This window comes from uncultured Sphingomonas sp. (assembly GCF_913774285.1).
Taxonomy (GTDB): Bacteria; Pseudomonadota; Alphaproteobacteria; order Sphingomonadales; family Sphingomonadaceae; genus Sphingomonas.
This window is the reverse complement of record NZ_CAJYHX010000015.1, coordinates 1-53,423: the sequence shown is the minus strand read 5'-3', so window position 1 is coordinate 53,423 and position 53,423 is coordinate 1. Positions and strand designations below refer to the sequence as shown.

Sequence of the window (53,423 nt, the reverse complement as noted above, 5' to 3'; positions counted from 1 at the left end):
TCAGCAATTCGGCAAGGGCCGCCATCCGGCCGGACTCAACATGGGCGACTGCTTCGCCTATGCCTGCGCCAAATCCCATGATGCGCGTCTGCTCTACAAGGGCGACGATTTCTCCAAGACGGACCTCGCCTGATGCTCGACGTCGCCGCCCTCCTCGAAGCGCCCTGGCCGGAAGGCGATTGGGAAGCGCTTGCCCTGCGCGCAGCCGAGGCGGCGATCGCGCAGACGCCCTATGCCGAATGGAAGGGCTGGCCGACCGCGATCGAAGTCGCGGTGCGCTTCACCAGCGACGAGGAAGTCCATACGCTCAACCGCCAGTATCGGCACAAGGACAAGCCGACCAACGTGCTGTCCTTCCCGATGATTCAGCCCGATCTGCTCGACGCCGTCACCCAGAACAGCGATGATGGCGAAGTATTGCTGGGCGATATCGTGCTTGCGCACGGCGTCTGTTCGGTGGAAGCGGAAGAGCGCGGCATTCCCGTGGAAGACCATGCCACGCATCTGATTGTCCATGGCATGCTGCATCTGCTAGGCTATGACCATATCGAGGATGGCGAAGCGGAAGCCATGGAGGCGATGGAACAGGCGGCCATGGTGGCGCTGAACCTACACGATCCCTATCCCGTACGCGAGGACTGACCACCAACATGAACGAGGGCCCTAGTACCGGCTCGCCCGAACACCGACACGAAAATGGGGGCATCTGGCGCAGTCTGCGCGCGCTTCTGTTCGGCGAGGAACAGGAAGAGACGCTGCGCGAACGGCTCGAGGAAGCCATCGACGAGCATGAGAGTGACGGCAGCACGCCCCCGGCAGGCGACCTTGCCCCGATCGAGCGCCAGATGCTCAAGAACCTGCTGCATTTCGGCGAGCGCGATGCCGGCGATGTGGGCGTGCCCCGCGCGGACATCATCGCGGTGGAGGAGCAGACCAGCTTCGCCGATCTCGTCCAGCTCTTCGCCGAAGCCGGTCATAGCCGCCTGCCGGTCTATCGCGAGGAACTCGATACGATCATCGGCATGGTCCATATCAAGGACGTGTTCGAGATCCTCGCCAAGGGCGAGGCGCATCCGCCGAGCATCGCCGGGCTGATCCGCCAGCCGCTCTACGTGCCGCAATCGATGGGCGCGCTCGATCTGCTCGCGCAGATGCGGGTAAAGCGCACCCACCTTGCGATCGTGCTCGACGAATATTCGGGCACCGAGGGGCTGATCACGATCGAGGATCTGATCGAGGAGATCGTCGGCGAGATTGAGGACGAGCATGACGAGGCGCCCGCCGCGCTGATTGTGCCGATCGACGGCGGCGGCTGGGAAGCCGATGCCCGCGCCGAGCTGGAAGACGTCGCCGAGACGGTCGATCCGCGGCTGGGCGAGGTGGAGGAGGATGTCGACACCATCGGCGGCCTCGCCTTTGTGCTGGCGGGGCATGTACCCGAAGTCGGCGAGTGCCTGGAGCATGAAAGCGGCTGGAAGCTCGAAGTCATCGACGCCGACGAGCGCAAGGTGAACCGCCTGCGGCTGCATCCCCCCGAAGTGCGGGTGGAAGACGCGGCGTAGCCATCGCCCCCCATTGTCATTCCGGCGAAAGCCGGAATCCATTGAGGCCTACGCTGCGGCTCCTGCTGTGACCGAGAGGCAACTGGATCCCCGCTTTTGCCGGGATGACGGCGTTCTCTTACTCGAGTGGCTTAACCCGGTAGCCCGATCAGGCTGATCTGTCGTCCGTAATCGGGCTCGCCGCGATGCGTGGCGCGGCGGAAGCTGAAGAAGCGTGCCTCGTTCGCATAGGTGTCCACGCCCAGCGCCTCGATCGTCCGCAGGCCCGCCAATGCCAGCCGGTGGACGACATAGGCTTCCAGGTCGAACTGGAAATGCTCGGGCCGGCCATCGGCGAAGAAACGTTCGTTGGCCGGGTCCTCCTCGCAGAAGCGCTGGAAGAAGCGGGCGTCGACCTCGTAGCTGGCGCGGGCGATGCAGGGGCCCACTGCCGCCGCGATGCGCTCGCGGCGGGCGCCCAGCGCTTCCATCGCCGCGATCGTCGAGTCGGTGACGCCGCCGATCGCGCCTTTCCAGCCGGCATGTGCGGCGGCGACCACGCCTGCCTCGCGATCGGCGAACAGCACCGGCGCGCAGTCGGCGGTGAGGATGCCGAGCAGCAGCCCCGGCTGGTTGGTGATCAGCGCATCGGCCTTGGGGCGCAGTGCCTCGTCGAACGGGGAGATGACCGTCACCGCATCGGCCGAATGGACTTGGTAGACGGTGACCAGCCGCGCGCCGGGCAGAACCGCCTTTACCGCGCGGCAGCGATTCTCGGCTATCGCAGCAGGATCGTCGTTCGAGCCGGTGCCGACGTTGAGCCCCGCGACCACGCCCGTCGAGACCCCGCCGACGCGGCCGAGAAAGCCGTGCGGCACGCCGTCCAGCGCGCGGGCATGGGTGACCTCGACGTCGCTCACAGCGCCAGCCGCATCAGCCGATCCTCATCGGCATGGTTGCCTACCATGAAGGCATAGGGTCCGCGATCCTCGAAGCCGTAGCGCTGGTAGAAGCGCTTGGCGCGGTGGTTGTCGATATAGACGGAGAGCCAGAGCTCGGCCGCGCCGCGCGCCCGAGCGGTGGCGAGCGCCCAGTCCATCAGCGCCTGCGCCGCGCCGCTGCCCTTGGCGCGCTCCAGCAGATAGAGCTGGCGGAGTTCGATCGCCGGCCCCTCGGGGGATGCGGGCAGGCTGATCGGCCCGAGTTTGCAATACCCCGCGATGCCCTCCGCATCCTCGATCACCTGAAAGGCGAAGGCGGGATCGGCCAATTCCTCGGCCCAGCCCGCGACCGTAAACTGGTCGAGGAAGCTGGCGAGATCCTCCGCCGCATAGAGATGCGCGAAGGTCGCCTGGAAGCTCTCGCGGAACACCGCGTCGATCGCGGCGGCCCCGGCGGGGGTGGCGTCGCGATAGTTCATGCGAACCCCGCCGGTACCGGCCAGCCCGGCGCGGTGAGTGCGATCACCTTGAACAGCGATCCCATCTGGTCGTCGGCGACGAGGCGGTTGCGATCGGCCGCGATTGAATCGCCGCGCTCAGGTGCCGTGCGGGCAAGCGCACGGGCGCGCTCGTCGATGCCCAGCGCCTTGAGGAAATCGCCCTGCGTCACCGGGCCATGGACGGTCAGCCCCTCGGCCTCGGCGGCTTCCTTGAGCGTGCCGAAATCGACATGCGCGGTCAGGTCCGCCTCACCCGGCGCGTCGAACGGATTAGCGAAGGCATGGCCGCGCACCGCCTGCAGCGTGTCGCCGATCGCCGGGCCTTCATAGCCATAGTCGAGGATCAGCGCCGCGCCGCCCTGCGCGAGCAGCCGCTGGGCGAGCGCGCGCAGCAGCGAGACGCTGGCCGGCGACGTCTCGAGGATGGCGCCGGGCGCGGCATCGCGCAGCGCGGGCGGAATCACCGGATCGAAGCCGCGATCGCCGGTCACCGGCAGGAACAGCGTATCCTGGCAGGCGACCAGCCGCTCGCGCCAGCCCTGCGTGGTATGCACCAGCTGGCGGATCGGCAGCGCGTCGAAGAATTCGTTGGCGACGACGAGCAGCGGCGCGTCCTCGGGCAGCCCGATAAGGTCGAGATGCCATTCGGCGTGCGGCACGCGTTCCTTCTGCGCGGCGCGGAGCACCGGGCTCGTCTCGAGGAAATCGACCGGGGGCACGAACCCCGCCTTGCCCATCGCCCGCAGCGCATCGCTCGCCAGCGTGCCGCGGCCGGGGCCGAACTCGACATAGCGCGCAGCCTCGGGTCGTCCTGCGCGGTCCCACAGGTCCGCCAGCCAGAGCCCGATCAGCTCGCCGAACATCTGGCTGATTTCGGGCGCGGTGGTGAAGTCGCCGCGCGCGCCCAGCGGATCGCGGGTCGCGTAATAATGCGCGTTGGCCGCGCCCATGAACTGCGAGAGCGGGATCGGCCCGGCGAGGGTGATCGCCCGTGCCAGCCGCTCGGGCAGGGCGGGTTCGGCGGCGTTGTCGCGGCGTTCGTCGGGCTGGGCGTCGAGTGGGTTGGTCATCGCGGCCGGCTCAGGCGACGCTCGGCCCGGTGATCGCCTCAACCCGCTTGCGGCGGCCGGGCGCGGTGGCGATCAGGAACAGGCCGCCCGCGATCATCGGCAGGCACAGCCACTGGCCCATGTGCAGCCCGGTCAGATCGACCAGCCAGACGAGCTGGCGATCGGGCTCGCGGAAGAACTCGACGAAGAAGCGGCACATGCCATAGCCGAGCAGGAAGATGCCGGCGAGCTTGCCCGGCTGGTAGCGCGCATCGGTGCGCCAGAAGAAGAACCACAGCACCGCGAACAGCAGCAGGCCTTCCAGCCCGGCCTCGTAGAGCTGGCTGGGATGGCGCGCCGGCTCGGGGATGCCGGCCGGCACCGTGCCGCGGAACACGATCGCCCAGGGCACGTCGCCGGGCTTGCCCCAGAGTTCGCCGTTCACGAAGTTGGCGAGGCGGCCGAAGAACAGGCCGAAGGGCGCGCAGCACACCACATAGTCATGCACGCGCAGCCAGTTGAGCTTATTCTGCCAGGACAGGTAGATAATCGCCAGCGAGGTGCCGATCACCCCGCCATGGAAGCTCATGCCGCCTTCCCACAGCATCAGGATCTGCAGCGGGTTTTGGAGCATCTCCGGCGCGTAGAACAGCACATAGCCGATCCGGCCGCCCAGGATGATGCCGAGCGTCGCGTAGAACACCAGATCGTCGGCATGGCGCTTGGCCATCGGCGCGCCGGGCTGGGCCAGCAGCTTCATCAGATAGACCCAGCCGAGCAGGATGCCGGTAATATAGGCCAGCGAATACCATTTGATCTGGAAGAACCCCAGATTGATCGCCACCGGATCGAGGTGGAGATCGGTGAAATGCAGATGTCCGCCGGCAGCGGCAAGCAGGGTGGGCAGCACGGTAATCCCCGGCGTGAGAAGCGACTTTGCCCCGCGATAGAGCCAAAACGCCGCAAACCCAAGGGGGAGCGATCAGCCTGATCGAAAGCCCGTGCTGGCGTGGGGCCGCGGCGCGCGATAGAGCCGGGGCATGGCTGGCAAACCTCCATCCCGCATCAGGCTCGATCGGCGCAGGCTGTTGATCGGTGGCGGCGCGGGGCTGGGCCTGGTGGTCGCCTGGGGGCTGTGGCCGCGCAGCTACGCGCCGAACCTCAGCGCGGGCCCGGGCGAGAGCCTGTTCGGCGCCTGGCTCAAGATCGGCAAGGACGGGCAAGTGCGCGTCGCGGTACCGCAGGCCGAGATGGGGCAGGGGGTCTATACCGCGCTTCCGCAGATCCTCGCCGACGAGCTGGGCGCGGACTGGAAGCTGGTCGGCGTCGAACCCGCGCCGCTCAACCCGCTCTACGCCAATCCGCTGGCCGCGCAGACGCTGTTCGCCGCCGCGCTGGGCGGCCTGCCGGAGAAGGTGCAGCGCAACCATGCGGCGCGCGCCGACCTGATGCTCACCGCCGCCTCCACCTCGGTCCGCGCCTTCGAAGAGGATTTGCGCCAGGCGGGTGCTGCGGCGCGGGTGCTGCTGTGCAAGGCGGCGGCGCGGCGCTGGGGTGTCGACTGGCAAGCCTGCGGCACCGCGGGCAGCACGGTGATCCACGGCAACCAGCGGCTGGGCTTCGGCGAGCTCGCCGAGGCGGCGGCGCAGGAAAAGGCGCCGGCGCAGCTTCCCTTGCGCGGCGGCGAGGCCGGGCGGCTGCTCGGCCAGCCGCTGCCGCGGCTCGATGCACCGGCCAAGCTCGACGGCAGCGCCAACTTCGCCGCCGATGTGCGCCTGCCCAACATGGTCTTTGCCGCGATCCGCCAGGGACCGGTGGGCGAGACCGAACTGGTGCATGTCGATCGCGCGGCGGCGAGCCGCGTGCGCGGCATGCTCTCGATCGTAACCACCAAGCAATGGGTTGCGACGGTGGCGAGCAACTGGTGGGCGGCGGAGCGCGCGCTGCAGGCATTGCGGCCGCGCTTCCGCAACCCGGCGACGGTGGTCAATGACGACAGCATCGACGCGGCGCTTGACGCCGCTTTCGAAGGCGATGGCGCGCGGATCGAGGCGAAGGGCGATCTGGCCACTGAGTTTCGCGGCGCGCGGGTGGTGACGGCCGACTATCGCGTCGGGCTTGCCCCCCACGCTCCGCTCGAGCCGATGACCTGCACCGCCGACTATGCGCATGGCCGGCTGTCGCTCTGGCTGCCGACCCAGGCACCGGGGCTCGCGCGGGCGGCGGCGGCCAAGGCGCTGGGTATCGATCCCGCGCGGGTGACGCTGCATGCCATGCTCGGCGGCGGGTCGTTCGGGGAAAAGCTGGAGGTGGATGCGGCGGTGCAGGCGGCGCTGCTTGCGCAGTCGGTGCAGCGCCCGGTGCAGCTGACCTGGCCGCGCGACGAGGATCTGCGGCGCGACCGCTTCCGCCCCGCCGCCGCGGCGCGGCTCACCGCCAAGCTGGGGCAGGGCGGCACCGTCTCGGCCTGGCTGGCGAAGATCGCCGCGCCGTCGACCGGTCGCGAACTCGCCGCGCGGCTGCTTCCCGGTGATGCCGTCGCCGCGGCGGGGCTGGCGCTGCCGGGCAAGGAAGACCCCTTCGCAGTCGAGGGCGCTGCGCCCGCCTATGCCATCCCGAACCTCGCGGTGGACCATCACCCCGCCGAGATCGGCGTGCCGACCGGCTATTGGCGCTCGGGCGCACACAGCTACACCTGTTTCTTCGCCGAGAGCTTCGTCGACGAACTGGCCCATGTCGCCAATCGCGATCCGCTGTCGTTCCGCATGGCGATGCTCGGCAACCAGCCGCGGCTCGCCCGCTGCCTGCAGACCGCGGCGCAACTCGGCGGCTGGCAGGGCGGCGAACCCGGCAGCGGGCAGGGCATCGCCGCGCATGCCTTTCGCGGCTCCTACATCGCGGTGATGGCCGAGGCGCGTCTGACGCAGCAGCGCGAGATCGTCGTCGAGCGGCTGGTCGCGGCGGTCGATTGCGGGCGGGTGGTGAACCCCGATCTCGTCCGCCAGCAGATCGAAGGCGGGCTGTTGTTCGGCCTCGCCGCTGCGTTGGGCGCGCCGGCCACGTTCAGCGAGAACATCGCCGACGTGCAGACCCTCGCCGGCCTGAACCTGCCGACGCTGGCCAACACGCCTGACATTACGGTCGAGATCCTGCCAAGCGGATCGGACCCCGGCGGGGTGAGCGAGCTTGCCGTGCCACCGACCGCGCCCGCCATCGCTAACGCGTTACAAACCGCCACCGGCACGCGATTCCGTCGCCTGCCCCTGCTATCGGACGCCGAATGACCCTGCCCGCCGACCATCCGAAGATCCCTCCCGCCCGTATCGGCGTGCTGCTGGTCAATCTCGGCACGCCCGATGCGCCCGACCCCGGCGCGGTGAAACGCTATCTGGGCGAGTTCCTGTCCGATCGCCGTGTAGTCGAGATCCCGTCGCTTCTCTGGCAGCCGATCCTGCGCGGCATCATCCTGCGGACCCGGCCGAAGAAATCGGCCCATGCCTATAGTCAGGTGTGGCGCGAGGACGGCTCGCCGCTCGCCGCGATCACCAAGGCGCAGGCGCGCGGGCTGGAGGGCGCGTTCGGGGCGAGCGTGACGGTGCTGCACGCGATGCGCTACGGCAAACCTTCGGTGGGCGAGCAGGTCGCCGCGCTCAAGGCGCAGGGCTGCGAGCGTATTCTCGTCGCGCCGCTTTACCCGCAATATTGCGCGGCGACGACCGCGACCGCCAACGACGTCGCCTTCGCCGCGCTGATGGCGATGCGCTGGCAGCCGGCGCTGCGCACACTGCCGCCTTATTATGACGACCCGGCCTATATCGACGCGCTGAAGACCAGCGTCGAGGAGGGCCTCGCGGGGCTCGACTTCGAGCCTGACGCGGTGATCGCCAGTTTCCACGGCATGCCGCAACGGACGCTGGAACTGGGCGACCCCTATCACTGCCATTGCCGCAAGACCGGGCGGCTGCTGGGCGAGGCGCTGGGGCGCGAACTGATCGTTACCTTCCAGTCGCGCTTCGGCCGCGCCAAGTGGCTGGAGCCGGCGACCGATACGACGCTGGAGGCCTTGCCCGCCAAGGGCATTCGCCGCGTCGCGATCGTTGCGCCAGGGTTCTCGGCGGACTGCTTGGAAACGCTGGAGGAACTCGCCATCCGCGGCCGCGAGTCCTTCCTCCAATCCGGAGGCACCGATCTCGCATATTTGCCTTGTCTCAATGATAGCGCGACGGGCATGGAGTTGCTGCGACAGATCATCGGGCGCGAACTTGCCGGCTGGGTGAACCCCGCCTAGCCAATTCTTGGGTTTGATTTGGAGAGGAATGTACATGGCACGTGTAGCGGTCGTCACTGGCGGCACCCGCGGAATCGGCGAGGCGATCAGCCTGGCGCTCAACGAAGCCGGCATCACCGTCGCCGCCAACTATGCCGGCAATGACGAGAAGGCCGCCGCCTTCACCGAGCGCACCGGCATCAAGGCGTATAAGTGGGACGTGGGCGATTTCGACGGCTGCGCCGCCGGCGTGGCGCAGGTGGAGGCTGAACTGGGCCCGGTCGACATCGTCGTCAACAATGCCGGCATCACCCGCGACGGCACCATCCTCAAGATGACCCGTGACATGTGGGAAGACGTGATCCGCATCAACCTCGGCGGCTGCTTCAACATGGCGCATGCGGTGTTCCCGGGCATGCGTACCCGCAAATGGGGCCGCATCGTCAATATCGGCTCGATCAACGGTCAGGCCGGCCAGTATGGCCAGGTGAACTATGCCGCGGCCAAGTCCGGCATCCACGGCTTCACCAAGGCGCTGGCGCAGGAAGGCGCGCGCTTCGGCGTGACCGTCAACGCGATCGCGCCGGGATATATCGATACCGACATGGTCGCCGCCGTGCCGGCGGACGTGCTGGAGAAGATCGTTGCCAAGATCCCGGTCGGCCGGCTTGGCCAGGCCCACGAGATCGCGCGCGCGGTGGCGTTTCTCTGCGCGGAGGAAGGCGGCTTCGTCACCGGATCGACGCTGTCGATCAACGGCGGACAGCACATGTATTGAACGAACAAGGGGGCCGGCGCCTTGCGGTGCCGACCCCCAACGTCTCTCGATACGCTACGCGAGAGCAACTGTACGCGTACAACCCGTTCTGGATAGAGCGGTTCCCTTGAGCGAACGCTGAACGACTTGGTTATTTCCCGTTCATCTTCGCACCTGCAGCACTGGCGGGCGGCGCGCTAGCCGCTAAGAGGAAGGGATGCGCTTCCGGCCCCGCTTCCTCGCTTATCCGCCGCTGGCGCTGTCGATCCTTTTTCTCACCGCCTCGGGTAAGGAATTGCGGACGCCGCTGGGCAGCGATCCGGTGATGCACGTGGTGCGCGTGCCGCTTGTGCCTGGCGATCCAACGCGGCAGCGGATCGGGCGGCTCCGCTATCTGGGCGGGGTGCGCCTCACCAGCCCGGACCTCGGCTTTTCCGGGTATTCCGCGCTGATCGTGGTAGGGGATCGGTTCACGCTGCTCAGCGATCGCGGCAATCTGGTGCAGTTCCGGATGGGCGCGGACTGGCGGCCCTCCGACATCCGATTCGCCGACCTGCCCGGCGGCCCGGGGACCAGCGCCTACAAGGGGGACCGCGATTCCGAATCGCTCGCGCGCGATCCGGTCACCGGGGAATATTGGGTAGGATTCGAATCGCACAATGCGATTTTCCGATTCGATCGCGATCTGCACGCCACGCAGGGCAAGGCTTATCCTCGTGCGATGAAGCACTGGCCGCAAAATGGCGGCCCCGAATCGATGGTGCGACTCGCCGATGGCCGGTTCCTGGTGATCGGGGAAACTGCGCGGCCTAGGGGCGGGTCGGTGGACCAGCGCGAGATATTGCTGTTCCCCGGAGATCCGACCGTCGGCGAACCCCAGCCGATCCACTTCGCCTATGTGCCACCCGACGGCTATGATCCCAGCGACGCCGCCCTGCTGCCGGACGGAAGGTTGCTGGTGCTGGTGCGCCGATTCGCGGCATCCACGCTGTTCACCGTGAAGATCGAACTGGTCGATATCCGCGGCGTCGGGCCAGGCCAGGTGCTGCACGGCGCTGAACTCGCCGACTTCTCTCCGCCCTTCCAGCACGACAATTTCGAGGGACTGGCGGTGCAGCGCGAGGGTGAGTCGCTGGTGCTGTGGATGATCTCGGATGACAATGAGCAATGGTGGCAGCAGACGCTGCTGCTCAAGTTCCGGCTGGAACTCTAGGCGCGACGCTTGCAAACGCCGGACACGGAAAAACCCGCCACTGCGATACAGTAGCGGGCCAAACCGTTGATCTGAGGGAAGATCAGGCCGCTTCGGCGGTGCCGGCAGTCGCCTTGCGCACTTCGCGCTTCAGGCGACGCGCGCGCAGCGAGAGATCGTCGTCGCTGCTCTTCAGCAGCCAGTTGTCCAGGCCGCCGACATGCTCGACCGAACGCAGGCCGTGCGTCGAGACGCGGAGACGGATGCTCTTACCGAGCGAATCCGAGATCAGCGTCACGTTCTGCAGGTTGGGCAGAAAGGTGCGCTTGGTCTTGTTGTTGGCGTGGGAAACATTGTGTCCCACCTGCCGGCCCTTGCCGGTCAGCTCGCAAATGCGCGACATCGCTTCAAATCCTGAGTTGGGCGGTAAGCCGGAAAGGCCGCGCTGTTAGCGTCGATGCGCGCCGCAGTCAACCGATTCACGAGGAACGGTGCGCAACCCGCACGCCGTCGGGGCGTTGGGCAGGTGAAACGATAGGAGGAGATTGGGATGCGCGCAATCCTGGGGCTGCTGGGAATTCTGGTGCTCGTCGCCGTGGTGCTGATCGCGCTGGGGTTTCTCAATGTCGACGTGCGCGGCGGCAAGCTGCCGACGGTGGCTGCCGAAACGGGCAAGGTCTCGGTCGGCGAATCGAACGGCACCGTGCGCGTGCCCACCGTCGAGATGAAGGAAAAGCAGGTGAAGCTGCCGACCATCGACGTACAGAAGGCGCCGGAGCCGACGGCGACGCCGGCAAAGTGACGCCGGCGGCAAGCCGAATCGCGGCCGCGGCGTTGCTGCCGCCGTTCGGCGTGTATCTGGAGGAGGGCGCCGGCCGCCCCTTCCAGGTCGCATGCGGGCTGACTTTGCTCGGCTTCCTGCCGGGGGCTGGCTATGCGCTTTGGCGTCTCTTCCGCCGTCCGGAGCATGTCGCCGCCTGAGCAGGGCGTGACCGGGCTGCGTGCGGCGGCTAAGCCGGGTGCGATGTTTCCTCTGCCTCCTCCCATGCATGTCGCGCTCGCCGCCGCCCAGTCTGCGGCCGAGCAGGGCGAGGTGCCCGTAGGCGCAGCGATCGTGCGGCACGGCGAGGTGATCGCCACCGCCGCCAACGCCCCACGCGCGCTGCACGACCCCACCGCCCATGCCGAGATGCTGGCGATTCGCGCCGCGGCGGCGCTGCTCGGACGCGATCGGCTGGAGGAATGCGACCTGTGGGTCACGCTCGAGCCGTGCGCGATGTGCGCAGGGGCCATCGCTCATGCCCGAATCGCCCGGCTTTATTATGGTGCCAGCGATCCCAAGGGCGGCGCGGTCGAACATGGCCCGCGCCTGTTCGGCCAGCCTACCTGCCATCACCGGCCGGAGGTCTATGCCGGCATCGGCGAAGGCGAGGCCGCCGCGCTGCTGCGCGACTTTTTCCGCCATCGCCGCTGAACCAATTTGGCTTCCGCACCGCAATAGGTTGTGAAGAGGGTGTTGCTGCGGATATGAGGGCGGTGCACCATGAGCGCAGCTTTTCCCTGGATCGACGTAGCGATCATCTTCGTGCTGATCGCGATCAACGGCATTTTCTCCATGTCGGAGCTGGCGATCGTATCCGCCCGCCCGGCGCGGCTGGAGGCGTTGGCGCGGATCGGCAATCGCGGCGCCAAGACCGCGATGGAACTGGCCGAGGATCCGGGCAAGTTCCTCTCCACCGTCCAGATCGGCATCACGCTGATCGGCATCGTCGCCGGCGCTTATTCGGGGGCCAGCCTGGGGGAACCGGTGGGCAAGCGGATAGAGGCGCTGGGCCTCTCTGCCGAGCTTGCCCACACGCTGGGCCTGACGCTGGTAATCGGCCTCACCACCTTCGGCTCGCTGGTGATCGGCGAGCTGGTGCCCAAGCAGTTCGCGCTGCGCTCGCCCGAGCCGATCGCCGCCGCGATGGCGCTGCCGATGCGCTGGCTCTCCTGGGGCACCGCGCCGGTCGTCTGGCTCCTCGATTCGTCGACCGGGCTGGTCTTCCGCCTGCTGCGCCTGAACCGCGAATCGGAGAATCGGGTCACCGCCGAGGAGCTGCACCTGATCGTCGCCGAGGCCAGCAAGTCGGGCGTGATCGAGGAGCATGAGCGCTCGATCATCTCCGGCGTGGTCCGGCTGGCCGATCGTCCGGTGCGCGAGGTGATGACGCCGCGCACCCAGGTCGACTGGCTCGACGTCGATCTCGACGGCGCCAGTATCCGCGAGGAATTGCTCGCCACCCCGCACACCCGCCTGCCGGTGGCGGAAGGCTCGATCGACGCGGTGATCGGCGTGGTGCAGGCGCGCGACATCGCCGCCGCGCTATTCCGCGGCGAATCGCTCGACCTGCGCAAGCTGATGCGCAAGGCCCCCGTGCTGCCTGATCAGGTCGATGCGATGGACGCGCTTACCGCGCTCCGCCAGGCCGAGGTGCCCATGGGGCTGGTGCACGACGAGTACGGTCACTTCGAGGGCATCGTCACGCCGGCCAACCTGCTCGCAGCGATCGCGGGCGAGTTTGCCTCCGATGCTGAGCCCGGCGACAATCCCAACATCGTTGAGCGCGAGGACGGCTCGCTGCTCGTCGCGGGCGCGACTCCGGCCGACCAGCTGGCCGAGCGGCTTGGCATCGATCTGCCCGAGGACCGCGATTACGCGACAGTCGCGGGGCTTGCGCTCGCGGTGTTCAAGCATCTGCCGGTGGAGGGCGAGGTGTTCGAGCAACAGGGCTGGCGCTTCGAGATCGTCGACCTGGACGGCCGGAAGATCGACAAACTGCTGGTGAGCCGGGAAGGGTGAGCAGAACCCGATCCTCCCCCTGGCGGGGGAGGATATGCACTACCGCGAAGGGCGAGCCGCAATATCGTCCAGTTTCGGAATCCCGCCCGTACCCCTTATAGTTGCGCCCTCATTCGCCGCATGGTAGCGCCCGCGGCTTGAATGGGGCCATTCCGCGCCCCTAACTTCAGGCTTTTCGGGAACCCATGTTCGCCACTCCAGCATATGCACAGGCCGCAGGCGCGGCTGGTCAGGGTAGCACTCTGGCCGGGATCGCGTCGGTAGCGCCGCTCGTCCTGATCTTCGTCGTCTTCTACTTCCTGATGATCCGTCCGCAGCAGAAGCGGATGCGAACCCTGCAGGACGCCCTGAAGGCGGTGAAGAAGAACGACACGGTCGTCACCGCCGGCGGCCTGATCGGCAAGGTCACCCGCGTCGACGAGACCGAGGTCGAGATCGAGCTCGGTCCGAACGTGAAGGTCCGCGCGATCAAGTCGACGCTCGCCGAAGTGCGCCCGCACGGCGCCAAGCCTGCGAACGACTGATGCTGGATTTCCCGCGCTGGAAGGTCTGGTCGATTACCCTCGGCCTCGCCTTGATGGTCCTGCTCGCGGTGCCGAGCCTGGTGCCGGAGAGCATCCGCAACACGTGGCCGCACTGGGTGCCCAAGCCCGCCATCAACCTCGGCCTCGATCTCGCGGGTGGCTCGAACCTGCTCCTCGAAGGCGACACGAGCGACGTGCAGCAAGCCAAGCTCGAGCAGATGCGCGAGCAGGTGCGGCTGGCGATGCGGCGCGATCCCCGCGTCGACATCGGCGACATCTCGATCGCCGGCGGCAAGCTCAGCTTCATGGTCCGCGATCCCGGCAAGGTGGATGCGGCGCGCGAGAAGCTGCTGCCGATGACCAACGGTGTCGGCACCACCGGCCAGCGGGACTGGGAAATCGCAGTCGTCGACTCGACGCGCTTCGTGCTGACGCCCACCCAGGCGGGCCTGGCGCAGCAGATCGAAACCGCGATGAACGACGCGCGCGAAGTGGTCGACAAGCGCATCAACGCGCTCGGCACCCGCGAGCCGACCGTGATCCGCGAAGGCAGCAACCGCATTGTCGTGCAGGTCCCCGGCCTGCAGGATCCGAGCCAGCTCAAGGCGCTGCTCGGCAAGACCGCCAAGCTCGAGTTCAAGCTGGTCGACATGAGCGTGACGCCGCAGCAGATCGCCAGCGGCGACATCCCGGTCACCTCGCAGCTGCTCCAGTACGAGAATGGCGCACCGATCGTGGTCAACCGCACCGCGATGATCACCGGCGACATGCTGGTCGACGCCAAGCAGAGCTATGACCAGCAGGGCCGCCCCGATGTGACGATCCAGCTCGACGGCGCCGGCGCGAAGCGATTCGCGCGGGTGACGCAGGAGAATACCGGCAAGCCGTTCGCGATCATCGTCGACAACAAGGTGATCTCGGCACCGAACATCAACGAGCCGATCCTCGGCGGCAGTGCCTCGATTTCGGGCGGTTTCACCGTGGACAGCGCCAACCAGCTCGCCATCGCGCTGCGTTCGGGCAAGCTGCCGATCAACCTGAAGGTCGTGCAGGAATCGACCGTCAGCCCCGAACTCGGCAATGACTCGATCCGCGCCGGCGTCACCGCATCGGTGATCGCGATCGTCGCCGTCGTCGTGTTCATGGTGCTGACCTATGGCCGCTTCGGCGTCTATGCGAACATCGCCGTTACCATCAACGTGCTGGTGATCCTGGCAGTGATGGGCATGCTCAGCGCAACGCTGACGCTGCCCGGTATCGCGGGCTTCGTGCTGACCATCGGTACCGCGGTCGACGCCAACGTGCTGATCAACGAGCGCATCCGCGAGGAACGCCGCCGTGGCCGCAGCGTGATGCAGGCGGTGGAACTCGGCTACAAGGAAGCCAGCCGCACCATCTTCGAGGCCAACGTTACCCACGCGATCGCCGGCGCGATCATGCTGGTACTCGGTTCGGGCCCGATCCGCGGCTTCGCGGTGGTGCTGCTGATCGGTATCGCCAGCTCCGTCTTCACCGCCGTGGTGTTCACGCGCATGCTCGTCACGCTCTGGTTGCGCAAGAAGCGCCCGAGCGAGATCCATATTTAAGGAAGCGCCGACATGCGGCTCCTCAAGATTGTCCCTGACAATACCAATATCGGCTTCGTCCGCATCCGGTTCATCGCGTTCGCGATCACCGCGCTGCTGACCGTGGCCGCGATCGGGCTGGTCGCGGCGCGCGGCCTCAATTTCGGCGTGGACTTCGTCGGCGGCGTGTCGATCGAAGAGAAGTTCACGACGGTGCCGCCGACCGACGAGCTGCGCGCGACGATCAGTGCGCTGGGCTTTGGCGAGGCGACCATCCAGGGCACGGGCAAGAACACCGTCACCATCCGCCTTCCGGTGCCGCACTCGAGCGATCCCGCGGCCACCAACACGATGGTGGAACAGGTGAAGAGTGCGGTGAAGGCCAAGTTCCCCACCGCCACCTTCTCCGCCGTTTCCACGGTTTCCGGCAAGGTTTCGGGTGAGCTGATCCGCAACGGCGTGCTCGCCGTCGTGCTGGCGATCGTCGGCATCGCGATCTTCTCGTGGCTGCGCTACGAATGGCAGTTCGGCGTCTCCACGGCGGTCGCCATCCTGCACGACGTGCTGATGACGCTGGGCTTCTTCGCGCTGACGCGGCTGGTGTTCGACCTCAACATCGTGGCAGCGGTGCTGACGATCATCGGCTATTCGATCAACGACAAGATGGTGATCGACGACCGCATCCGCGAGAACATGCGCAAGTATCGCAAAATGGGGATGAGCGAGCTGATCGACCTGTCGGTCAACGAGACGCTGCCCCGCACGGTGATGACCTCGCTCACCATCCTGCTGGCGCTGGGGTCGCTGCTGATCTGGGGCGGCGAAGTGCTGCGCGGCTTCACCTCGGCGATGATGCTCGGCATCGTGGTCGGTACCTATTCGTCGATCTATGTCTCGTCCTCGCTGCTGATCACGCTCGGCCTCAAGCCTGGCGTGAAGCCCGAAAAGGCAGATTCGATCGCGAACAACGCCGAGCGCGTGGCCCCGCGCGAGCGTCCCTGACGTGAAGATCGAGCGTCGCAGCGCCGAAGGGCCGCTGATCTCCGGCTTTTCCGGCGGCGGCTTTCGCGTCGACGAAAATGTCTATCACGGGCTGATCATCACGCCGCAGCGCGCGGACGGATGGTCGCCCCCGGCGGTGGCGGAGCTGACCGAGGCGGATCTCGAACCCGCCTTCGCCCTCGATCCGCGGCCGGAATTCCTGTTGCTCGGCACCGGCGCAACGCTGGTGCGGCCGCCGCTTTCCCTGGTGAAGGCGCTGGAAAAGCGCGGCATCGGCATCGAGGCGATGGATAGTCGCGCGGCGGCGCGTGCCTGGGGGGTGCTTCGCGCCGAGCTGCGCTGGGTGGCCGGCGCGCTCTACCCGCTCGTCTGAGCTTCCGCGGCGAACAGCGCCGGCAGCGTGCGCGCCAGCCGCGCCTGCGCCGCCTCCCAGCGATCTAAATCGAACGGCCGGGCGAGGCGGGCGAGCAAATCGTCCGCGGGATCGAGCGGGTCGAAGGCGTCGTTCAGCAGATATTGCGCGAACCATAGCTGCGCCGCCTCGGGAACGGGCCGGCGTGCCGTACCAGCGAGAATGTCTGCGACGAACGGCTCCAGCGCAGCATAGGCGTTGAGCCACGCCCCGCTGTCGAAGCGCGAATGGCGGTGCATGGGCACCCCGAAGAAGGCGGCCAGCGCGAAGGTTTTGGAGTCCCCGACCAGCATGCCATCGGCGTGGCGCGCCATTGCCAGCGTCGCGAATTGCAAGCCGATCCGCGGGGGCAACAGCACGACGTTGTCGCAGTCGGCAACCGCCGCGATCAGGGGGGCGGCATCGACATGCGCGTCGTTGAGCGGGTGGTTGGTCACCGCCAGCGTGCAGCGCTCGCCCAGCAGGGTGGAGAGTTCGCGGACGAGTGCGGCGTTGGGCCTCGTACCCAGCCGGTGCATCGCGAAGAAGTTATCCTCGGTCTCGCATTCGAGCGGGAGCAGCAGCAGCGGGCGCTCTTCAGGGATGCCGAGCCGCCCGAACAGGGTGGAGCGGTCGTCGGCCGCGGGTGCCAGATCGCGTTGCAGGCGATCCCAGGCGGGGGCAATCATCGCCCGCAGCCGGTCCGCCTGTGCCGCCGTCATCTCGGCGAGCAGGCCATGGTCGTGCGGACGGTCGGCGAGCAGGATCCAGCGCGGGGGCGGCGCGAAGGGCTCGAACCGGCCCTCCATCAGCAGTCGCACGGTGCCGGGAAAGTGGCGCGTGGTTTCGTAATCGGCAGTGCGACACAGCACCACATCGGGCGCAAGGCTGTGGACAAAGGCGACCAGCCCCTCGGCATCCTCGGGCACGGTACGGGTGCTCGGATGATCGGGGCCGTCCATGATGTACCAGCGTATGTCCGGCAGATCGGCACAACGGGTGAGCTCCTCTGGGCCGATGCCGGTGCCGCGCCAGGGGGCGGGGGCGAGGACATGGACCGCATGGCGCTCCGCGAGGCGGCGCAGCATCGGCTCGACGATGTGGACGAACCACCAGTTGGTCACCATCGGCAGGTAGAAGAGGATCCGCTGGCGCTGCTCGGGGTGCGGGAGGGGCGGCAAGGGAACTCCGTCGGCGGGGGAACCTGCCTTTGCTTATAGGCCCAGGCAGCCGCAGAGGACATGCGCCGGTGCAATTTGCCGGGGCTCGTCGGCGCCGGTCAGCCTCAGGCGTGAGCCACGGACTCGAGCGCTGCGTCGGCAGCCGCGGCATCGGGCGCCAGCAGCCAGGCTTCGGCGCCCTCGATGCTGTCGAAATAATAGGCGTCGCGGTCGCTCGCTGCCCGCTTGATCTGCATCCGCGCGAGCGACTGGGCGACGACGATAGCAAGCCGCCGCGAGGCGAATTTGGGATTGTTCAGCACATGCTTGAACGATTCGACGCTGTCCTGCGACTGGATCTTCATGCCGCGGATGTCGACCAGCGTGACATGGGCGTTCGGCGCGCACTTCAGCTGGTGGTGCGCCTGGTCCCGCGCCGCGACGAAGCGAACGATGTCCTCCATCGCGAAGAAGCCGGACATCACGATGCGGACGAGACTTTTGGACGCGTCGACGTCGATGGAGAAGGCAGCTTCCATGGGTTCCGATCCGGCAGCGTTGCGCACCCGCGTGGACGGGCTTGGCGGGGGTGAACCTATGGAGGAGCGGGGCAGTCCTCAATTCCGTATCGTTCCGAAGGGCTTGTGAAGATACGCTCCTTCGCTTCGGTCTGGCGGGCCGTAGCTGGGCAACTGGTTACGCCCCGGGTACGGATATTAATTTGATCAGAGAAACATGCTCTCATGATTCAACGACACGTCATGTTTGAACCGCTGTTGGCTGCGGACCCTTCTTTCCAACCCCGCTGGAATGCGTTTCTGGCCGACTGGGGTGATGAACCTGAGCTCCCCTTTTATCTGGCCCTTAGATCCCTCGCCGAGCACCTGCTGAAGCGCTTGGAAGACAAGGACACAGAAGGTTTTGGCCGCATCTTCGATGTTGTTGAACGCTGGCATACGGAAGGTGACGCCTACGTCAGAGAAGCGGCGAGCATAGGCCTTCTTGAGGCATTGCAGGACAAGTCGGGCGGAAGCGGCATCCGCCCAACGACTGTCGAGCCGTGGCTCGGCCGTGAAAGCGAGCGCAGCTGGCGAATGCTGGACCGGTTTTGGGAAGGGAATGCATCGGCTCCCGGATTCGACTGCTAATTCCGCTTCTCCTCAATTCGCCCAGCCGCACGCTAGCTTCCGCGGCTGCCCCCGTCGGCTGAGGGAAGGATCGTCACGATGACCCGCCGGTATCGCGTCAGCGCCGGCGTGCCCTTGTCCGTCACCGCGACGACGAAATGCACCGTCTCGGGCTTCGCCACCACCGGCGCCGTCGCGTTGGCGCGATAGACATTTTCGGGACGGTTGATCGGCACCGGCTGCTTCCAGCTGCCTGCCTCCGGATAGGGAAACCAGGCGAAGGACAGGCTGTCGCCGTCGGGGTCCGTGCTCGGCGACGCATCAAGGAGGATCTTCTCGCCCGAATGGACGGTCAAGCGGTCGGCATGGGCGAGGCGGGGGACCGGTGGGTGATTCGCCTCGGCATAGGCCCGCGTGGTCCAGCCGATGCGCGCCGCCATGTCGTTCTGATAGGCGTCGCGCCAGCGCCACACCGTCACCGTCGGCCCGCGGAACGTTTTCTCCGAGGCGATCGGCCGCGAATAGGGCGTGGGGACCATCGGCGTGTAGACGTCGTCGGCATTGGTCCAGATCGGCCGTGTCTCGGGCGCGAGCGGGATGCCGCCGGTCACCGTCTCGCCGGGCGGGAAGGGGCGGGGGACATAGCGCTCGTAGCGACCGCCCCAACCGCCCCATTCGGGATGCTCGGGGTCGCCCAGCCCGGTCGGGATCAGGTTGAGGAACGAGGGCGTGTCGCCCTCCATCGCCCAGGCGACATCGGGATAGAGCGCGCCCAAGGCCCCGTGTCCCTGCTGGACGTTGCGGGCGATCCAGTCGTTGGAGACCGAGCCATTGTCGATCCCCTCGATCGGCGTGCTCATGCCGGTCCAACTGCCGTTGCTGTAGGGGCCGGTGCTGACGACGTAGAAGAGGTTCGGAAACTCGCGGCGCAGCCAGGCGCCCGAATCGTCCTGGTCGGAGATGGCGTAGACGCGCAGCTTGGCGACCAGTCGCGCCGCCTCGGCCGGGCCGCGGGTGGCGCGCAGGGTGTACAGCGCCTGCGCCAGCGTGTTCGCGCCGCCCCACACCGCCACCCAGAGCGGCCGCGGATCAGGGCGCTCCAGCGCGCGGAGGAGCAGCGCGGAGCCGGCGCTGTCCTTGCCCGTGCCGACGCTGGCCATGCCATAGCCGGGCTGGCCGCGCTGGATCAGCGCCAGCAGTTGCGCGGACGACGGATAGCCGGGGGCATTGCGCAGCAGATTGGGCTGGACCTTGCCATAGCCCGCCACGATCCGGCGCATCGTCTCCGGCTGCGGATCGGTCTTCAGCCAGATCGAGGTGGTGGCGATCAGCCCTTCGATATCGATCTCGTTGGCGTAGAGCAGCAGGCGGATCAGCGACTGGCTGTCGTCGGTCTCCGCCTCGATGTCCGACAGGACGATCAGCCGCTGCTTCTCGACCGCTGGAGCGGTCTCGGCGTGCGCGGGGGCCGAAATGGCAAGCGCCGCTGCGAAGCCAATGCCGAATGGTTGCATGTGCCGCCCCTCTCCCGTTTTGCGGGAGCCTAGAGGGGCGGGGCGGCGCCTGTCACGGAAAAGCTGCGGGCCTCAGCCCTTTGTCGCCTGGTACTTCGCGCGGAAGTCGTTGGCAAAGGCGGTGAGCCGCTGTTCCACGATCGCCGCGCGCAGGTCGGCCATCAAGGTCTGGTAGAACCAGAGGTTGTGCTCGGTCATCAGCATCGCGCCGAGGATCTCGCCGGCGCGGACGAGGTGGTGGATATAGGCGCGGCTCCAGGTGCCGCAGACCGGGCAGGGGCAGGCGGGATCGAGCGGCCCCTGGTCCTCGGCGAACCTGGCGTTGCGGATGTTGATCGGGCCGTTTCGCGTGAAGGCCTGGCCGGTGCGGCCCGAGCGGGTGGGCAGCACGCAATCGAACATGTCGATACCGCGCTCGACCGCACCGACGATGTCGTCGGGCTTGCCGACGCCCATCAGGTAGCGGGGCTTGGTTTCGTCGAGCTGGCCGGGGGCATAGTCGAGCACGCCGAACATCGCCTCCTGGCCTTCGCCGACGGCAAGGCCGCCCACCGCATAGCCGTCGAACCCGATGTCCTTCAGCGCATCGGCGCTGGCCTTGCGCAGCCCCTCGTCGAGCGCGCCCTGCTGGATGCCGAACAGCGCGGCGCGGGCGGCATGTTCCTCGCCCGAATCGAAGCCCGCGCGGCTGCGCTTCGCCCAGCGCATCGAGCGCTCCATCGCCTTGGCCTGCACGTCGCGGGTGGAGGTGGTGGGGACGAGCTCGTCGAACGCCATGACGATGTCCGAGCCGAGCAGCCGCTGGATCTCCATCGAGCGTTCGGGGCTCATCATGTGGCGCGAGCCGTCGAGGTGCGAGGCGAAGGCGACGCCTTCCTCGCTGCGCTTGGTCAGCTCGGACAGGCTCATTACCTGATAGCCGCCCGAATCGGTGAGGATCGGCCGGTCCCAGCCCATGAACTTGTGCAGGCCGCCCAGCTTGTGGACGCGCTCGGCGGTGGGGCGCAGCATCAGGTGATAGGTGTTGCCGAGCAGGATGTCGGCGCCGGACGCGCGCACATCCTGCGGCTTGACCGCCTTGACGGTGGCGGCGGTGCCGACCGGCATGAAGGCGGGCGTGCGGATCTCGCCGCGCTGCATGGCGATGGTGCCGCGACGCGCCTTGCCGTCGGTGGCGTGGATGGTGAACTGAAAACGGGGCATGCGTGGCTATTGGCGCGTTTGGGGCCGGAATCCAAGGGAGGGCCGCGTGGCGGAACAGGACGACCAACTGCGGGCGATGGCGACGCATCGCGGGCTGAAGCTGGTGAAATCGCGGCGACGCAAGGCAGGCGGCGACTTCGGGCACTATGGGCTGAAGGATGCGGGCGGCGCGGAGGTGTTCGGCTTCGGGGCGGACGGGCTGGCGGCGGATGCGGAGGCGATCCGCGATTTCTTGCGTGGGGGCATGCGGAGCGACTGGAGCACCTCCGTCGAGAAGACCCCGGGGCCGAAGCGTGCGGCCAAGTCCAAGCCGGCCCGGAAGCCGAAGCCTGCGCCGCCGCCCAAGCCGCGTTTCAAGCCCGAGGTCGCGAACCTGCTGCGCGACCTGCCCGAGGCGAGGGATGATGAGGTGTTCACCGACCTGTTCAAGCGCCCCGGTGTGCGTATCGAGCGCATCGTCTCGCGCGGGCAGGCGACGCCCGAGGAGGCGCCGATGGTGCAGGCCTGGGACGAATGGGTGGTGCTGCTCGAAGGCGCGGCGGGGATACGGATCGAGGATTCGGCCGAGGTGCGGCTGGGGCCGGGCGACCATCTGCTGATCCGGGCAGACCAGAAACATTGGGTGACATGGACCGCGCGCGACCGGCCGAGCGTTTGGCTGGCCGTACATCTCGACGGATAGGAGCAGGACCCATGGCCGAACCCCTCAACCCCGGTGACGACGCAGCCCCCGGCACGCCCGGCACCGGCGAGGATATCTGCCGACGCTGCGGCGGCTCCGGGCGGATCGACGGCGGTGAGTGCCCGAACTGCGGCGGGACGGGCAAGGTGGTGGAGGGGATCGGCGGGGGCTAAACGCCGAGAGCTATGCCGAGCGTTTCCGTCACCTCCGTGCCCCTGCGAAAGCAGGGGCCCAGGTTCGCGGACGATCCGCTATCCTACCCTGGGCTCCTGCTTTCGCAGGAGCACTAGGAATTACGGCAGCAACAGCCCCGCCAGCGCCGCCGACATCAGGTTCGCCAGACTCCCCGCGATCAGCGCCTTGATCCCCAGCCGCGCGATCACCGGACGCTGGTTGGGCGCCAGACTGCCGGTGGTCGCCATCTGGATCGCGATCGAGCTGAAATTGGCGAAGCCGCACAAGGCAAAGGTGATGATCGCCTTGGAACGCGGCGCAAGGTCGGTCGCCTTGCCCAGCTCGATGAAGCCGACGAATTCATTGAGCACCACCTTGGTGCCGAACAGTCCGCCGGCCGTCAGCGACTCGTGCCAGGAGATGCCGAGCAGGTACATCACCGGCGCGAAGATCGCCCCGATGATCGCCTGGAAGCTGAGGTGCGGATAGCCGAACCAGCCGCCGACCATGCCGAGCAGCCCGTTGGCCAGCGCCACCAGCGCCACGAACGCCAGCACCATCGCGCCCACCGCCACCGCGATCTTCACGCCGGTCGACGCGCCATTGGCCGCCGCCATGATGATGTTGGCGGCGCGCTCTTCCTGGAAATCCTCCTCGGCGACGCGGATCACCTCGTCCTCGCCCGACATCGGCGCATCGAACACGGCGGGTTCGTCGGGCATGATGATCTTGGCCATCATCAGCCCGCCCGGTGCCGCCATGAAGGACGCGGCGAGCAGATAGGGGAGCGAGGCCGGCCCAAGCAGGCTGGCATAGGCGGCGAGGATCGTGCCCGCGACCCCCGACATGCCCACGCTCATCACCGCGAAAACCTGCGAGGGGGTGAGGCGGGCGAGATAGGGGCGGATCACCAGCGGCGCCTCGCTCTGGCCGACGAAGATGTTCGCCGCGGCGCAAAGCGATTCGACCTTGCTGACCCCTGTTACTTTCTCGATCGCGCCGCCGATCCAGCGGACGACCAGCTGCATGATGCCGACATGGTAGAGGATGGAGACGAGCGCCGCGAAGAAGATGATCACCGGCAGCGCCGCGATGGCGAGGCTCTGCCCGCCCAGTTCGGGCTTGGCGAGATTGCCGAACAGCAGCTGGGTGCCCGCGCTGGCATAGCCGAGCAGTGCCGCGACGCCGTTCGCCATGCCGTGCAGCGCCACCTGGCCCCAGCCGGTGCGCAGGACGATGATTGCCATGCCGGCCTGGAGCAGGAAGGCGGGCACCACCACGCGCAGGCGGATCGCCCGGCGATTGCTGGAAAGCAGGAAGGCGATCGCCAAAATCGCCAGCACCCCGAAAATGCCGATCGGGAAATGAGTCATTCTGAAGTCGTAGGTCCCCATCGCCGGCGGAATCGCGGCCAGCAAACCCATCGACCATACACGCGGCGGCGCATCTTGCCAGCCGCTTGCGTTGGCCGGGGCTGGGACAGGCGGAGGCTAGCCGCGCCCGGCAACGTGCTTGAGCATCGCCTCGGCAGCGGGCTGGGTGAGCGGCGTGACCGTCGGCGCATAGTCGATGGTCGACTTCACCGTCTTTGCATATTCGTGCGGCAGTCCGGCATAGGCCCGCACTTCGCGCCGCAGCCGGGCCAGCGTGCCGAATGCCTGCGCAGCCTGCGCCATCGTCTCGCCGCGGCCCACCGCCGCCATATACTGGCCGAACTGGCTCTGGTTGGTCGCGTTGAGCCGCGACATTACGAAGAAATGGGTGAGCAGCCAGGCGTGGTAGGGCGTCCAGTCCATCCGCTTGGACGGCGCGTGCAGATAGCTGCCGGTCATCACCGCGGCGGTATCGAGGCGCCCATAGGCGCGCAGCACCGCGGCGAGGCCGATCGGCTGCTGGCCATATTCGACCGAGCCGTCCTGCTTGAACACCACGGTGGAGAAGACCGCGCCGATGCCGTCGAAATACCAGCGCGGATAGGCGACGGCGGCATAGTGGATCACCAGATGCTGGGCATAGGCGCCGTAGAGGATGGACTCCCAGCTGCGCGTGACCGGCGGATGGAAGCTCACCTTGCCGATGCAATCCGAGGCCGCGTCGGATTCGCCGTCGCTGTGCGCGCTGGCCGTATCCTCGCAATCGGCGTTGCGCGCTTTGCTCGTATCGGTGTCGATCACCTGGTCGACGCGGGGGAGGGCGATCACCGCGCCGCTCGGGCGAGGATCATAGTAACGCTGCCCGGCGAACGGCTTTGTGAAGGGGCCCTCATCCGCGCCGATGTCGCGCAGGCCCAGCGCGCGCAGGTCCCTGGCGGTGTTGACCAGCACGATCTCCACCCGCGCAGGCTCGGCGGCGCGGGTGCGGGTGCGGTACAGCCGCTCGAGCAGCGCGTGCAGCCGTTCGAGATTGCGGGCGACGCGGAGCAGTTGTGCGGCATCGCCGTCGGAGTAGACGACGACATCGTCCGCCTCGGCGCGCTTCCAGAGGCTCGGCTTCTCGCCTGGTGCAGGCTCGGCGGGGGCGGTGACGACGATCGGGGCGCTGTCCTGCGGCGGTGTGGTTTGTGCGCGGGCACCCCCGGAGAGTGCCAGGCCGAGCATCGCACCAAGAACCGCCACGCCACGCATCTTGCACCTCTCCCCACCCAGACGCCGTGCTATCGGGCGCAATCGTGACAGGATGATGGTGCCGGGGACCGGACCCTAGTCGTCCAGCCCCACGGCGAAGGCGAGCCGCAGCGCTTCGGACAGGCTGCGCGCCTCCAGCTTGGCCATGGCGTTGGCGCGGTGGACCTCCACCGTGCGTGGCGAGATGCCGAGATCATAGGCGATGGTCTTGTTCGGATGGCCGCGCGCCAGCCCGCGGAGCACGTCCTGCTCGCGCGGGGAGAGCAGGGCAATGCGCCGTTCCGCTTCGGCCCGGCTGGCGAGTGCGGCATCGCCTTCCTCCAGTCGCTCGAAGCCGCGTTCGAGCGCCTCGACCAGCGCGTCCTTTTCAAACGGCTTTTCGAGGAAGTCGATCGCCCCGCCCTTCATCGCCGCCACCGCGGTGCCGACATCGCCGTGGCCCGTAAGCACGATCACCGGCAGCTTGACGCCGCGCCTCGCCAACTCGGCCTGGACTTCGATCCCGTCCATCTCGGGCATGCGTACGTCGAGCAGGATGCAGCCCGGCTTGGCGCCGCCCACCTTGCCCAGGAAGTCGACGCCCGAGCCATAGGTGTCGACGTCATAGCCCGAGGTGCGCAGCATGAAGCTCGTCGAACGGCGGACCGATTCCTCGTCGTCGACCAGATGGATGCGCTTGCGTTCGCTCATGCAGATTCCTCGTTCGCGGACATCAGGGTGAAGTTGAAGATCGTCCCGCCCTCGGCGCGGGGCTCGGCCCAGATGCGGCCGCCATGCGCCTCCACGATGGTGCGGCAGATCGAGAGGCCGAGGCCCATGCCGCGTTCCTTGGTGGTGGCGAAGGCCTGGAACAGCCGCGGCGCCTGCTCGGCGGCGATGCCGGGGCCGGTATCCGCCACCCACACGCGCACCAGATTGCGCGGCGCCACCTCCGAGCCGATCGTGATCTCGCGCACCGGGCTCTCCGCCATCGCCTCGATCGCGTTGCGGATCAGATTGACCAGTACCTGCTGGATCTGCACTCGGTCGCACAGCACCGCGGTGGCATGTGGATCGAGCGCGTAGAAGGCGCGGACGCCCAGCTCGCGCGACCCGGTGAGCGCCAGGCGGCTGGCCTCGTCGATCAGCCGCGGCAGGTCGACCAGCCCCATGTCCGCCTCGCCGCGCGCGACGAACTCGCGCAGCCGCCGGACGATGTTGCCCGCCCGCAGCGCTTCCTTGACCGACTCCTCCATCGCCTCCTGGATCATCGCCTGATCCTCCGGATCGTCGCCGTCGCGCGCCATCAGGTTGCGCCCGGCCTCGAGATAATTGGCGATGGCGGTCAGCGGCTGGTTGAGTTCGTGCGCCAGCGTCGAGGCCATGGTGCCCATCGCGGACAGGCGCGAGACGTGGATCAGTTCCGACTGCAGCTCCTTGAGACGCAGCTCGGAACGCTGCTCGTCGGTCAGGTCCCGGATGAAGCCGGTGAAGATCCGCTGGCCTTCGCTGCTCGCCTCGCCCACCTGCAGCTCCATCGGGAAATCGGTGCCGTCGCGTCGCTGGCCGACGACGATGCGGCCGATGCCGATCACGCGGCGCTCGCCGGTGGTCAGGTAGCGGGCGAGATAGCTGTCGTGCAGCTGCGCGTCGGGCGCGGGCATCAGCATGCTGACGTTGCGGCCGATCACATCGGCCTCCGTCCAGCCGAACAGCCGCTCGGCGGCGGCGCTGAACGACAGGATGATGCCCTGGTCGTCGATCACCACCATCGCCGAGGGCACGGTGGCGAGGATCGAGCGCAGGTGCAGTGCGCTGCCGGCGAGCGCGGTCTGCGAGGCCTTGTGATCGGTGATGTCGCGGAACACCTCGGCATAGCCGCGCAAGCTGCCATCGGCGTCGATCAGCGCCGAGAGCTGGACTTCCGCGAGATATTCGCTGCCGTCGCGGCGGACGCGCCAGCCTTCCTCGATCAGCCGGCCGGCGGCGCGGGCGCGTTGCAGGTCGCGCGCCGGCTTGTCGGCCCTGGCTTCGGCGGGGGGATAGTGGACTGCAAGGCCGGCGCCGGTCAGCTCCGCCGGGGTCCAGCCGTCGAGCAGCTCGACGCCGCGGCTCCAGCTGGCGATCCGGCCCTCCGCATCGAGCAACAGTACGCCGCGATCAGTCGCCGCCTCGAACAGCAGCGCCATCGCCGCGGGATCATGTGCGGGCCGATCCGTCATAAACTCCGATGCTTGTCTGGCTTCCTTCGCATGTCTTTACGCGCCCTCCCGCGCACAGGCTAGGACTTGATCGCGGTCAAAGTAAAGGACGGGTAACTACGGGATGCTTCCGCTCTTCTTGATGGAGGCAATCATGCTCGACGTCATTGGCAGCAATTATCTGTACATGGTGATGGGGGCGATGGGGGTGTTCACCCTTGCGCTCGCGTTCGTCAGCCTCAGCGAGTATATGCATCCGCGCGATCAGTGAGCGCACACGGGCTTCCCCCGCGCCGCGCGGGGCGCTAGCGCGGTTGCATGACTGCGAACCTGTCGATCGCCGGCCTCGAACTGGGCGGCACCAAATGCGTGGCCACTTTGGGCAGCGGCCCCGGCGACGTGCGCGAACAGCATGTTGTGCCGACCACCGATCCGGCCACGACGCTCGCCGGACTTGAAGCGGTGCTCGACAGCTGGTCCTTCGATGCGATCGGCATCGCCAGCTTCGGCCCGATCGAGCTCAACCCGGCGCGGCCCGATTTCGGCTCGATCATCGCGACGACCAAGCCGGGCTGGAACGACACCGATCTCGCCCGGCGCCTGTCCGCGCGCTACGGCAAGCCGCTGGCAATCCAGACCGACGTCAACGGCGCGGCGCTGGCCGAGGCGCGCTGGGGTGCCTCGGCCGGGCTGTCGACCCATGCCTATATCACCATCGGCACCGGCGTGGGCGTCGGGCTGGTCGCCAATGGCCGGCCGATCATGGGCTATGCGCATGGCGAGGCGGGGCACATGCGCTTGGCCCGCGCGCCCGGCGATTCGTTCAAGGGCTGGTGCCCCTATCATGGCGATTGTGCGGAAGGACTACTCTCCGGCCCGGCGCTGGCGGCGCGATTCGGCCGACCGGGGCAGGAGGTTGCCGACGACGCGCCCGAATGGGACTATTTCGCGCATGACCTGGCGGCACTGCTCCACAATCTGATCGTCAGCGTCGCGCCCGAGCGGATCGCGATCGGCGGCGGGGTGATGACCCGGCGGCCGCAGCTGTTCGGCGCGGTCCGCGCGAAGGTGGCGGCGAGCATCAACGGGTACGGTGCGCTGGCCGGCTATTGCGCGGAGCTCGACACCCGCGTCGGTCCGCCGGGCCTGGGCGACATGGCGGGGCCGCTGGGCGCGATCGCAATGGGGCTCGAAGCGCTCGATCGGTAAGCGTGCGCGCTTTGGGGGTTGCGTCCTGCCGACAAGCGGCATACAGGGCGCACCCTCGGTCGGGGCGTAGCGCAGCCTGGTAGCGCATCACACTGGGGGTGTGGGGGTCGCAGGTTCGAATCCTGTCGCCCCGACCAAGCCACACCCAAGCATTCCTGAAATCGCCGGATCGTTGCGCACACGCGGCCTTAGGGGAACTCCCCCTTTGCACGCCCGTGCGCGGCACCCATATGCGCGTCCATGAGTGACAAGAACACCGCGTGGCACGGCACGACGATCCTCTCCGTGCGCAAATCCGGCAAGGTGGTGATCGCGGGCGACGGCCAGGTTTCGGCCGGCAACACCGTGATGAAGCCCAATGCCCGCAAGGTCCGCCGGCTAGGCGACGGCAAGGTCATCGCGGGCTTCGCCGGCGCCACCGCCGATGCCTTCACCCTGTTCGAGCGGCTGGAGGCCAAGCTGGAGCGCCACCACGGCCAGCTGCTGCGCGCGGCGGTGGAGCTCGCCAAGGACTGGCGGACGGACAAGTATCTCCGCAACCTGGAAGCCATGCTGCTCGTCGCCGACAAGGACGTGACGCTGGTGATCACCGGCAATGGGGACGTGCTGGAGCCCGAGGCGCACGAACACGGCACCGTCGCGGCGATCGGCTCGGGCGGCAATTTCGCGCTCTCCGCGGCGCGGGCGCTGATCGAGTACGAGCCCGATGCCGAAGTCGTCGCCCGCAAGGCGATGGCGATCGCCGGCGAGCTGTGCGTCTACACCAACGACCGGCTGACCGTGGAGACGCTGGAAAGCGCCGGCTGAGTTCCCCTCCCGCGTGCAGGAGGGGCTAGGGGAGGGGATGCTCTCCCACCGTCCTGCCCGCTGCGGTCATCCCCTCCCCCGACCCCTCCCGCAAGCGGGAGGGGGGAAGAAGAAGACATGAACCAGAATCTCACCCCAAAGACGATCGTCGCCGCGCTCGACGCGCACATCATCGGCCAGAAGGACGCCAAGAAGGCGGTCGCCGTCGCGCTGCGCAACCGCTGGCGGCGGCAGCAGCTCTCGGCCGACCTCCGCGACGAGGTGACGCCGAAGAACATCCTCATGATTGGCCCCACCGGCTGCGGCAAGACCGAGATCAGCCGCCGCCTCGCCAAGCTGGCCGATGCGCCCTTCGTGAAGGTGGAAGCGACCAAGTTCACCGAGGTCGGCTATGTCGGCCGCGACGTCGAGCAGATCGCCCGCGACCTGGTCGAGGAAGCGATCCGGCTGGAGAAGGAGCGCCGCCGCTCCGCCGTGAAGGACAAGGCCGAGGAAGCGGCGATGGGCCGGCTGCTCGACGCGCTGACCGGCAAGGATTCGAGCACCGCGACGCGCGAGGCGTTCAAGCAGCGCTTCAACGAAGGGCTGCTCGACAACACCGAAGTCGAGATCGAGGTCGAGCAGGCGCCGCAGATGCCGTTCGACATCCCCGGCGGCGCGCCGCAGATGATCAACCTGTCGGAGATGATGAAGGGCCTGACCGGCACGCCGCTCAAGCGCCGCAAGCTCAACGTCCGCTCCGCCTGGGAAAAGCTCGTCGAGGAAGAGGCCGACAAGCGGCTCGACCAAGACGAGGTCAGCCGCGTCGCGCTGGCGGATGCCGAGGCGAACGGGATCGTCTTCCTCGACGAGATCGACAAGATCGCGGTGTCCGACGTGCGTGGCGGGTCGGTGAGCCGCGAAGGCGTGCAGCGCGACCTGCTGCCGCTGATCGAGGGCACCACCGTCGCCACCAAATACGGCCCGATGAAGACGGACCATATCCTCTTCATCGCGAGCGGTGCGTTCCACGTCGCCAAGCCCAGCGACCTGCTGCCCGAGCTGCAGGGCCGCCTGCCGATTCGCGTGGAGCTCAAGGCGCTGACCGAGGAGGATTTCGTCGCGATCCTCTCCGACACCAAGGCGAGCCTGGTGCGGCAATACGCCGCTTTGCTCGGCACCGAGGGCGTCTCGATCGACTTCACCGACGACGGCATCCGCGCGGTGGCCAAGATCGCCGCCGAGGTGAATGCCGAGGTGGAGAATATCGGCGCCCGCCGCCTGCAGACGGTGATGGAGAAGCTGCTCGAGGAAGTCAGCTTCGAGGCCGAGGATCGCAGCGGCAGCGCCGTGGTGATTGACGCGGCCTATGTCGACAAGCAGCTGGCGAGTGTCGCGCGGAACACGGATTTGAGCCGGTACGTGCTGTAAGGTACTAATCTTAAGCCCCTCCTCCTGGGAGGAGGGGTTGGGGGTGGAGGGATCCCAGACCAGATGTTGGTTCGGTGAGACCCTGCCCCACCCCAACCCCTCCCCTGAAGGGGAGGCTTAACTTCCCTTCGGCCGGGTGTACGGCGTGAACGTCCCCAATCGGCAATAGGCGCTGGGGATGCTCATGCCCGGCGTCACCACCCGGAACTGGTCGTTGCGGCAGAGCTGGCTGCCGCGCATCTCGACGATCACCGTGCTCAGCGGCGCGAGCGACGGGCATTCCGAGGCGAGATCATTGCGATACAGTCGCGCGCCCTGCCGATAGACCAGGGTCCGCGTATCGATGATCTGCGGGCCGTCGGTGAAGCCTGGGTTGATGCAGTCCTGCGGCTTGCCAGGCACCCGGTCGCCCAGCGCACTGGCGAGTTCGCGCCGCGCCTGGGCGTCGCGCTGGGCCTGATACTCGGCATTCTGGGCGCAACCGGCGAGCGCGAGCGCGCCGATGCTAGTGATGATGGCGAAGCGCATCGTCTCTCTCCTCGCCGTACCTACGACTCAGCCGGCAAAACTATCCTTCGCCGCGCGGCGTTCGGCGAGCATGCGCGCATCGGCGGCCCGGAGAAAGGGGTTGGTGGCGCGTTCGGCGGCGATCGTGGTCGGCACGGTCGCTTCGCCCGCAGCGCGCAGCCGCTCGACCTCGGCCATCCGATCCCGGATCGCGGCATTGTCCGGCTCCGCCACCAGCGCATAGCGGCCGTTCGACAGGGTATATTCGTGCGCGCAATAGACGATGGTGTCGTCGGGCATCGCCACGAAGCGCTGCATGGCGGCGAACATCTGCTCGGCGGTCCCCTCGAACAGCCGCCCGCAGCCCATCGCGAACAGCGTGTCGCCGACGAACGCCAGCGCGTCTTCGGCGAAATGATAGGCAATGTGGCCCGCCGTATGCGCGGGCACTTCCAGCACCCTCGCGACATGGGCACCGATCGCCACCGTATCGCCTTCGCCGACCAGCCGGTCGGCGGTGGGGATCTTCGCGGCCTCGGCGGCCGGGGCGACCACGGTGCAGCCGGTCGCCGCCTTGAGCGCCGCGTTGCCGCCGGTGTGATCGGGGTGCCAGTGGGTGTTCCAGATCGCCGAAAGCTGCCAGCCCTGTTCGGCCAGCGCCGCCAGCACCGGCGTGGCGTCGCCCGGATCGACCACGATCGTCTCCGCCGACTCGGGATCGTGGACGAGCCAGATGTAATTGTCGGTAAAGGCGGGGACGCGGACGATCCGGAGCGCGGTCATGTCGTCACCACTCGCCCGTGTTCGGCATCGAGGCCCAGGGCTCCTGCGGGGGCAGGCTGCCGTTCTGGAGCAGCTCGATGGAGATCTTGTCGGGCGTGCGGACGAAGGCCATGTGGCCGTCGCGCGGCGGGCGGTTGATCGTCACCCCGGCATCCTGCAGCCGCTGGCAGGTCTCGTAGATGTCGTCGACCTGGAAGGCGAGGTGGCCGAAATTGCGGCCGCCGGTATAGTCCTCCGGGTCCCAGTTGTGGGTGAGTTCCACCTCGGCGCGGCCGCGGCCGGTCTCCGGATCGATATCGGCCTCACTGGCGAGATAGATCAGCGTGAAGCGGCCCTTCTCGCTGGTGATGCGGTGGGTTTCCTTCAGGCCCAGCAGCTCGAAGAATCGGATCGTCGCGTCCGGGTCGGTGACGCGGATCATGGTGTGGAGGAACTTCACGGGGCACTCCCTGGCTTGGCGTTTCCCGCCAGATAGGAGCGCCCCGCGCTCGGTTCCACCCGCTACTTAGCCGGTGCCGCGTCGAACTGGGCGAGCGCGGCGCGGGCGGCGGTCGCCTGCGGGCTGCTCGGCGCGGCGGCGACCACCTTGTTCCACGCCGCCTTGGCGCCGGCCTCGTCGCCGCTCGCCGCGGCGATGTTGCCGGCCTCGAGCTGGACCGCGGCGTCGTCGCCGGCGCGCTTGACCGCCTCGGCAATGTCCTTCTGCGCGCGCGGCAGATCGTTCGTCCGCCGCGCGAGCGTGGCCGAGAGCAGCCAGGCGAGCGGATCGTCACCGGCCTTGGCGATCGCCACGTCGATATCGGCGCGCGCGCCTTCATTCTCGCCCGAGGCGACGGCGGCGCGGGCGCGGTCGAGATAGGCTTCGCCCAGCGCCAATCCCTTCAGCTGGCCGCTGGCCAGCGCGGCGTTGATCGCGGCACGCGCCTTGGGCGGCTTCTTGGCGGCGAGCCAGGCATTGCCCGCCTGGGTCCAGTAGGTGGCGGCACGGGCGCCGTCCTTCGCCGTCTCCGCCTCGCCCGCGGCTTCCTCAAAGGCGGCGGCGGCCGAGTCCCAGCGGCCCTGGTTGGTATAGGCGACGGCGAGGCACTGGCGGGCGAACATGCCGCCCTTGTCGGTGCCCCATTTCACCGCTTCGTCGATCGCCGCGCCGGGATCGCCGGTGGCAAGGTCCATGCACTTGGTGAAGCGCGGCGGCTCGCCGGCGGGCACGGGCGCCGCGGCCTTGGCGGCGGCGCGGGCGCGCTCGGCATCGCGCAGCACCGGTCCGGCCTTGGGCGCGATGGCGGCGGGGGGCTGCTGCTGGGCGATCAGCAGGAGGAGGGGGAAGAGCATGTGATCAGTACGTCCTCGGTGGCGCGGAGCAGCAGGCGGATGTCGGCGTCGCGCGACAGGCGGTGGTCTCCGCCCTTGACCAGCGTCACCTGCACATCGTCTGAACGAAGCGTGTCGGCAAGCCGCAGCGCCAGCTCCCACGGCACCTCGGCGTCGCGCTGGCCCTGGAGCAGGCGCACCGGGCCGTCGAAGGCGATCGGCGCCTCCAGCATCAGGTTCGCCTCGCCCGAGGTCCAGAAGGGGAGGGTGGTCACCATCGGCTCGGGGCCATAGTCGCTCGGCTGCTCCAGCCGGCCCTCCCTGGCGAGAGTCGCCTTCTCGGCGTCGGTAAAGCCCCAGCGGGTGAAGTCGGGCGCGGCGGCGATGCCGACCATGCCGACCACCCGCTCGGGCCGCGCCTGCGCCACCAGCAGCATCAGCCAGCCGCCCATCGACGAGCCGACCAGCACCACGGGCCCTTCCACCACCGTGTCGATCATCCGCAGCGCGTCGTCGCGCCAGCTCGCCAGCGTCTGGTCCTCGAAATCGCCGGGGCTTTCGCCGCAGCCGGCATAGTCGAAGCGGAGGAATGCCTGGCCGCGGTCGCGCGCCCAGGCCTCCATCGCGAGCACCTTCGATCCCTGCATGTCGGAGCGATAGCCGGGCAGGAAGACGAGGGTGGGGGAGGCGCCGGGCGCGTGGTGATGGGCGAGCAGGGTCATGGCAGGCGGTCTAGCGTCTCGCGCCTTTCGCCGCCAGCGACGGAACCGATTACTGCCATCGGGATTGATCGTAGGACACAGGCCCAGGCAAGGAGCACATAGGCGTCATGAGCAAAGTCGAGAAAGCCATCGCCCTGCCGGTCCGCCGGTTCGTTCCCAGCAGCCAGCTCGTCTTCGGCGCGGCCATTGCCGTGTCGGGCCTGTCGGTCCTCGCCGGCAAGCTGATCGGCGCGCTCGCCTAAGCGCCGGGCGCACCGCCGCACATGCTGCGGAGCGCCTGCCACTGTGTGGCGGTGAGCGCGGGGATGTAGCGCACGCCGGGATTGGCGCTCGCGCGGAAGGCGCGCTCCCGCGAGTCCGACAGCGGATGCGACGAAACATAGGTCAGCAGCTTGCCCGCGCTGGCCGGATCAGCGTCCTGCTTCCCCAGGCGGTCCAGCAGGGCGGCGGTGGGGAGGGGCGATACCTTGGCGAATTGCAGACGACCAATGGCATAGCCATCAGCGCCCGCCTCGGCCTTGTACGAATGGCGCGCATGGAGCAGGGCGCTGGTATAGCCGCCGACATTCCGCTCGAACCCGCCGAACAGCAGATCGAGCCCATAGTGGCGGATCAGCGACTCCATCCCGTCGCGATGCGCGACATGCCCCAGTTCATGCGCCAGGACGCCAGCGATCTCGTCCGGCGACTCTGCGCCCTGAACCAGCCCGTCGAACAATACCACCTCGCCGCCGGGAAAAGCCGCGGCGTTGATCATCGGCGCGCGAAGCACGCGGATGGTGACGTCGTCGTCTTGACGCAGGCGCGTGGCGAGTGCCTTGAGCGCCGCGTCTCCCTGCGGCGTCGAGCAGGCATAGGCGCCGAGGTTCGCGACCATGAGCCGCCCCATCCGCTGCTGTGTCGATTGCGGGATGAGCCGGGCGAGCAGCGGCGGCAGTTTCAGCGTGAGGCCGAGGGCGAGCAAGGCCAGCACCACCAGGGTCGCCCCGGCCCAGACCAGCCGGGCGTGGGAAAACCAGGGATGCCCACGCCTTGGCTTGGGCAGGCGGATGGCGATTTCGGCGGGGGGGAACTCAAGGAAGGTGATTCGCCAGCCGGGTCGCCCCTTCAGCTTAAAGGCGCGCTCGTGGTGCGAATGGCCTTCGGGGTCGAGATCGGCAAAGGCATAGGGGCCGGGGGCGGCGCCGTCGCCATCTAGGGTGAAATGGGTCCCGTCGGCGCTCGGTACCAGCGCCGGCATCCGTCGCTGCATGGTTCGGCCGTCATAATGCCAGACGCGTGTTTCCACTGGTCGGTCCCCCTTGGCCGCTACCCAATAGCGGCCAAGGGTTGCCGTCAAGTAACCATGTCGTCGTGGTCAAAGCGCGCTGTTGAAGGTATCGCACTGGCGGGGATCGCCGGTTTCCATGCCGCGCTTGAGCCATGCCATGCGCTGCGCCGAGGTGCCATGGGTGAAGCTGTCCGGCACCACGCTGCCCTGCGCCTCCTTCTGCAGCGTGTCGTCGCCGATTGCGTTCGCCGCAGTCATGCCTTCCTCGATGTCGCCCGGCTCCAGTCGATCGCGGTTGCGCGCGGCCCAGACGCCGGCATAGCAGTCCGCCTGCAGCTCGAGCTTGACCGACAGGCGGTTGCCTTCGGTCTTGGAGGCCCTGGCTTGGGCCTGCGAGACTTCGGTCGAAGTGCCGAGCAGGTCCTGGATATGGTGGCCCATTTCGTGCGCGATTACGTAATCGCGGGCGAAATCGCCCTTGGCGCCGAAGCGGTTCTGCAGCTCGTCGAAGAAGGCGGTATCGAGATACACGCCATCATCGCTCGGGCAGTAGAAGGGGCCGACCGCCGAGGTCGCCGCGCCGCAGCCGGTGTCGGCGCCGCCCTTGAAGAAGTTGATCGTCGCGGGGCGATAGTCGTTGCGACCCATCTCCTGGAAGATCTTGCCCCAGGTCTGGTCGGTGCTGGTCATCACGCGGCACGCCTCCAGCCGGCGCTCGTCGACGCGGCAGACCTGCTGCCCGGACTTGCCCGCGGTAGGCGACCGGCCCGCGCTGCCGCCGCCGCTCGATCCCAGCATGCCGCCGCCGCCGCCCATCGCGAACATCACCAGCGCGATGATGCCGATCAGCACGATGCCGCCGCAGCCCATGCCGCGGCCGAGAAACATTGGTAGCAGCCCCAGCAGCGGAAAGCCGCCGCCGCCACCGCCGCCCGAGCCAAGGTCGCGGGCATTGTCGGTCGGATCCAGATCGTCGAGCCGCATCGGGCCTCCCCTTTTGTTCGATTGCCGTCACAATGCTTCAGCCGCGCGTGCGTTGCACGCGCCTCTCACGGTGTTAGTCGCAACACTAACAGCGGTCATATTGCTCCGCAGCATGCTTTGGGTCAGACCCTGCGCATGGCTGATGCTGAGTCCCGCCCGCCCCGTCGTCGCCGTCATGCCGCACCCGGGATGCCGCTACCCGACACCGTCGCCTTGGTTTTGCAGGGAGGCGGCGCACTCGGCAGCTTCCAGGCAGGGGTGATCGAGGAGCTCGCCGCGGCCGAGATCGAGATCGATTGGGTGGCGGGCATCTCGATCGGCGCAGTCAACGCAGCGCTGTTCGCCGGCAACCCGCCCCAGCGGCGACTGGAGGCGATCCACGCCTTCTGGGACCAGGTAACCTCGGCGCTGCCCGAATTCCTGCCGTCGCTCAACGATCATGCGCGCGAGATCGCCCATGCCTGGTCGGCCGGCGCGGTGATGCTGGGCGGCGTGCCCGGCTTCTTCCGCCCGCGCCCGATCCCGCCGGTCTTCGCTACGCCGGGCACCCCCGAGGCGCTGAGCTTCTACGATACTACGCCGCTGCGCGAGACGCTGGACCGGCTGGTCGACTGGGACCTGCTCAACAACGGCCCGGTCCGCCTGTCGGTCGGCGCGGTCAACATCCAGAGCGGCAATTTCCGCTATTTCGATACGCGCGACGAACGCATCGACGCACGGCACATCATGGCCTCTGGTGCGTTGCCGCCGGGGCTGCCGCCGGTCGAGATCGACGGCTGCTGGTATTGGGACGGGGGACTCGTCTCCAACACCCCGCTCACCCATGTGCTCGATCGGCAGGAGGCCGAGATGCTCGTCTTCCAGGTCGATCTCTTCCCCGCCGCCAACGAGCTGCCGCGCACGATGACCGACGTGCTCGGCCGCGAGAAGGAAATCCGCTATTCCAGCCGCACCCGCGCCATTTCCGATGAGCGGCTGCGGCTGCGCAATGCGCGCGAGACCGTGCGGCGCCTGCTCGAGAAACTGCCGGACCATATCGCCGACGAGCCCGAGGTAAAGGCGGTGCGCGAGCTGGTGACCGAATACCCGGTCAACATCGTCCAGCTGATCTACCGCGCCAAGCTGTGGGAAGGCGATTCGCGCGACTACGAATTTTCCACCCGCACGATGCGCGAGCATTGGGAGGCCGGCCGCATCGCGGTGGCCAACACCATGGCGAATTCCCGCCTCATTGCGCAGAACATCCTTGACGGCGACACCGCCGCGTTCGACCTCACCCCCCGCTAAAAGATTCAAAGGAGTATGCCGATGTTCCTCAAGGGCAAGTCCGCGATCATCACCGGTTCCACCTCGGGCATCGGCCTGGCCTATGCCAAGGCGCTCGCCGCCGAGGGTGCGAACGTGCTGATCAACGGCTTCGGCGATGCCGCCGCCATCGAGAAGGAACGTGCCGCGCTGGCGGAGACCAGCGGCGGCAAGGCGCTGTACGACGCCGCCGACATGACCAAGCCCGATCAGATCGCGGCGATGGTGGCGCGCGCCGAGGCCGAGTTCGGCGCGGTCGACATCGCCATCGCCAATGCCGGCATCCAGCATGTCGCGCCGATCGACGAATTCCCGATCGACAAGTGGGATGCGATCCTCGCGATCAACCTCAGCTCGACCTTCCACCTGATGCGGGCGGCGATCCCGGGCATGAAGGCGCGCAAATGGGGCAGGATCATCTCCACCGCCAGCGCGCACAGCCTGGTCGCCAGCCCCAACAAGTCGGCCTATGTCACTGCCAAGCACGGGCTGGCCGGCCTCACCAAGACGGCGGCGCTGGAAGTGGCGACGCACGGCATCACGGTGAACTGCATCTCGCCGGGCTATGTCTGGACCCCGCTGGTCGAGAACCAGATTCCGGACACGATGAAGACGCGGAACATGACCCGCGATCAGGTGATCAACGACGTGCTGCTCGATGCGCAGCCGACCAAGCAGTTCGTGCTGCCCGAGCAGGTGGCGGCGCTGGTCGTGTTCCTGTGCCGCGACGAAGCGGCGCAGATCACCGGCTCGAACTATTCGATCGACGGCGGCTGGACCGCCGAATGATGCTGCGCACTCTGGTCGCCTTGGGTCTGGGCGCGGCGCTTGCGGGTTGCAACGCCTATCACGAGGCGACCTCGCCGGGGATGGACACGCGTCTCCCCTGGCGCCGGATCGCGACCGACGTCGATCGCACCAAGCTGCGCAACTGGCGCAAGGCGTGGAGCGAGGCGCTGCCGCTCGCCCGCGCTGCCGATGTGAAGCTGATCGAGGGCGATCCCGCGCTGTTCGATCCCGATCGGGCGCTGGACACGGCGATGCCGCCGGCCGGCGCCTATCGCTGCCGCACCTTCAAGCTGGGCGGCGGCGGCACGGCGGTGACCGCGATCGTCACCTATGACTGGCGGCCCTGCCCGATCACCGCGGATGGCGACCTGCGCCACTTCCGGATCGAGGGCGGTGTCCAGCGGCCCGACGGCAATTTCTTCCCCGACGTGACGGCCCGCGTGACCTTCCTCGGCACGCTGGAGGTGGGGGACGACAGCGCCCCCCTCCGCTACGGGCTCGACAACAAGCGCGACCTGATCGGCTATGGCGAGCGGATCGGCGAGCAGCGCTGGCGGCTGGTGCTGCCCTATCCGGCGTTCGAATCGAAGGTCGACGTGATCGAGATCGTGCCGGCGGTTTGACAGGCGAGCGGGCAGGCGTGACACTCGGGCCCATGATCGCAAAGGGGGCCCGATGTTCACGTCTTTCCTGTTGGCCGGGGCGATGAGCCTCGGCACGCCTGCCGCTGCGGCCGCCGCCGATCCGGTGCGTGACGCCACGGCCAAGGCGATGCCGCAGCTGATGGCGCTCTACCGGGACCTCCACGCCCATCCCGAACTCAGCCTGCACGAGGTGCAGACCGCCGCCAAGCTCGCCGCCGCCGCGCGGGAGGCGGGTTATGACGTGACCGAGAAGGTCGGCGGCACCGGCGTGGTCGCGGTGCTGCGTAACGGGCCGGGCCCGGTGGTGCTGATCCGTGCCGACATGGACGGGCTGCCGGTGGTCGAGAATACCGGACTGCCCTTCGCCTCCAAGGTTCGGGCGACGACGGACGAGGGGATCGAGAGTGGCGTGATGCACGCCTGTGGGCACGACACCCACATGGCGAGCTGGGTCGGCACGCTGCGCAACCTTGCGGCGATGAAGGATCGCTGGCACGGCAAGGTGGTGATGATCGCCCAGCCCGCCGAGGAGCGCGGGCGCGGCGCCAAGGCGATGCTCGACGACGGGCTGTTCACGCGCTTTCCGAAGCCCGGCTACGCCATCGCCTTCCACGACAGCGCCAGCCTGCCAGCCGGGCAGATCGGCGTCACGCCGGGCTATGCGCTGGCCAATGTCGATTCAGTCGACATCGTGGTGAAAGGGGTGGGCGGCCACGGCGCCTATCCGCACACCACGCGCGACCCGATCGTGCTCGCCGCGCGGATCGTCACCACGCTGCAGACGCTGGTCAGCCGCGAGATGGATCCGCAGCAGCCGGCGGTGGTGACGGTGGGCGCGATCCATGGCGGATCGAAGCACAACATCATCGGCAACGACGTGACCATGCTGCTCACCGTGCGCAGCTTCACCCCCGAATCGCGCCAGCTGCTGCTCGACGGCATCGCGCGCATCGCCAAGGGGGAGGCGATCGCGGCGGGGGTGCCGGAGGACCGGATGCCGGTGGTGTCGGTGAAGGACGAATTTACTCCCGCGACGTTCAACACCCAGCCGCTCGCCGGGCGGCTGCAGGGGCTGTTCACCGCGCGCTTCGGCAAGGAGCGGGTGGTGGAGACCAAGGCGGTCATGGGCGGCGAGGATTTCAGCCGCTATTGGCTCGCCGACAAGAGCATCCAGAGCACGATCTTCTGGGTGGGCGGCGTGCCCCAGGCCAAGTGGGACGCGGCGCAGGGCGGCAAGGCGATGCTGCCCTCGCTCCACAGCGCCGAATGGGCGCCCGATGCCGAGGCGGTGGTCAGCACCGCGACCGAGGCGCTGACCGCGGCCGCGCTGGATATTCTGAAGCGGTAAGGCGCTACCGAATCCTCCCCCGCCAGGGGGAGGTGGCGCCGAAGGCGACGGAGGGGGAGGATTCCCTGCCGTCGAGAAGGCCTGGCAGCCTCCCCCTCCGAGCCGCTGCGCGGCCCACCTCCCCCTGGCGGGGGAGGATTAATCCATGCTCAAAGCTTGCCGAACACCGCCTCGTAGCCCGCGGTGTCGCCCGCGGCGAGGAAGCGGGCCTGTTCGGTCCAGCGGTCGCGGGTCATGCGGCCCTGGAAGCTGCCCAGCTGCGCGTCGAGCGCCCTGGCGCTGGCCTCGTCTAGCGCGGCGAGCTGCGCGAAGCGGGTGATGCCGAGTTCGTTGAGCCGCGCCGCCAGCTTGGGGCCGACTCCCTTTAGCCGGGTGAGGTCGTCGCCACCCGTCGCAGGCGCGGCCGCGGCAGGCGCGGACTCGGCAGGTGCGGACTCGGCGGGTGTCGACGCGACAGGTGCTGGCTCGGCATTGGTGTCCGCAGCGAGCGCGGCCGAAGGGGCTGCGACCGGCGCGGCGGCCGCGATCGGCTCGTCGGCAAGGGGCTGGGGCTCAGGCGTGGGTGCCGGCGCTTCGGGTGCGCTGGGGATCTCCTGCGCCGGTTCGATTGGCTTGGCCGGATCGACGACCTCGAGTTCGCCGCGCTCGTCCAGCTCCTCGCGCGCCTTGCGGCGGCGGATCGCCAGGCGCGTCCCCCAGATCAGGATGAACACCGCCAGCGCCGCGCCTAGCGCGATGAGGACGAAGGAGGTGGTCAGCCAGCCGGTCTCGGCGGTCGCGGCGACCGCGCCATAGCCCTGGGAAACCTGATCGTTCATGCATGCCGCTCCGAGGTTCGCTTGCCTTGCCCCACCCTTAGCGTGCGGTGCGGCCGCGTCCACCCATCTGCGCGGCGGTACGGGAGGGGCAGGGGGTCAGCGGATTCGGGGGTCGGGCGCTCCCCGGGCGCGCAGGCGCAGCGCGAGCGCGTAGATGATGACCGCGACGCCGGCGAACAGAAACCATTGCACCGCATAGGCGAGGTGGTTGTTGGGCACGCTGGCGATGTCCGGCGGGGCGCTGGGCTGGAGCCCCGGCGCGCCCTGGTCCGAAACCAGCATCAGCGGCTGCGGCGCGGAATCGAAGACGCTTGCGATCAGCGGGCGATGATCGGGCGCCCGGGTGAGGGTGCCGCTCACCACCCCGCCAGGCCATTGCGGGCGGAACATCGGGTCGCGGGTCACCCCCATGTCGACCAGCAGCGTCGCGTCGGCATGGGTGCGACAGGTCGCGATCTGCCGCCAGCCCTGCAGCCCCTGCACCCCGCGACCACCCTGGCGCGCCCAGCCGGTCACGGCCTTGCACGCGCTACGGGCATGGCGGAACAGCAGCGAGGCGTCGGCGGCGCCGCTCTCGATCGTGATCGTCGGCTGCAGCGTGTTGGCGGCGAACATGGCGAGCGCCGCCTCCTTCTGCGTCTTCCGGTCGAGCTGCCAGAAACCGAGCGCAATCATCGCCGCCACCGCGAGGCCGACGAGCAGGGTGGGGATCGGTGGCACGCGGCGCATGTCAGTCCTCGGCGATCCGGCCCTGATGGGCCCGGTTGCGATATTCGAGCGCCAGCAGCAGCCCCTTGGCCACCCGCAGCGATCCCACCACCATCGCCAGCGTCACCGGCGGCCAGACCAGCAGATGGACCCAGAAGGGCGGGAAGAAGCTGAATTCCACCCACAAAGCCAGGATCGTCACCAGCGCGCCGATGCCGAGGGTCAGGAACACCACCGGCCCGTCGCCGACGTTGAACTTCGTGAAATCCAGCCCGCAGGCCGAGCAGCGTTCCGCAAAGGCGGTGAAGCTGCGGAACAGCGTCTTCGCGCCGCAGCGCGGACAGCAGCCATGGAGGCCGGATGCGATCGGGGGCGGCAACGCCGCGCTGCCGCCCCCTTCGGGATCGGGTGTGGTCCCGGTCACGTCAGCCGGCGTGGACCGGCGCGCCCCAACCGCCCCAGACATAGATCGACGCGAACAGGAACAGCCAGACGACGTCGACGAAGTGCCAGTACCAGGCCGCCGCCTCGAAGCCGAAATGCTGGCGGGGAGTGAAGTCGCCGCGATAGGCACGCACCAGGTTCACGATCAGGAAGATCGTGCCGACGATCACGTGGAAGCCGTGGAAGCCCGTCGCCATGAAGAAGGCGCCGCCATAGCTGGAGCCATGCTCGCTCGCCGCCTTGAAGGGGAAGGGGGCCTCCATATACTCGTAGGCTTGCAGGCAGCTGAAGGTGAAGCCGAGGATCACGGTGAGCCACAGGCCCTTCTTCACCGTATCGTTCTCGCCCACGCCGATCAGGCCCCAGATCCCGCGCAGTGCGCCGCCGCGCTCATTGTGGATCAGCCCGTGGTGCGCCCAGGTGACGGTGCAGCCCGAGCAGAGCAGGATCAGCGTGTTGAGCAACGGGAACTGCCAGGCGTCGAGCACTTCCATGCCCTTGGGCGGCCAGGTGCCGCCGACCGCCTCGACCGTGGAGGGGAAGAGGGAGAAGTCGAACCAGGCCCAGAACCAGCCGACGAAGAACATCACTTCGGAGGCGATGAACAGGATCATGCCATAGCGCAGATGGAGCTGGACGATCGGCGTGTGATCGCCGGCATGCGCTTCCTGGATCACCTTGCCCCACCAGCCGAACATGGTGAGCAGCACCAGCAGGAAGCCGGTGGTGAGCACCAAGGTCCCGTTGGGATATTTGTGCATCCACATCACGGCGCCCGAGGCGAGGACCAGCCCGCCCAGCGAGCCCAGCAGCGGCCAGATGCTCGGCGGCAGGATATGATACTGGTGGTTCTTTGCTCCAGCCATGGGCGTATCCCAATCCTCTCTCTATTTTGCGCGATGCTAGCTTGGTGTCTTCGGCGAATCCACTGGATAAAATGTATAGGACAAGGTGATCTCCTGGACGTCGCGCGCGTCGGGATCGTTCAGGATCTTCGGGTCGACGAAGAAGATCACCGGCATGCGGACGGTCTCGCCCGGCTGCAGCGTCTGCTGGGTGAAGCAGAAGCACTGGATCTTGGTGAAATATTTGCCGACCTGCGCGGGGGTGACGTTGAACGTCGCGGTGCCGGTGATCGGGTGATTGGACGTGTTGGTGGCAGTGAAGAACGCCATGTCGCGGCCGCCGATGTCGATCGTGTCGGATCGGCGCTCGGGCGCGAACTTCCACGGCAGCTTGGGGCTGACATTGCTGTCGAACGCCACCGTGATCTTCTGGCCCGTCGCGCCCGGCGCGCGTAAGCCCCGCTGGGTGGTGCCGTTGAGGCCGGTCGCCTCGCAGAAAATGCGGTAGAGCGGCACCGCGGCGAAGCCCAGCCCGGTCATGCCGCACACCAGCACGGCACCCATCAGGCCGACGCGCAGGTTGCGGCTGACTCTCATCCGCCGTGGCCCAGCTTCATCTTCACGATCGAGATCGCGAACACCAGCACCACGAACCCGCCGAGCAGCAGCGCCATTACCCGGGCGCGCGATCGCTGGCGCGCGCGGATCAGCTCCAGTTCCGATGCCGGCATCCGTATCACATCCTCTCCGCTGGAATCGTTCATCCGATCCACCTGTCGATCACGAGCGCACCGAATAGCACGAACAGATACAATATCGAGAATTTGAACAGCCGCTTTTCCGGGATCATACGGTCTTCCGGCTCGGTGCGGCGGGTGGCGACCTGGATCGCCATGGCGAGGAAGATGCCGGACATCACCGCGGCGGTGAGACCGTAGACCATGCCGCTCAGCCCCAGCGGCCAGGGCGCGGCGGCGGCGGCGATCATCGGCAGGGTGTAGAGGCCGATCTGGACGCGCGTCGTGCGCTCGCCGGCCACGACCGGCAGCATCGGCACCCCGGCATTGGCGTAATCGGTCTTCACGAACAGCGCGAGCGCCCAGAAATGCGGCGGCGTCCACAGGAAGATCAGCGCGAACAGCAGCAGCGGCAGCGTCGCGACATTGCCCGTCGCCGCCGCCCAGCCGATCAGCGGCGGGAAGGCGCCGGCCGCGCCGCCGATCACGATGTTCTGCGGCGTCCGGCGCTTGAGCCAGATCGTGTAGACGAACACGTAGAAGAGGATCGAGACGGCGAGGATCAGCGTCGCGACCAGGTTGATCGCCACATACATCAGCACCAGGCTGAACGCCGCGAGGCCCACGCCGAAATGCAGCGCCGACTGGCGGTCCATGCGGCCCGCAGGCAGCGGGCGGCCTTGCGTCCGCTTCATCTTGGCGTCGAGATCCGCCTCATACCACTGATTGAGCGCGCCGGCGGCACCGGCGCCCAGCGCGATGCACAGGATCGCGGTGAAGCCGAGCACCGGGTGGATCGGCACGGGGGCGGCAAGCATGCCGCACAGCCCGGTGAAGACGACCAGCGTCATCACCCGGGGCTTGGTGAGGGCAAGGAAATCGCGCCAATCGGCGGGCAGTGCGGGATTGGCGTTGGTCACGGACATCATCGTTCCCGATATACGGCGCTGCCCGCGCGGGCGAAAGAGGTCAGCCGAGCCGCTTGGCGTTAGCCCGCACCTTGCGGCGATAATGCCGCAGGGTCTTGCTCGCCTGCGCGTGCGGCGTGCTGCCCAGCCGACCGGTGGCGGCGGCGATCTGGAGCTCCCAGGCGGCCTGCATCTTCTCGGCGACCATGCGCTGCGCCTCGGCCGTGGCGCCGGGGCCGCCGGCGGCGAGTTTGGTCAGCCGCATCCCGATCACGGTCGATGCCTCGATGCCCAGCATCCAGCTGTCGAGGCCGATCTTCATCCAGTCGGCATAGGGGCTGCGCATCGACGTCTCCAAAAACTGCCGTATCCCAGACTGAACGCATCAGCGACGCGTGCGGGGGCGTCGCGCAGGATAGCGGATACAAGTTACCGAATCCGCTGATGCGCCGATCGCGCCGGCGAGGCCAGCCTATTCGCCCCCCGACCCGCCAGCGACACGCTGATGCTATTGCAACTGATTATTAACATGCGTATGCGCGCAGCCGATAAGAACATCCGTATCGGGGCGCATCCATGATCCAATCCTCTCTTCGCCGGCGCAGCATCGTGCTGGCCGCGCTGGCCAGCAGCGTCGCCCTGCCCGCGGCGGCGCAGACGGTGCAGGGGGAGGACGACATCCTCGTCACGGGTCGCGCGGCCAATGCGAGCATCCTCGGTGCCGACATACCCGCCTTCACCTATCCGCAATCGGTGCGCGTGCTAGATCGAGACCTGATCGACGCGGTAAACCCCACGCGACTCGGCGACCTGTTCGATCTCGCCGGCGGCGTCGCGCGGCAGAATGATTTCGGCGGCCTGTGGGACAAGGTGTCGATCCGCGGCTTTGCCGGCGACGAGAATGCCGGGCCGGACATCCGCATCAACCGCTTCAGCAGCAATTTCGGCTTCAACGCGCCGATTGACGCGGCGACGATCGAGCGAGTCGAGGTGCTCAAGGGCGCCACCGCGGCGCTGTCGGGGATCGGCGAGCCGGGCGGGGCTATCAACATCGTCACCAAGGCGCCGCTCGATCGCTTCCAGGGCAGCGCCGATCTGAGTGTGGGCAGCTGGAACAGCTGGCGGGCGAGCGCGGACGTGACGGGACCGCTGGCGGAGGGGCTCTCCGCGCGGCTGATCGGCGTGGCGGAGGGGCATGACAGCTTCCGCGACCATGTCGACGGCTCGCGTCGGCTGATCGCACCGTCGCTCGCCTGGGCGCCGGCAGCGGGGCTGCGGCTGCTGTACCAGGCCGAGTATATGCGCAACACCAGCGTGCTGGATCGCGGCATCGCCGCGGTCGGCGGCAATGCGCGGGCGATGGACCGCCGCACCTTTCTGGGCGAGCCGGGTGACGGGCACATCGTCCAGAACGGCTTCTGGCAGCAGGGCAGCCTGTTCGCCGATCTCTCCAGGGACGTCCGGCTCGAGTTCGGCGCGAGTCAGCGCGACGGATCGCTGCGCGGCTTCGGGACAATGGTCGATTTCGGCCCGCGTGGACTGCAGGCGGATGGGCGTACTGCGGGACGCGACCGGCGCTACCACGATTTCGCCTGGAACGACCTGTCGCTGCGCGCCGAGCTGGCCGCCAAGGTCATGCTGCTCGGCATGACCCATGATCTGCGCGTCGGTGCCGACCGGGTCCGCTATCACATGGATTTCGTAATGAACCGCGCCCGTGGCACCCCGGCCAAGCCGCTGCTGCCGATCGACCTGTTCGGCCCGGTCTATGCGACCACCGCCCTGCCGGTGCCGCCGCCCTTCGCCAGCCGTGACAGCCGCTTCCGCAGCGAGAGCGTCTATGCGCAGGACCTGATCGGGACGGGGCCGTTCACGCTGCTGCTCGGCGCGCGCTGGAACAGCTTCCGCGAGACGGTGATCAACCGGCTGACCAACCGCCGCTTCGAGACGGTCGACAAGGGCGTCACCCCGCGCGCGGCGCTGACCTGGCGGGCGAGCGACGCGATCGCGCTGTACGCCAGCTGGGGCGAATCGCTGCGGCTCAACCCGTCGGACGGGACGACCAGCTTCGACGGCGAGCGCAGCCAGTCGATCGAGGGCGGGGTGAAGTTCGCGCTGTTCGGCCAGCGGCTCACGGGCCAGGCGGCGCTGTTCGACATGATCAAGCGCAACGTGCTCAATCCCAACGCGATCGATCCGTTCGTGCGCACGCAGATCGGGCGGCAGCGCTCGCGCGGGGGCGAACTCGAGCTGAACTGGAAGGCGGCCAACGACCTGCTCGTCACCGGCACCTACACCCATCTCGATGCGAAGGTGCGCAACGATGCCAATGCGGCGCTGATCGGCACCTCGCTCAGCAATGTGCCGAGCGACATGGGCAGCCTGTTTGTCCAGAAGACACTGGGCCGGGTGGCGCTGGGCGGCGGGATGACGCATGTCGGCGCGCGGGCGGGGGATCCGTTCGGGACCAGCTATCGGCTGCCGGCCTACACGATCGCGCGGGCCAATCTGAGCGTTGCGGTGAACGACCATCTCACGCTGCGGGCGGACGTCGATAACCTGTTCGAAGCCTATTACATCGCCAGTTCCTACGCGAATGTGTGGACGATGCCGGGCGCACCCCGCAGCTTCCGGGTGACGGCGTCGACGCGGTTCTAGCGCCCGAAGCGCTGACCCCGTAGCGAGAAACGATGACGACAAGCGTGTTCCAGTTTCAGCCCGAATGGAAGGAACGGCTGGTGGTGACCGGCCCCGGCGGCGCCTTCGAGCTCGATCTGCCGATGGGCGTCCTGTCCGCCAATCTGCCGAGTGCGGCGGCATGGGCGGAAACGGCACCGGACTGGGCGCGGGACCTCTGGCCGGTGCTCCACGAGGAACTCACCCAATGGTGCCTCGCTCATGGTGCCGATCTGTATGTGAGCCACTCGCACGGGGTGCGCTGGCTGTGACGGCAGCGCCGCGAGACCTGGGATAACCGACGACGGGCATGAAAAAAGCCCCGGAGGTCTCCCCCGGGGCTTTGTCGTTCGGCTGCGGCCGGATCAGTCGATCTTGGGCAGCGTCTCGAACTGGTGGAAGGGCGGGGGGCTCGACAGCGTCCATTCGAGCGTGGTCGCGCCTTCGCCCCAGGGATTGGCTTCCGCCTTCTTCCCCGCGAGCAGCGAGTAGATCACGTTGACGAAGAACACTGCCATGCCCGCCGCCATGATCATGTATCCGACCGTCGCGGTGTGGTTCCAGTAGGCATACTGGTCCGTATAGTCGGGGATGCGGCGCGGCATGCCCTGGAGCCCGAGGAAGTGCATCGGGAAGAACAGCAGGTTCACGCCGGCGAAGAACACCCAGAAGTGGATCTGGCCGAGCAGCTCGCTGTACATCTTGCCCGTCATCTTCGGGAACCAGTAGTAGAAGCCCGCGAACAGGCTGAACACCGCGCCCAGCGACAGCACATAGTGGAAGTGGGCGACGACGTAATAGGTGTCCTGCATATAGTCGTCGACGCCGCCATTGGCGAGGACGACGCCGGTCACGCCGCCGACGGTGAACATGAAGATGAAGCCGATCGCCCAGACCATCGGGGTCTTGAAGCTGATCGAGCCGCCCCACATCGTCGCGATCCAGGAGAAGATCTTCACGCCGGTCGGCACCGCGATCACCATGGTGGCGGCGGTGAAGTACATCTTCACCTGCACCGGCAGGCCGGTGGTGAACATGTGGTGCGCCCAGACGACGAAGCCGACCAGGCCGATCGCCACCATCGCATAGGCCATGCCGAGATAGCCGAACACCGGCTTGCGGCTGAACGTCGCGATGATGTGGCTGATGATGCCGAAGCCCGGCAGGATCATGATGTAGACTTCGGGGTGGCCGAAGAACCAGAACAGGTGCTGGTAGAGCACCGGGTCACCGCCGTACTGCGGGTCGTAGAAGGCGGTGCCGAAGTTGCGATCGGTGATCAGCATGGTGATCGCCGCGGCGAGCACCGGCAGCGCGAGCAGCAGCAGGAAGGCGGTGACCAGCACCGACCAGGCGAACAGCGGCATCTTGTGCAGCGTCATGCCCGGCGCGCGCATGTTGAAGATCGTCGTGATGAAGTTGATCGCGCCGAGGATCGACGCCGCGCCCGCGAGGTGGAGCGAGAAGATCGCGAAATCGACCGAGGGCCCCGGCTCGCCATAGGTGGAAAGCGGCGCATAGACCGTCCAGCCCGTGCCCGCGCCGACACCGACGAAGGGCGAGAGCATCAGCAGCACGAAGCCCGCCACGGTCAGCCAGAACGAGATGTTGTTCATCCGCGGGAAGGCCATGTCCGGCGCGCCGATCATGATCGGCACGAACCAGTTGCCGAAGCCGCCGATCATCGCCGGCATCACCATGAAGAACACCATGATCAGGCCGTGCGCGGTGATCAGCACGTTCCAGAGATGGAGCGCATGGTCGAGGCCGCCGTCGCCGCCGGGCAGGAAGTTCGCCCAGCCGACCAGATACTGGATGCCCGGCTGCGCGAGCTCGGCGCGCATCAGGCCGGAAATCGCGCCGCCGATGATCCCCGCGACGATCGCGAAGATCAGGTACAGCGTGCCGATGTCCTTGTGGTTGGTCGACATAAACCAGCGGGCGAAGAAGCCCGGCTTGTGGTCCGCGTCGTGGTGCGCGTGATCGCCGTGCGCGACGAAGGCGTTGGGGTGGAGGGCGGTATCGGTCATCTTACTGTCCCGCGTTGCCGGTGGCCGGGTTGCCGGTCGCACCCTGCGAGGTGGTGGGGGCGGCGGTCGTCGCGTTGGTGACCGGGCCGGTGACGGCGTCGGCTGCCTTGGCTTCCGCCTGCTTGGTCGCCGAACCCTCGGCGCCCGGCTGCGGGATCACCTTGTCCGACGGCGCCTTGGTGCCGGGCATCGTGCCGCCCTTGGCCTTCACCCACGCGGCGAACTGCGCGGGCGACACCGCCTCGACGGCGATCGGCATGAAGGCGTGGCGCGCGCCGCACAATTCGGAACACTGGCCGAAGTACAGGCCGGGTTCCTTGATCGTGAAGCTCGTCTCGTTGAGGCGGCCGGGCACCGCGTCCAGCTTGATCCAGAAGGCGGGGACCGCCCAGCTGTGGATCACGTCCTGCGAGGTGGTGATCAGGCGGATCGGCACGCCGACCGGCAGCACGATGCGATTGTCGACCGCGAGCAGGCGGGGACCGTCGGCGTCGGTGCGGAACCGCTCGCCCTTGGCGACCTGGTCCTTTTCCTTGAGCATGTTGGCGGTGACTTCGAACCCGCCGTTATCCGGGTACTGATACGACCAATACCATTGGTTGCCGATCGCCTTCAGCGTCACCGCGCCCGCCGGAGCCGGCTTGAACTGCGCCTGCAGCAGACCGATCGAGGGCACGGCGATCAGCACCAGGATGATGACCGGCGCCAGCGTCCAGATCACCTCGATCGCGGTGTTGTGGCTGGTCTTCGACGGGATCGGATTGGCGGCGCGGCGATAGCGGATCACGACCCAGATCAGCAGCAGCAGCACCAGCACGCTGATCGCGACGATCAGCGGCAGCAGGATCGAATCGTGGAACCAGTGGGCGAACTGCCCATTGGTCGTCACCTGCGGCTGCAGCCCGATGCGGCCGGCGACCGGGTGGCCGACGCCGGGCTTGGCGGTCATCACCGGCGCGCCGTCCATCGCGAGCGCAGGCGATTCCGGCGCCGCAGGCGCGGTCGCGTTGGCGGTGGTGGGGGCGATATTGGACACGCCCGCGGGGGCGGCGGCCCCTTGCGGAGCGGGCGACGCGGGGGCCTGCGCCACGGCGCTCGCCCCCAGGCCGGTCAGCGCCAGCCCTGCGGCCAGCACGATTCCCTTGAACCTCATGCGCATGCGTGTCGTCACCCCGTTCAGTTCCCTCGCCCGCCCGGCAACGGGCCGTTATGGGCACACGAATGCACCCCTTTTGCCACGGCTATACGCGGCAGGGCGCCCCGCCTCAAGCGTTACCCCCATGTTTATGGTGGCCGGGCGCTTGAGGGGGCGGGACGGAGTACCTATGAGCGCCGACGATACGGTTTCCTGTGCGGGACGAATGACGATGACCGACGACGACGTGCTGGCCGAATTCCGCGCCGCGGACGCGCTGCTCGAAGGGCATTTCATCCTGTCGTCGGGCCTGCGCAGCTCGCGCTACCTGCAATGCGCGCGCGTGCTGATGGACCCGCGCCGCGGCGCTCGCCTGTCCGACGCACTGGTGCAGCGTATTCCCGCCGAACTGAAGGCGCGGATCAGCGCAGTCGTCAGCCCCGCGATGGGCGGCGTGATCGCGGGCCATGAGATGGCACGTGCGCTGGGCGTCGAGGCGATGTTCGTCGAGCGTCCCACCGGCACGTTCGAACTGCGCCGCGGCTTCCGCCTGGAGCCGGGCCAGGAGGTGCTGATGATGGAAGACGTCGTCACCACGGGCCTGTCGAGCCGCGAGGCGATCGCCGCGATCGAGGCGGCGGGCGGGCGCGTGATCGCCATGGCTTCGCTGGTCGACCGGTCGGGCGGCAAGGCGGCGTTCGACGTGCCCTTCTTCCCGCTGATCCGGCTCGACGTGCCGACCTACCAGCCCGACGCCTTGCCGCCCGAACTGGAAGCGATCCCCGCGATCAAGCCGGGGAGCCGGGCGGCATGACCGGGCATCTACGGCTGGGCGTCAACATCGATCACGTCGCGACGGTGCGCAACGCGCGCGGGTCGGGGTATCCCGATCCGGTGCGGGCGGCGCTGCTGGCGGTCGAGGCGGGGGCGGACGGCATCACCGCGCATCTGCGCGAGGATCGCCGCCACATCACCGATGACGATATCGCGCGGCTGGCGACCGGCCTGACCGTGCCGCTCAATCTGGAGATGGCGGCGACCGACGAGATGCTCGCGATCGCGCTGAAGCATCGCCCGCACGCGGCGTGCATCGTCCCCGAGAAGCGCGAGGAGCGGACGACCGAGGGCGGGATCGACGCGGCGGGGCAGTTCGAGCGCCTGTCGCCCATCGTCGCGCAATTGCGCGAGGCGGGGGTGCGCGTCTCGCTGTTCATCGAGCCCGATGCGGCGCAGATCGATGCGGCGATCCGCCTCGGCGCGCCGGTCGTCGAGCTGCACACCGGCCGCTACGCCGAATTGGACGGCGAAGCGCGCACCGCCGAACTGCGCCGCCTGTCCGACGCCGCGGCGCTGGCGGCCAAGAACGGGATCGAGGTGCATGCGGGTCACGGCCTGACCTTCGACAATGTCGGGCCGATCGCCGCCATCCCGCAGGTGCGCGAGCTGAACATCGGCCATTTCCTGATCGGCGAGGCGCTGTTCGTCGGCCTCGACGGCGCCGTGCGGCGGATGCGCGAGGACATGGATGCCGCGCGTGGATGAGGGTAGCAACTCCTCCCTCGCGTTAGCGGTGGAGGGGGGCCATACGCAGCATGGTGGAGGGGGGGCGCCGTGGAACGGCGGCTGCGCCGCCGCCCCCTCCACCACTCGCCTGCGGCGAGCGGTCCCCCTCCCCCGCTGCGCGGGGGCGGACTTGTGATCGTCGGCCTGGGTTCGGACCTGTGCAATATCGAGCGGATCCAGCAGTCGCTCGACCGGTTCGGGGATCGCTTCGAAACCCGCGTCTTCACCGATGCCGAGCGCGCGCGCGCCGCGAAGCGGCCGTTCACCAAGGCCGGCACGCTCGCCAAGCGCTTCGCCGCCAAGGAGGCGTTTTCGAAGGCGGTCGGCACGGGCTTTAAGGCAGGCGTGTTCATGAAGGACATCGGCGTCGTCAACGCCCCCTCCGGCGCCCCGACGCTCAGCCTGACAGGCGGTGCGAAGGACAGGCTTGACGCCATGATCCCCGAGGGCCACCTCGCGCAGGTACATCTGACCCTGACCGACGATCATCCCTGGGCGCAGGCCTTTGTGATCATCGAGGCGATCCCGGACCCCAGAGCATGAAGGAAGCGGTGTTGGACGGTAACGAGTCCGCTCAGAACGGGACGGTAGCGCCGCCGCCTGCCGAGGCGTCGCCCAAGAAGACGACAGACTGGTGGGGCGAGGTGAAGGGCATCTTCTGGCTCGTCCTGATCGTGCTCGGTTTCCACAGCTTCGTCGCCAAGCCTTTCTATATCCCGAGCGAGTCGATGCTGCCGGGGTTGCGCGTCGGCGACCGGCTGGTGGTGTCGAAATTCGCTTATGGCTGGTCGTTCGTCTCGCCGACGATCCCCAACCCGGTCGCGATCTTCAAGGGGCTGGTGCTGCGCCGGCCTGAGGAAAGCTGGAGCGTCGGCCTGCCGTTCATCCACGGCCGCCTGTTCGGCAGCCTGCCGACGCGCGGCGATGTCGTCATCGTGACGCCGCCGGGCACGCAGAACGATTACATCAAGCGCGTCATCGGCCTGCCCGGCGATACGCTGGCGGTGCGTGGCGGCACGGTGATCCTGAACGGCAAGCCGATCAAACGCGGGCCGCTCCACTATGTCGACATCCCGGTCGACACCAACAGTCCGTGCGGCGAAACCGATTATTACGGTGCCAAGCGCCCGGCGCCGGGGGGCAAGGGCGAGGTATGCCACCTGCCGATCGTCACCGAGACGCTGCCGAACGGCCGCCATTACGACACGGTCGATCTGGAACCCGACAGCCCCGGC

The 53,423-nt window shown here is 67.9% G+C and carries 62 protein-coding genes and 1 tRNA gene (1 of these 63 running past the window's edge); 33 read left to right on the top strand and 30 right to left on the bottom strand.

Annotation, left to right across the window (positions count from 1 at the left end; translation table 11 throughout):
• The 3 genes in view from QZ670_RS06635 to QZ670_RS06625 are tightly spaced (at most 8 nt apart) and all read left to right on the top strand, a layout consistent with a single transcriptional unit that may run on beyond the window.
• Positions 1-133: the final stretch of a type II toxin-antitoxin system VapC family toxin gene (locus tag QZ670_RS06635; RefSeq protein ID WP_294253196.1), read on the top strand. It extends 263 nt beyond the left edge of the window; only the last 133 of its 396 coding nucleotides appear in the window; its start codon lies off the left edge, out of view; the stop codon is at positions 131-133.
• Positions 133-642: an rRNA maturation RNase YbeY gene (ybeY, locus tag QZ670_RS06630; protein ID WP_294253194.1), complete on the top strand. Its 510-nt coding sequence runs from the start codon at positions 133-135 to the stop codon at positions 640-642. The genes QZ670_RS06635 and ybeY overlap by 1 nt, the downstream gene beginning before the upstream one ends.
• 8 nt (positions 643-650) lie before the next feature.
• Positions 651-1,562, top strand: coding sequence for a hemolysin family protein (locus QZ670_RS06625; protein ID WP_294253192.1), 912 nt, complete (start codon positions 651-653; stop codon positions 1,560-1,562).
• A gap of 131 nt (positions 1,563-1,693) precedes the next feature.
• Here QZ670_RS06625 and pgeF read toward each other — a convergent pair whose 3' ends face one another.
• The 4 genes from pgeF to lgt are packed head-to-tail and all read right to left on the bottom strand — an operon-like array spanning position 1,694 to position 4,941.
• The gene (gene pgeF, locus QZ670_RS06620; protein ID WP_294253189.1) at positions 1,694-2,461 is read right to left on the bottom strand and encodes a peptidoglycan editing factor PgeF; all 768 of its coding nucleotides are present in this window, start codon (positions 2,459-2,461) and stop codon (positions 1,694-1,696) included.
• Positions 2,458-2,961 carry a GNAT family N-acetyltransferase gene (locus QZ670_RS06615; protein ID WP_294253187.1) on the bottom strand — a complete coding sequence of 168 codons (504 nt, stop codon included), beginning with the start codon at positions 2,959-2,961 and terminating at the stop codon, positions 2,458-2,460. Before QZ670_RS06615 ends, pgeF begins: the two co-directional genes overlap by 4 nt.
• Positions 2,958-4,052 carry an SAM-dependent methyltransferase gene (locus tag QZ670_RS06610; RefSeq protein WP_294253185.1) on the bottom strand — a complete coding sequence of 365 codons (1,095 nt, stop codon included), beginning with the start codon at positions 4,050-4,052 and terminating at the stop codon, positions 2,958-2,960. Before QZ670_RS06610 ends, QZ670_RS06615 begins: the two co-directional genes overlap by 4 nt.
• A gap of 10 nt (positions 4,053-4,062) precedes the next feature.
• Positions 4,063-4,941: a prolipoprotein diacylglyceryl transferase gene (gene lgt / locus QZ670_RS06605; RefSeq protein WP_294253183.1), complete on the bottom strand. Its 879-nt coding sequence runs from the start codon at positions 4,939-4,941 to the stop codon at positions 4,063-4,065.
• Between the two features lie 178 nt (positions 4,942-5,119).
• Between lgt and QZ670_RS06600 the strand changes: the two genes are divergently transcribed.
• The 4 genes from QZ670_RS06600 (at position 5,120) to QZ670_RS06585 (ending at position 10,268) form a co-directional block, all read left to right on the top strand.
• Positions 5,120-7,315, top strand: a complete 2,196-nt coding sequence (locus QZ670_RS06600; RefSeq protein WP_294253181.1) for a molybdopterin cofactor-binding domain-containing protein — start codon at positions 5,120-5,122, stop codon at positions 7,313-7,315.
• Positions 7,312-8,319 (top strand): ferrochelatase, encoded by a 1,008-nt coding sequence (gene hemH / locus QZ670_RS06595; RefSeq protein WP_294253179.1) that lies wholly within the window; start codon positions 7,312-7,314, stop codon positions 8,317-8,319. The genes QZ670_RS06600 and hemH overlap by 4 nt, the downstream gene beginning before the upstream one ends.
• A 34-nt stretch (positions 8,320-8,353) precedes the next feature.
• Positions 8,354-9,076 carry an acetoacetyl-CoA reductase gene (phbB, locus tag QZ670_RS06590; RefSeq protein WP_294253176.1) on the top strand — a complete coding sequence of 241 codons (723 nt, stop codon included), beginning with the start codon at positions 8,354-8,356 and terminating at the stop codon, positions 9,074-9,076.
• Positions 9,077-9,272: 196 nt separating this feature from the next.
• The gene (locus QZ670_RS06585; protein ID WP_294253174.1) at positions 9,273-10,268 is read left to right on the top strand and encodes an esterase-like activity of phytase family protein; all 996 of its coding nucleotides are present in this window, start codon (positions 9,273-9,275) and stop codon (positions 10,266-10,268) included.
• A gap of 82 nt (positions 10,269-10,350) precedes the next feature.
• Here the strand turns inward: QZ670_RS06585 and rpmB are convergent, their stop codons facing one another.
• Positions 10,351-10,650 carry a 50S ribosomal protein L28 gene (rpmB, locus tag QZ670_RS06580; protein ID WP_093296900.1) on the bottom strand — a complete coding sequence of 100 codons (300 nt, stop codon included), beginning with the start codon at positions 10,648-10,650 and terminating at the stop codon, positions 10,351-10,353.
• A 147-nt stretch (positions 10,651-10,797) separates the two neighbouring features.
• On the opposite strand from rpmB, the gene QZ670_RS06575 reads away from it, so the two are divergent.
• From QZ670_RS06575 to QZ670_RS06540, 8 genes are all read left to right on the top strand, one after another.
• Positions 10,798-11,049: a hypothetical protein gene (locus QZ670_RS06575; protein ID WP_294253162.1), complete on the top strand. Its 252-nt coding sequence runs from the start codon at positions 10,798-10,800 to the stop codon at positions 11,047-11,049.
• Positions 11,046-11,228 carry a YqaE/Pmp3 family membrane protein gene (locus tag QZ670_RS06570; protein ID WP_294253161.1) on the top strand — a complete coding sequence of 61 codons (183 nt, stop codon included), beginning with the start codon at positions 11,046-11,048 and terminating at the stop codon, positions 11,226-11,228. The genes QZ670_RS06575 and QZ670_RS06570 overlap by 4 nt, the downstream gene beginning before the upstream one ends.
• 64 nt (positions 11,229-11,292) lie before the next feature.
• Complete coding sequence (locus QZ670_RS06565; RefSeq protein WP_294253305.1) at positions 11,293-11,721, top strand: nucleoside deaminase; 429 nt, start codon at positions 11,293-11,295, stop codon at positions 11,719-11,721.
• A gap of 69 nt (positions 11,722-11,790) precedes the next feature.
• Positions 11,791-13,089, top strand: coding sequence for a hemolysin family protein (locus tag QZ670_RS06560; protein ID WP_294253159.1), 1,299 nt, complete (start codon positions 11,791-11,793; stop codon positions 13,087-13,089).
• Between the two features lie 185 nt (positions 13,090-13,274).
• Complete coding sequence (yajC, locus tag QZ670_RS06555) at positions 13,275-13,613, top strand: preprotein translocase subunit YajC (protein ID WP_294253157.1); 339 nt, start codon at positions 13,275-13,277, stop codon at positions 13,611-13,613.
• On the top strand, positions 13,613-15,199 hold the full coding sequence (gene secD, locus QZ670_RS06550; protein WP_294253155.1) for a protein translocase subunit SecD: 1,587 nt from the start codon (positions 13,613-13,615) through the stop codon (positions 15,197-15,199). The genes yajC and secD overlap by 1 nt, the downstream gene beginning before the upstream one ends.
• Positions 15,200-15,211: 12 nt before the next feature.
• Entirely contained in the window at positions 15,212-16,180 is a 969-nt protein-coding gene (secF, locus tag QZ670_RS06545; protein ID WP_294253153.1) for a protein translocase subunit SecF, read from the top strand.
• Between the two features lies 1 nt (position 16,181).
• Entirely contained in the window at positions 16,182-16,553 is a 372-nt protein-coding gene (locus tag QZ670_RS06540) for an Mth938-like domain-containing protein (protein WP_294253151.1), read from the top strand.
• Here QZ670_RS06540 and QZ670_RS06535 read toward each other — a convergent pair.
• On the bottom strand, positions 16,538-17,752 hold the full coding sequence (locus QZ670_RS06535) for a hypothetical protein (protein WP_294253148.1): 1,215 nt from the start codon (positions 17,750-17,752) through the stop codon (positions 16,538-16,540). The genes QZ670_RS06540 and QZ670_RS06535 overlap by 16 nt on opposite strands.
• Before the next feature lie 104 nt (positions 17,753-17,856).
• On the bottom strand, positions 17,857-18,270 hold the full coding sequence (locus QZ670_RS06530; protein ID WP_294253147.1) for a hypothetical protein: 414 nt from the start codon (positions 18,268-18,270) through the stop codon (positions 17,857-17,859).
• Positions 18,271-18,492: 222 nt separating this feature from the next.
• On the opposite strand from QZ670_RS06530, the gene QZ670_RS06525 reads away from it, so the two are divergent.
• On the top strand, positions 18,493-18,879 hold the full coding sequence (locus QZ670_RS06525) for a hypothetical protein (RefSeq protein ID WP_294253146.1): 387 nt from the start codon (positions 18,493-18,495) through the stop codon (positions 18,877-18,879).
• 32 nt (positions 18,880-18,911) lie between these two features.
• On the opposite strand, the gene QZ670_RS06520 is transcribed toward QZ670_RS06525, so the two are convergent.
• Entirely contained in the window at positions 18,912-20,372 is a 1,461-nt protein-coding gene (locus QZ670_RS06520; protein ID WP_294253145.1) for a nucleoside hydrolase-like domain-containing protein, read from the bottom strand.
• Positions 20,373-20,444: 72 nt separating this feature from the next.
• A complete protein-coding gene (gene tgt, locus QZ670_RS06515; RefSeq protein ID WP_294253144.1) occupies positions 20,445-21,575 on the bottom strand; it encodes a tRNA guanosine(34) transglycosylase Tgt in 1,131 nt (376 codons plus the stop codon).
• A 46-nt stretch (positions 21,576-21,621) separates the two neighbouring features.
• Here tgt and QZ670_RS06510 point away from each other — a divergent pair, with 46 nt between their 5' ends.
• Complete coding sequence (locus QZ670_RS06510) at positions 21,622-22,257, top strand: hypothetical protein (protein ID WP_294253143.1); 636 nt, start codon at positions 21,622-21,624, stop codon at positions 22,255-22,257.
• Between the two features lie 11 nt (positions 22,258-22,268).
• Complete coding sequence (locus QZ670_RS06505) at positions 22,269-22,430, top strand: hypothetical protein (RefSeq protein ID WP_294253142.1); 162 nt, start codon at positions 22,269-22,271, stop codon at positions 22,428-22,430.
• A 120-nt stretch (positions 22,431-22,550) separates the two neighbouring features.
• Here the strand turns inward: QZ670_RS06505 and QZ670_RS06500 are convergent, their stop codons facing one another.
• The 4 genes from QZ670_RS06500 to QZ670_RS06485 form a co-directional block, all read right to left on the bottom strand.
• Positions 22,551-23,804 carry a nucleoside transporter C-terminal domain-containing protein gene (locus QZ670_RS06500; RefSeq protein WP_294253302.1) on the bottom strand — a complete coding sequence of 418 codons (1,254 nt, stop codon included), beginning with the start codon at positions 23,802-23,804 and terminating at the stop codon, positions 22,551-22,553.
• Positions 23,805-23,921: 117 nt separating this feature from the next.
• Complete coding sequence (locus tag QZ670_RS06495; protein WP_294253140.1) at positions 23,922-25,046, bottom strand: hypothetical protein; 1,125 nt, start codon at positions 25,044-25,046, stop codon at positions 23,922-23,924.
• Between the two features lie 84 nt (positions 25,047-25,130).
• Entirely contained in the window at positions 25,131-25,745 is a 615-nt protein-coding gene (locus tag QZ670_RS06490) for a response regulator (protein WP_294253138.1), read from the bottom strand.
• Positions 25,742-27,256, bottom strand: coding sequence for a PAS domain S-box protein (locus QZ670_RS06485; protein WP_294253137.1), 1,515 nt, complete (start codon positions 27,254-27,256; stop codon positions 25,742-25,744). Before QZ670_RS06485 ends, QZ670_RS06490 begins: the two co-directional genes overlap by 4 nt.
• Before the next feature lie 297 nt (positions 27,257-27,553).
• Between QZ670_RS06485 and QZ670_RS06480 the strand changes: the two genes are divergently transcribed.
• The 4 genes from QZ670_RS06480 to hslU all read left to right on the top strand — a co-directional run bounded on the left by QZ670_RS06480 (position 27,554) and on the right by hslU (position 30,661).
• Positions 27,554-28,444 carry an ROK family protein gene (locus tag QZ670_RS06480; protein WP_294253135.1) on the top strand — a complete coding sequence of 297 codons (891 nt, stop codon included), beginning with the start codon at positions 27,554-27,556 and terminating at the stop codon, positions 28,442-28,444.
• 60 nt (positions 28,445-28,504) lie between these two features.
• Positions 28,505-28,581 (top strand) — tRNA-Pro (locus tag QZ670_RS06475).
• A gap of 103 nt (positions 28,582-28,684) precedes the next feature.
• Positions 28,685-29,251 (top strand): ATP-dependent protease subunit HslV, encoded by a 567-nt coding sequence (gene hslV / locus QZ670_RS06470; RefSeq protein WP_294253134.1) that lies wholly within the window; start codon positions 28,685-28,687, stop codon positions 29,249-29,251.
• Between the two features lie 117 nt (positions 29,252-29,368).
• Positions 29,369-30,661: an ATP-dependent protease ATPase subunit HslU gene (hslU, locus tag QZ670_RS06465; RefSeq protein WP_294253118.1), complete on the top strand. Its 1,293-nt coding sequence runs from the start codon at positions 29,369-29,371 to the stop codon at positions 30,659-30,661.
• Positions 30,662-30,778: 117 nt separating this feature from the next.
• On the opposite strand, the gene QZ670_RS06460 is transcribed toward hslU, so the two are convergent.
• The 5 genes from QZ670_RS06460 to QZ670_RS06440 all read right to left on the bottom strand — a co-directional run bounded on the left by QZ670_RS06460 (position 30,779) and on the right by QZ670_RS06440 (position 33,984).
• Positions 30,779-31,189: a hypothetical protein gene (locus tag QZ670_RS06460; RefSeq protein ID WP_294253116.1), complete on the bottom strand. Its 411-nt coding sequence runs from the start codon at positions 31,187-31,189 to the stop codon at positions 30,779-30,781.
• Between the two features lie 27 nt (positions 31,190-31,216).
• Positions 31,217-31,951: a hydroxyacylglutathione hydrolase gene (gene gloB / locus QZ670_RS06455; protein ID WP_294253114.1), complete on the bottom strand. Its 735-nt coding sequence runs from the start codon at positions 31,949-31,951 to the stop codon at positions 31,217-31,219.
• 4 nt (positions 31,952-31,955) lie between these two features.
• Positions 31,956-32,390 (bottom strand): VOC family protein, encoded by a 435-nt coding sequence (locus QZ670_RS06450; RefSeq protein ID WP_294253112.1) that lies wholly within the window; start codon positions 32,388-32,390, stop codon positions 31,956-31,958.
• Positions 32,391-32,452: 62 nt separating this feature from the next.
• Positions 32,453-33,283: a hypothetical protein gene (locus QZ670_RS06445; protein ID WP_294253110.1), complete on the bottom strand. Its 831-nt coding sequence runs from the start codon at positions 33,281-33,283 to the stop codon at positions 32,453-32,455.
• The gene (locus QZ670_RS06440) at positions 33,259-33,984 is read right to left on the bottom strand and encodes an alpha/beta hydrolase (protein WP_294253109.1); all 726 of its coding nucleotides are present in this window, start codon (positions 33,982-33,984) and stop codon (positions 33,259-33,261) included. Before QZ670_RS06440 ends, QZ670_RS06445 begins: the two co-directional genes overlap by 25 nt.
• A 107-nt stretch (positions 33,985-34,091) precedes the next feature.
• On the opposite strand from QZ670_RS06440, the gene QZ670_RS06435 reads away from it, so the two are divergent.
• Positions 34,092-34,226: a hypothetical protein gene (locus QZ670_RS06435; protein ID WP_294253107.1), complete on the top strand. Its 135-nt coding sequence runs from the start codon at positions 34,092-34,094 to the stop codon at positions 34,224-34,226.
• Here QZ670_RS06435 and QZ670_RS06430 read toward each other — a convergent pair.
• Positions 34,223-35,236 carry a M48 family metallopeptidase gene (locus QZ670_RS06430; protein ID WP_294253105.1) on the bottom strand — a complete coding sequence of 338 codons (1,014 nt, stop codon included), beginning with the start codon at positions 35,234-35,236 and terminating at the stop codon, positions 34,223-34,225. The two genes, QZ670_RS06435 and QZ670_RS06430, sit on opposite strands and share 4 nt — an antisense overlap.
• A gap of 105 nt (positions 35,237-35,341) precedes the next feature.
• A complete protein-coding gene (locus QZ670_RS06425) occupies positions 35,342-36,238 on the bottom strand; it encodes a neutral zinc metallopeptidase (protein WP_294253103.1) in 897 nt (298 codons plus the stop codon).
• Positions 36,239-36,373: 135 nt separating this feature from the next.
• On the opposite strand from QZ670_RS06425, the gene QZ670_RS06420 reads away from it, so the two are divergent.
• The 4 genes from QZ670_RS06420 to QZ670_RS06405 are packed head-to-tail and all read left to right on the top strand — an operon-like array spanning position 36,374 to position 40,324.
• On the top strand, positions 36,374-37,525 hold the full coding sequence (locus QZ670_RS06420) for a patatin-like phospholipase family protein (RefSeq protein ID WP_294253101.1): 1,152 nt from the start codon (positions 36,374-36,376) through the stop codon (positions 37,523-37,525).
• Positions 37,526-37,546: 21 nt separating this feature from the next.
• Positions 37,547-38,332, top strand: coding sequence for a 3-hydroxybutyrate dehydrogenase (locus QZ670_RS06415; RefSeq protein ID WP_294253300.1), 786 nt, complete (start codon positions 37,547-37,549; stop codon positions 38,330-38,332).
• Positions 38,329-38,955, top strand: a complete 627-nt coding sequence (locus tag QZ670_RS06410; RefSeq protein WP_294253100.1) for a DUF4893 domain-containing protein — start codon at positions 38,329-38,331, stop codon at positions 38,953-38,955. The genes QZ670_RS06415 and QZ670_RS06410 overlap by 4 nt, the downstream gene beginning before the upstream one ends.
• A 52-nt stretch (positions 38,956-39,007) precedes the next feature.
• Positions 39,008-40,324, top strand: coding sequence for an amidohydrolase (locus tag QZ670_RS06405; protein WP_294253098.1), 1,317 nt, complete (start codon positions 39,008-39,010; stop codon positions 40,322-40,324).
• Between the two features lie 149 nt (positions 40,325-40,473).
• On the opposite strand, the gene QZ670_RS06400 is transcribed toward QZ670_RS06405, so the two are convergent.
• The 8 genes from QZ670_RS06400 to QZ670_RS06365 form a co-directional block, all read right to left on the bottom strand.
• Positions 40,474-41,142, bottom strand: coding sequence for a hypothetical protein (locus tag QZ670_RS06400; protein WP_294253096.1), 669 nt, complete (start codon positions 41,140-41,142; stop codon positions 40,474-40,476).
• Between the two features lie 96 nt (positions 41,143-41,238).
• Positions 41,239-41,871 (bottom strand): SURF1 family protein, encoded by a 633-nt coding sequence (locus QZ670_RS06395; RefSeq protein ID WP_294253094.1) that lies wholly within the window; start codon positions 41,869-41,871, stop codon positions 41,239-41,241.
• A 1-nt stretch (position 41,872) separates the two neighbouring features.
• Positions 41,873-42,274, bottom strand: a complete 402-nt coding sequence (locus tag QZ670_RS06390; RefSeq protein ID WP_294253092.1) for a DUF983 domain-containing protein — start codon at positions 42,272-42,274, stop codon at positions 41,873-41,875.
• 1 nt (position 42,275) lies between these two features.
• Positions 42,276-43,160 carry a cytochrome c oxidase subunit 3 gene (locus QZ670_RS06385; protein WP_294253090.1) on the bottom strand — a complete coding sequence of 295 codons (885 nt, stop codon included), beginning with the start codon at positions 43,158-43,160 and terminating at the stop codon, positions 42,276-42,278.
• A 36-nt stretch (positions 43,161-43,196) separates the two neighbouring features.
• Positions 43,197-43,736 (bottom strand): cytochrome c oxidase assembly protein, encoded by a 540-nt coding sequence (locus tag QZ670_RS06380; RefSeq protein WP_294253088.1) that lies wholly within the window; start codon positions 43,734-43,736, stop codon positions 43,197-43,199.
• The gene (locus tag QZ670_RS06375) at positions 43,733-43,903 is read right to left on the bottom strand and encodes a hypothetical protein (protein ID WP_294253311.1); all 171 of its coding nucleotides are present in this window, start codon (positions 43,901-43,903) and stop codon (positions 43,733-43,735) included. Before QZ670_RS06375 ends, QZ670_RS06380 begins: the two co-directional genes overlap by 4 nt.
• Positions 43,900-44,805 carry a heme o synthase gene (locus tag QZ670_RS06370; RefSeq protein WP_294253086.1) on the bottom strand — a complete coding sequence of 302 codons (906 nt, stop codon included), beginning with the start codon at positions 44,803-44,805 and terminating at the stop codon, positions 43,900-43,902. The genes QZ670_RS06375 and QZ670_RS06370 overlap by 4 nt, the downstream gene beginning before the upstream one ends.
• Positions 44,806-44,845: 40 nt before the next feature.
• Complete coding sequence (locus QZ670_RS06365; RefSeq protein ID WP_294253084.1) at positions 44,846-45,130, bottom strand: hypothetical protein; 285 nt, start codon at positions 45,128-45,130, stop codon at positions 44,846-44,848.
• 230 nt (positions 45,131-45,360) lie between these two features.
• Here QZ670_RS06365 and QZ670_RS06360 point away from each other — a divergent pair, with 230 nt between their 5' ends.
• Positions 45,361-47,442, top strand: coding sequence for a TonB-dependent siderophore receptor (locus tag QZ670_RS06360; protein WP_294253082.1), 2,082 nt, complete (start codon positions 45,361-45,363; stop codon positions 47,440-47,442).
• A 32-nt stretch (positions 47,443-47,474) separates the two neighbouring features.
• Positions 47,475-47,732, top strand: coding sequence for a hypothetical protein (locus QZ670_RS06355; protein WP_294253080.1), 258 nt, complete (start codon positions 47,475-47,477; stop codon positions 47,730-47,732).
• A 93-nt stretch (positions 47,733-47,825) separates the two neighbouring features.
• Here the strand turns inward: QZ670_RS06355 and ctaD are convergent, their stop codons facing one another.
• Together ctaD and coxB are read right to left on the bottom strand one after the other, a co-directional pair.
• Positions 47,826-49,490 carry a cytochrome c oxidase subunit I gene (gene ctaD, locus QZ670_RS06350; RefSeq protein WP_294253078.1) on the bottom strand — a complete coding sequence of 555 codons (1,665 nt, stop codon included), beginning with the start codon at positions 49,488-49,490 and terminating at the stop codon, positions 47,826-47,828.
• A 1-nt stretch (position 49,491) separates the two neighbouring features.
• Positions 49,492-50,649, bottom strand: coding sequence for a cytochrome c oxidase subunit II (coxB, locus tag QZ670_RS06345; RefSeq protein WP_294253076.1), 1,158 nt, complete (start codon positions 50,647-50,649; stop codon positions 49,492-49,494).
• A 208-nt stretch (positions 50,650-50,857) separates the two neighbouring features.
• Here coxB and pyrE point away from each other — a divergent pair, with 208 nt between their 5' ends.
• The 4 genes from pyrE to lepB form a co-directional block, all read left to right on the top strand.
• On the top strand, positions 50,858-51,439 hold the full coding sequence (gene pyrE, locus QZ670_RS06340) for an orotate phosphoribosyltransferase (RefSeq protein WP_024310309.1): 582 nt from the start codon (positions 50,858-50,860) through the stop codon (positions 51,437-51,439).
• Positions 51,436-52,167, top strand: coding sequence for a pyridoxine 5'-phosphate synthase (locus QZ670_RS06335; protein WP_017980639.1), 732 nt, complete (start codon positions 51,436-51,438; stop codon positions 52,165-52,167). Before pyrE ends, QZ670_RS06335 begins: the two co-directional genes overlap by 4 nt.
• A 153-nt stretch (positions 52,168-52,320) precedes the next feature.
• Positions 52,321-52,731 (top strand): holo-ACP synthase, encoded by a 411-nt coding sequence (gene acpS / locus QZ670_RS06330; RefSeq protein ID WP_043061154.1) that lies wholly within the window; start codon positions 52,321-52,323, stop codon positions 52,729-52,731.
• Positions 52,728-53,423: signal peptidase I (lepB, locus tag QZ670_RS06325; RefSeq protein WP_294253071.1), on the top strand; the 696-nt coding region annotated here is incomplete at its 3' end. The genes acpS and lepB, both read left to right, overlap by 4 nt.

What these genes read in the sequence shown, in the direction of transcription:
- ybeY (WP_294253194.1), top strand. Translation starts at nt 133, where the DNA reads ATGCTCGACGTCGCCGCCCTCCTCGAAGCGCCCTGGCCGGAAGGCGAT.
- QZ670_RS06625 (WP_294253192.1), top strand. Translation starts at nt 651, where the DNA reads ATGAACGAGGGCCCTAGTACCGGCTCGCCCGAACACCGACACGAAAAT.
- QZ670_RS06615 (WP_294253187.1), bottom strand. Translation starts at nt 2,961, where the DNA reads ATGAACTATCGCGACGCCACCCCCGCCGGGGCCGCCGCGATCGACGCG.
- QZ670_RS06610 (WP_294253185.1), bottom strand. Translation starts at nt 4,052, where the DNA reads ATGACCAACCCACTCGACGCCCAGCCCGACGAACGCCGCGACAACGCC.
- hemH (WP_294253179.1), top strand. Translation starts at nt 7,312, where the DNA reads ATGACCCTGCCCGCCGACCATCCGAAGATCCCTCCCGCCCGTATCGGC.
- phbB (WP_294253176.1), top strand. Translation starts at nt 8,354, where the DNA reads ATGGCACGTGTAGCGGTCGTCACTGGCGGCACCCGCGGAATCGGCGAG.
- QZ670_RS06585 (WP_294253174.1), top strand. Translation starts at nt 9,273, where the DNA reads ATGCGCTTCCGGCCCCGCTTCCTCGCTTATCCGCCGCTGGCGCTGTCG.
- rpmB (WP_093296900.1), bottom strand. Translation starts at nt 10,650, where the DNA reads ATGTCGCGCATTTGCGAGCTGACCGGCAAGGGCCGGCAGGTGGGACAC.
- QZ670_RS06575 (WP_294253162.1), top strand. Translation starts at nt 10,798, where the DNA reads ATGCGCGCAATCCTGGGGCTGCTGGGAATTCTGGTGCTCGTCGCCGTG.
- QZ670_RS06565 (WP_294253305.1), top strand. Translation starts at nt 11,293, where the DNA reads ATGCATGTCGCGCTCGCCGCCGCCCAGTCTGCGGCCGAGCAGGGCGAG.
- QZ670_RS06560 (WP_294253159.1), top strand. Translation starts at nt 11,791, where the DNA reads ATGAGCGCAGCTTTTCCCTGGATCGACGTAGCGATCATCTTCGTGCTG.
- yajC (WP_294253157.1), top strand. Translation starts at nt 13,275, where the DNA reads ATGTTCGCCACTCCAGCATATGCACAGGCCGCAGGCGCGGCTGGTCAG.
- secD (WP_294253155.1), top strand. Translation starts at nt 13,613, where the DNA reads ATGCTGGATTTCCCGCGCTGGAAGGTCTGGTCGATTACCCTCGGCCTC.
- secF (WP_294253153.1), top strand. Translation starts at nt 15,212, where the DNA reads ATGCGGCTCCTCAAGATTGTCCCTGACAATACCAATATCGGCTTCGTC.
- QZ670_RS06530 (WP_294253147.1), bottom strand. Translation starts at nt 18,270, where the DNA reads ATGGAAGCTGCCTTCTCCATCGACGTCGACGCGTCCAAAAGTCTCGTC.
- QZ670_RS06525 (WP_294253146.1), top strand. Translation starts at nt 18,493, where the DNA reads ATGTTTGAACCGCTGTTGGCTGCGGACCCTTCTTTCCAACCCCGCTGG.
- QZ670_RS06520 (WP_294253145.1), bottom strand. Translation starts at nt 20,372, where the DNA reads ATGCAACCATTCGGCATTGGCTTCGCAGCGGCGCTTGCCATTTCGGCC.
- tgt (WP_294253144.1), bottom strand. Translation starts at nt 21,575, where the DNA reads ATGCCCCGTTTTCAGTTCACCATCCACGCCACCGACGGCAAGGCGCGT.
- QZ670_RS06505 (WP_294253142.1), top strand. Translation starts at nt 22,269, where the DNA reads ATGGCCGAACCCCTCAACCCCGGTGACGACGCAGCCCCCGGCACGCCC.
- QZ670_RS06500 (WP_294253302.1), bottom strand. Translation starts at nt 23,804, where the DNA reads ATGACTCATTTCCCGATCGGCATTTTCGGGGTGCTGGCGATTTTGGCG.
- QZ670_RS06490 (WP_294253138.1), bottom strand. Translation starts at nt 25,745, where the DNA reads ATGAGCGAACGCAAGCGCATCCATCTGGTCGACGACGAGGAATCGGTC.
- QZ670_RS06485 (WP_294253137.1), bottom strand. Translation starts at nt 27,256, where the DNA reads ATGACGGATCGGCCCGCACATGATCCCGCGGCGATGGCGCTGCTGTTC.
- QZ670_RS06480 (WP_294253135.1), top strand. Translation starts at nt 27,554, where the DNA reads ATGACTGCGAACCTGTCGATCGCCGGCCTCGAACTGGGCGGCACCAAA.
- hslV (WP_294253134.1), top strand. Translation starts at nt 28,685, where the DNA reads ATGAGTGACAAGAACACCGCGTGGCACGGCACGACGATCCTCTCCGTG.
- hslU (WP_294253118.1), top strand. Translation starts at nt 29,369, where the DNA reads ATGAACCAGAATCTCACCCCAAAGACGATCGTCGCCGCGCTCGACGCG.
- QZ670_RS06460 (WP_294253116.1), bottom strand. Translation starts at nt 31,189, where the DNA reads ATGCGCTTCGCCATCATCACTAGCATCGGCGCGCTCGCGCTCGCCGGT.
- gloB (WP_294253114.1), bottom strand. Translation starts at nt 31,951, where the DNA reads ATGACCGCGCTCCGGATCGTCCGCGTCCCCGCCTTTACCGACAATTAC.
- QZ670_RS06445 (WP_294253110.1), bottom strand. Translation starts at nt 33,283, where the DNA reads ATGCTCTTCCCCCTCCTCCTGCTGATCGCCCAGCAGCAGCCCCCCGCC.
- QZ670_RS06440 (WP_294253109.1), bottom strand. Translation starts at nt 33,984, where the DNA reads ATGACCCTGCTCGCCCATCACCACGCGCCCGGCGCCTCCCCCACCCTC.
- QZ670_RS06435 (WP_294253107.1), top strand. Translation starts at nt 34,092, where the DNA reads ATGAGCAAAGTCGAGAAAGCCATCGCCCTGCCGGTCCGCCGGTTCGTT.
- QZ670_RS06430 (WP_294253105.1), bottom strand. Translation starts at nt 35,236, where the DNA reads ATGCAGCGACGGATGCCGGCGCTGGTACCGAGCGCCGACGGGACCCAT.
- QZ670_RS06425 (WP_294253103.1), bottom strand. Translation starts at nt 36,238, where the DNA reads ATGCGGCTCGACGATCTGGATCCGACCGACAATGCCCGCGACCTTGGC.
- QZ670_RS06420 (WP_294253101.1), top strand. Translation starts at nt 36,374, where the DNA reads ATGGCTGATGCTGAGTCCCGCCCGCCCCGTCGTCGCCGTCATGCCGCA.
- QZ670_RS06415 (WP_294253300.1), top strand. Translation starts at nt 37,547, where the DNA reads ATGTTCCTCAAGGGCAAGTCCGCGATCATCACCGGTTCCACCTCGGGC.
- QZ670_RS06410 (WP_294253100.1), top strand. Translation starts at nt 38,329, where the DNA reads ATGATGCTGCGCACTCTGGTCGCCTTGGGTCTGGGCGCGGCGCTTGCG.
- QZ670_RS06405 (WP_294253098.1), top strand. Translation starts at nt 39,008, where the DNA reads ATGTTCACGTCTTTCCTGTTGGCCGGGGCGATGAGCCTCGGCACGCCT.
- QZ670_RS06400 (WP_294253096.1), bottom strand. Translation starts at nt 41,142, where the DNA reads ATGAACGATCAGGTTTCCCAGGGCTATGGCGCGGTCGCCGCGACCGCC.
- QZ670_RS06395 (WP_294253094.1), bottom strand. Translation starts at nt 41,871, where the DNA reads ATGCGCCGCGTGCCACCGATCCCCACCCTGCTCGTCGGCCTCGCGGTG.
- QZ670_RS06385 (WP_294253090.1), bottom strand. Translation starts at nt 43,160, where the DNA reads ATGGCTGGAGCAAAGAACCACCAGTATCATATCCTGCCGCCGAGCATC.
- QZ670_RS06380 (WP_294253088.1), bottom strand. Translation starts at nt 43,736, where the DNA reads ATGAGAGTCAGCCGCAACCTGCGCGTCGGCCTGATGGGTGCCGTGCTG.
- QZ670_RS06375 (WP_294253311.1), bottom strand. Translation starts at nt 43,903, where the DNA reads ATGAACGATTCCAGCGGAGAGGATGTGATACGGATGCCGGCATCGGAA.
- QZ670_RS06370 (WP_294253086.1), bottom strand. Translation starts at nt 44,805, where the DNA reads ATGATGTCCGTGACCAACGCCAATCCCGCACTGCCCGCCGATTGGCGC.
- QZ670_RS06365 (WP_294253084.1), bottom strand. Translation starts at nt 45,130, where the DNA reads ATGCGCAGCCCCTATGCCGACTGGATGAAGATCGGCCTCGACAGCTGG.
- QZ670_RS06360 (WP_294253082.1), top strand. Translation starts at nt 45,361, where the DNA reads ATGATCCAATCCTCTCTTCGCCGGCGCAGCATCGTGCTGGCCGCGCTG.
- QZ670_RS06355 (WP_294253080.1), top strand. Translation starts at nt 47,475, where the DNA reads ATGACGACAAGCGTGTTCCAGTTTCAGCCCGAATGGAAGGAACGGCTG.
- ctaD (WP_294253078.1), bottom strand. Translation starts at nt 49,490, where the DNA reads ATGACCGATACCGCCCTCCACCCCAACGCCTTCGTCGCGCACGGCGAT.
- coxB (WP_294253076.1), bottom strand. Translation starts at nt 50,649, where the DNA reads ATGCGCATGAGGTTCAAGGGAATCGTGCTGGCCGCAGGGCTGGCGCTG.
- pyrE (WP_024310309.1), top strand. Translation starts at nt 50,858, where the DNA reads ATGACCGACGACGACGTGCTGGCCGAATTCCGCGCCGCGGACGCGCTG.
- QZ670_RS06335 (WP_017980639.1), top strand. Translation starts at nt 51,436, where the DNA reads ATGACCGGGCATCTACGGCTGGGCGTCAACATCGATCACGTCGCGACG.